This is a genomic window from Mesorhizobium sp. M8A.F.Ca.ET.218.01.1.1 (assembly GCF_004791165.1).
GTDB lineage: Bacteria > Pseudomonadota > Alphaproteobacteria > Rhizobiales > Rhizobiaceae > Mesorhizobium.
On the sequence record NZ_SRUZ01000005.1, the window covers coordinates 510,425 to 552,297 of the forward strand.

Consider the following 41,873-nt stretch of genomic DNA (forward strand, 5'->3'; position numbering starts at 1 on the left):
GTCGTTGCCCCAGAACCCGTCACGCCGCTCACCGCGGCGCCGTCGGCACCCTTGGTGTCGGCGCCGGCCGCATTGCCGTCGCTGCCGACGCCGGTAATCACGTTGCCGCTCGCCGTGCCGCCTTCCGAGACGCTGTCCGTGTCGGCAACCGCCGTCGGCACGTCATCGATGATGGCAACGGCAAAGGTCGTGCTCGCGGTGTCGCCGTCGACATCCGTGACGGTGATGCTGAAAGTGTCGGGAACCGTGTCGTTGGCGTCGTATCCGGTCGTGTGAACGGGATGGGTAACCGACTCGGTGACCGTGTAGTCATACTGGATGGCACCCGTGCCAGGATCGAACGACAGGATCGTGATGTAGCCGAACTCGCCCGCGATTTGCTGGTTAACGCCGGTCACGGTGGTGCCGTTGATGACGATCGAGCCGATGCCATCGGGTGCGTCGATGCTGATCGTGCCGACGCCGGAGGTTTCGGAGTTGCTTGGTGCGTCGCTGCCCGGCGATTGTTGCGAGCCGCCATCGAGGCCGGTTTCGCTGGCCGCCTGGCCAGGGTCGGTCAGGGACATGGCCACCACGGAGACGCCCCTGTCGACCAAGGAAGGGAACAGCTCGCGATGATCCAGCTGCCCAAAATGCAGGTCAGTCGGCGGCAGCAATGCCGAAAGGCCGAAGCCGTCGCCGATCCCGCCGGCAGGCTGTTCGAAATTGCCGCCGGCGCTCGAGGCCGAACCTCCCGGGCCCGCCGAGATGGAACCATCCGTGCCAAACGCGACATCGACATGGCTCGCTTCCAGCGCGGCGATCAAGGCCACGCGCGGCACTTCGACTTCGCCGATGATGAAGGTCGGCACATTCAGGGCGCCGTCCTTGATGACGATGACCGAGCCGTCCGCCTGCTCGAGCACGAGGTTGTGCCCGTCGACCTTGATGTTGTCGATCGAGACATTGGCGGGAAGTCTGACGACGTTGCTTGCGTCGGCGACGTATTCGTGTGGGGCATTTGCCGCTGGCGGAGCAGCCGCTGGCGCACCGCCGCCGACATCGACGGGCACGGGTTCGGCCGAAGCCGGCGCCGTTTGGGCCGGTGCCGCCGCCTGCTCGGCCGGTGCGGCCTGCGCCACCAACTGGATCGGCGCTGTCAGGTCCTGGTGATCGTTGGAGACGGAATGCTCGTCCCACGAGTTCGAAACGTTGTCCAATTCAATACTGGTCGCCATAGCTTAAACCCCTCCGGCATTTCCCGGAAAGAGACAGGTGGCGCCTCGACTTTGCAACGGTCCATCAATCCATTCTATATATTTGGATATGCCTGCGATAACTTTTTTTACGCTTGGTAAACTGTGAACATATAATCAGTTATATGTTGTCTTGGACGCATGGCGCTTCGCCGCGAGCGATGCGAACAATCCGGTAAATAGAAGTATAAATACGTGTAAAATTTTACTCAAATTAGCAAACCGATTATACAGGAAAGTTATCCACCTTCCTTTCCAGTAATTTGAGACAAGATTGGTAGCGTCCACGGTCAAAGGTGGGCGTCATGAAAAAACAAAAGAATGCTCCGGGGAAGAGCAAGCTCAAGCTGCTTCTGCTGGCAGTGGGGATGGCCGGCTCGGCGCAACCAGCCCTTGCCGGGCCGGTCGTCAGGGATTTCCTGCCCGAAACAGCGCTGCTTGGGACGGTCCAGGCGCCGCATGGTCTCGGCGGTATTTCGCTGCAAAGGTACCAGCCCTGGCAGCCGGCCGCCCCCTACCAGATCAGCCTTGTCCTGAACGGCTACAGTCCCGTTCCAGCGCAAGACGGCTCCAGCGCCTCGACCGCGCAAGAAGGCAGGGGGGTCGACCCGATGCAGACTGCGTCGATTATCCCGGGCGTGTTCGGGTCGGTTGCATTGTCCATGCGCAATTTTCCCGTTTCGGCGCGCTGGGCACCGGTCTACCAGGCCATAACCGGTTGCACCGTGGGCAGTCCCTGTGACCACAAGAGCCCGGCCTTCGCGGCCATGGTCTCGGCCGCCCAAGGCAAGGGCTTTGTCGAAAAACTGTCATTCATCAACAGCGGCATCAACCACCTGATCGCCTACAAGAAGGACAGCGTCGTTTACGGCAAGCTCGACTACTGGGCGAAACCTTCGGAAATCCTCGCCAATCGCGCCGGTGACTGCGAGGACTTCGCCATCCTCAAGATGACGGCGTTGCTGAGGGCCGGCATTCCGGCACGCAGCATGTCGCTCGTCGTTCTCCAGGACCGCAAGCGAGGTTTCTTCCACGCCGTGCTTTCGGTGAGCACTGCAGGCGGCGCTTACATTCTCGACAGTCTCAACAACACGGTGCTCAAGGACAGCGCGCTCCCGGACTACCAGCCACTGTATTCGTTCAGCACCGACCGGGCATGGATCCACGGGTCCAAACCGGGGGCCGCGCAGATGGCCGACGTCAAGGGCGGTTTCGAAACCGTCGCGCCTGGCGAAGGCGCGCTGCTGGAAGTCAAGTAAAGGCAAGGTGGTCGCTTCCTGTCCCGGCTCAATGCCGAGAGCAATTCCGGGAAAAGTGCGCAGCGCTTTGCCATTGGGAATTGCCGTGAAAACAAGGAGATGGAACGGTTTCCGCGAAAGGATGAGCCGCTCTATCCGTTGAAGACAAAAGCCATCAGCAATTCCAGGTCCTGCACCGGGGCGCGCACCACGTTCAGCTGGCCCCGGTAGCGGCGCTCGCCGGCACCGATCACAAATCCGCTCGCAACGGCAACGTCGCCATTGGTGTCAAGGCGCGCGAATATATCCGCCACGTTGAGATCCAGCGCCAGCTTCAGGTCCTGCCGCGTGTCCTGGTCGAATGCTGTCGGCAACTGCCGTTTGACCAGTTGCTGGAACGACGCATTGAACGTCACGATCTTCTTCGTCGATGCCAAGGCGAAAGCCGGCGACGGACAGGCAAGCAGAATGGCGTTTACCGTCCTGATCGACGCAAGCTTGCGCAGGTTCAGGTTCTCGTTCCCCGATTCGCGTATGCAGGCGACCCGAATTGCCGAGGTCAGGTTTCCTTTTTCCGCGTGACTTTCGGCGATCTCGTCGACCAGCATGCCGATCGTGCATTTGCGGCTCTCGGCCATCTGCTTCAGCGAAACCCAGAAAGCCCGCTCAAGACGGATGCCGCGCCTTACGCCGCCGCGCGCCACGACGCGGAACTCGAGCTCGAAATCTTCTGTCGGGAGCGGCAGAAGCAAACGGTCTTTCAAGGTCCGGGGAGAGATGGCGTTATCGCTCACTCATTGCCTCCTGACGTGCCTTGTTGATCGGCTTCAGCAGGTAGCTCAGGATCGTCTTGCGCCCGGTCTTGATATCCACGGAACAGATCATGCCGGGGATGATCGAATATGCCTTTCCGTCTCGCACCAGTGTCGATTTCTCGGTTGCAACACGCACCTGATAATAGGGTTCGCCCGTCTTCTGATCGACCAGGCTGTCCGCGGTAATGTTGGAAACCTTGCCTTCGATGCCGCCAAAGATCGAGAAGTCGTAAGCCGTGACTTTTATCAAGGCATCCTGATCGGGGCGGATAAAGGCGACATCGCGGGGCGAAACACGTGCTTCTACCAGCAATGTCTCGGAAGTAGGCACGATGCCGGCTACGACAGTACCGGGCTGGACGAAGGCGCCGACGGTGTTCAGTTCCATCGTGTTGACGATACCGTCCACCGGCGAGCGGATATCCGTTCGCGCGACCTTGTCGGTCGCGCCGCGAATGGTTTCGTCCACCACCGAAAGATCGGCCAAGGCCTGCGTCAGGTCATCGAGTGCTTCCTGCTTCAATTGCAGCCCGAGTTCCTCGACCTGGAGCTGCGCCTCGGTGATCGCCGACTTGGCTTTCTTTATCGTCTCGCCGGCCAGGTTCAATTGGCCGTTGAGTTCGGTTTGCTCCTGCTCGACCTTGAGCTGCTCGGTCCTTGCCATCAGACCCTTCTTGACCATCGCCTCGACCAGCGTCGCCTGTTGGTCGCTCACAGCCAGGTTTTTTGTCAATCGGTCGAGATTGGCGTTCGCTTCGTCGAGTTCCTTTTCGCGCTGGTCGAGGCGCGACTTGAGCACCGACAGCTTGTTGTCGAAGTTTTCGCGTCGGGCAACGAGGAGATTTTGCTCGTTGTCGCAGATTTCCGGCGCCACCGCCTGAATGTCCTGCGGACATGGAAACGATCCGCTGATGCTGCCGCTCTGTTCGTATTTGAGCCTGGCGATGCGTGTCTGCAGGGCTCGCGCCTTGGCTTGCTGTTCGCCGAGGCTGGACGTGTTCAAAGTATTGTCGAGACGAATGATAAGGTCGTTCTTCCTGACGACCTGCCCCACCTTCACGGCGATTTCCTGAACGACGCCCGGCTCGCTGGCCTGGATGACCTGGGTCTTGGAGGCCGGTATGACCTTGCCATCGCCACGCGCGATCTCGTCGACCTCGGCGAATGATGACCAGGCGACAAAGGCGACGAAGAGCGCCGCTATGATGAATATGGACGCCGTCGCGAAAAGCGGCGGGCGGTCTTCTCTGGCAAGCATTTCCTACGCCCCGTTATTATATCGGGTTTAGCCCGATATAATTTGTTCATTCAGGAATTGGTTCTCTGCAGCGCCTGAATGACTTGTTCTTTTGGCCCGTCAGCAACGATCCTTCCTTGTTCGACAACAATAAGGCGATCGGCCAGTTCGAGCATGCTGAAGCGATGCGTCGAGACGATCAGCGTCGTGTTGCGGTCAAAAGCGGTCTTCAGTTGCTTGATCAGCTGTCGTTCCGAAGCCAGGTCCATCGAGCCGGACGGTTCATCCAGAAAGACGATCTTCGGCTTGGTCAAAAGCAGCCGGGCAATCGCCACCGTCTGTCTCTGCCCGCCGGAAAGATTGGTGCCTCGCTCGCCGACATTCATGTCGTAGCCGCGTGGATGGCGAGAGACGAACTCGTCGACGCCGGCGGCTTTTGCAGCTTCGATGATCTGCTCGTCGGTCGCCTCCGGAGATGCCATGAGCAGGTTCTCCTTCACGGTGCCCGAAAACAGATCGCCAGCTTGCGCGACGATGCCGACGGCGGCGCGCACCTCCGACGGGTGATACTGGCGGATGTCGATGCCATCCAGCAGCAGCTCGCCCGAGCTCGGCAGGAAAAGCCTGCCGATCAGGCGTCCCATCGTCGTCTTGCCCGACCCGATGCGGCCGATGATGCCGATGCGTTCGCCCGGTTTCACCGAGAAGTTCAGGCCGGACAGAACCTCGTTTTCCGATCCGGGATAGACGAAGCCGACATTCTTGAACGTCATCGCTCCATTGCGGATCGGGCGATTGACAAAGCCCACCGTGTCCGGCCGGTCCTCCGGTTGGGACATGATGGAATTCACCATTCTCAAGGAGAGCATGGCCTGGCGAAATCTCGACAAGGTGATCGCGATCTGGCCGAGCGGAGCCACGGCCCGGCTCGCCAGCATCACCGTTCCGATAATGGCTCCTGTCGATACATGCCCTTCCGAAAAGGCATAGGCTCCGGCCACGACCAGGGCGACCGTCACAAGCTGCTGGATGGCCTGGGTGATGTTGCCGGCCGCGGCCGAGAGCTGCTTGATCTTCTCGGAGGTGTTGGCCGCATTCTTCGAATGCTCGCCCCACTTCCTCAGCAAATAGGCTTCGGCGCGCAGCGACTTGATTGTTTCCAGCGTGGAGATGGACTCGACCAGCAAGGCCTGGCGCTGGGATGCTTCGTTCATCGAGGCGGCGACCCGTTTGCCGATGCGATGTTGCGTGACGAGGCCGACGATTACCGACGCCACAAATGCCAGGGCCGGTATGATGACCAACCAATCGCCGATCGCGTAGATGACCAGCAGGAAGATGAAGACAAAGGCCGTGTCGATGAAGACGCTGATGGTGTTGGAGGTGAAAAACTCCCTGACGAACTCATATTGAGTGACACGGTTGGCATATTCGCCGGTCGAGCCAGGTCGCGCGGACAAGGATGAATTCAGCACCTTCTCGAACAGCAGATACGATATCCGCAGGTCCGCCTTGCGCCCGGCATAGTCGATGAGCGAGGCGCGGGCCGTCTTCAGGAGCAGGTCGAAGAGAATGACGGCACCGATACCGATCGCCAACACCCAGAGCGTCGATATCGCCTTGTTCGGCAATATACGGTCATAGACGTTCATGGTGAAGATCGGCGAGGCGATGGCCAGCAGGTTGATGAAAATCGCCGACAGCACGACCTTCGAATAGGTGCGCCAGAAAGCGCCCATCGTTCCCGTCAGCCAATGGCGCCGTTCGATCTGCTGCGCCGACCCGACCTTCATGCCTTCGGTGGCGTTGGCATAGGTGATCGAGAAGGATACGCCGCCACTGATGTAACTCGCGGCCAGCTCGGATTTGCCGATAGTCGTGCGCCCGTCTTCCTGCGGCGCCGTGAGATACCCGTCGCCATCGATTTCGGCCAGCAGGGCGATCGGCAACTGGCTGACACGGAAGATAATTGCCGGAAGATCGACGCGACCGCGCAGGAAGTCGCGATGATTGAATTCGTGGGTCTCGAGACCGATGCGTTCGGCAAGATGCCGGATCTCGGTGACCTCGATGCGCGTGTCCGAAATCGGCACCCCGGCAAACAGCACGGTCTCCGCACTCGGCCTGCCGAGATAGGCCGCAATCGCCGAAAAGCAGGCCTTGAACGCCTCCTTGGGCGACAGAATATGTGGCTGCTGATTCACGATCCGCCCGCCAGGACCCTCAACCTCCCTTACACCGGCTCACTTCTTCCTGACCGGGGCAAGGATGTCGAAGGGTATATCGTTCGTCTGTTCCGACGGGGTCCGTGCATAGGTTTCGGTGTCCGCGGTCTCCGGAACCGCAAATTCATCTTTGGCGTAGGCCGTGGCCTGCTTCGGCGGATGGATGTCCATCGTTTTCAGCAACTGCCCGGTCGCTGCCAGAAGCCGATATTGCGCAAAGAGCGATGCGTAGGACGCGGTGTCCGCCAGCGTCGCTGTGTTGAACCGCGTATTCTGCGCATCCAGCACATCGAGCAGCGAGCGCTGTCCGACCTTGAACTGCTCGCGATAAGAAGCAACCAGCTTCTCGTTGGTAGCGGCTTGCAGCTTCAGGGTCTTTGCCAGATCGGCTTGCCGGAAGCGGCGATCCCACGACGTGCGAACGGCTTCTTCGATCTCCCGCAGAACCTGATGCAGCCCAAGCCGCTGCTCGCTGGCGCGGCGGATCTGCTCCTGCTCATTGGCTTTGTCGATGCCGCCCCGGTACAGATTCCACCGCAGCACCACCCGTGCTTGCAGATCGGACGTGTCTCCATTGTCGCCGTCAATGTCGTATCCGGCCCGGGCAACGCCTTCGGCGACGACCGAAGGGCCGTATTTCGCCCGCGCGGCGTCAACCTGCGAGGCGGCGGCGGAAATATCGCTATTGGCCATGTGGACGCGCGGATTGTTCTCCCGCGCAATGCCCAGTGCGTCGTCCAGCGACCTTGGCAGCGCAGAGGAAACATCGCCTGGCCGCGATGCATTGGTCAGCGGCTTCCCAACGGTCTTGAAGAAGCGGATCCTCGAGGCCTCGAGTTCCTCGGCGGCTTCCTGCATGCGGGCCTTGGCCGCGAACAAGCGCTCCTCCGCCTGTTGCCGGTCGGCTTCGTTCAACCCGCCGCCTGCTATGCCTTCCCTGATGTCGTGGAGAATCGCTTGGTGAAAGCCCAGATTCTTCTTTGCCTCTGCCACGATCGAGGCCTGAAGCATGTATTCCAGGTAATCCTGGACAACCGACAGCCCGATGAACTCGGATCGCTCCAGCACGCGGAACGAGGCGCCATCGACCCGCGAGGCCTGACGGTTGAGTTCGGCTCGCCTTGCGCCACTATCATAAAGCGTTTGCGAAACTGTCAGGTCGGTCTCCGCGGGATAAAGAGCGTCGTGCTCGATGGAGAGCGCGCGGCGGGAGGAGTTGTCCAGACGGCGAGCACCAGCGGATGCCTCGACATCGACGCTTGGGAGATAAAGCCCTTTTGCCTGTCTCAGTTCGAACTCGATCGCCTCACGGTTTTCGATGGCCTGGCCGATTTCCGGATTGGATTCCACCGCAACCGCCATGGCCTCCTTGAGTGTCAGTGCATGCGCGCTCCAGCAACTCAGCATGGTAGCCGTCATCAAGAGACCAACGCTCATGACCTTGGTCGACAGACCTGTCGTCTTCATTTTCCCACCCACGTTTCCCCGCGCTTTGTTAAGAGCGCCCCAGCCGGGCTTGGCGCCTGGCCTTGTTGACTATCTTGCAAATTACCGTGAGCGTTTCATTATTAAGCTGTGACTAAATCACAGAATCCAGACAGACGGCCAAAGAATGTAGCAAAAATGGCACACATTTGAGACGCTGGTGGGGACCAAGTGCCGGTATTGAAACTTGAAACACCGAGACAGGATACGGAGATGGCCAACAGGACGCTTGTTCTGACAATATCCTGATGAGTACGCATGCCTGCAAATAAAGTGCGCTTGGCGCGGCGTTTTTGAGCAGGGCCGATTCGGTGCGTGCTGCGCTTGGCTGGGGCGCCAGGATTCGAACCTGGGAATGTCGGTACCAAAAACCGATGCCTTACCACTTGGCGACGCCCCAATAGCCGTCAGAGTCGCTGTGCGGCGCGTTATTAGCAGAGCAGCCGAAAAGCACAATGCTTATGAGCAGCCGCGAAGGCACTCGCCTGACCAGCAGTGCGATTGCCTCCAGATGATCCACAAACGGACTATACGGACCACACGGCCAACTCGTTGCCGGCTGGGTCGACGAAGTGGAAGCGTCGGCCGCCGGGGAATGGGAATATCGGCTTGACGATCGTTCCGCCGGCGCTTTCGACCGCGCGAAGGGTTTCTTCCAGATTCTCACTGTAAAGCACAGGCAGCGGCTTGGCCGGCGCTTCCCCTGCATCAGCCTGAAAACCTCCTTCCAGCCCCTCGGCAAAGGCCGAATAGGTTGGTCCATAGTCGGTGAACGACCATCCAAAGGCAGCGCTGTAGAAGCCCTTCAGCCGGTCCAGCGTGCCGCCGGTCGCCGGCATTTCCAGATAGTCCAGTTTTCCAGGCCGTTTCATGGGACACCTCTTTGTTCCCTTTATGTTCTAGACATCGAACATTGAGGTGGCAAGTCTTTTTGACGCATCCGGGGGCATGGCTTTTTCTTAATCGATTGTAGCGACCCGACGGCTTTGGCCGGCGCTTGCCTTTCGCACTGCAGCATCATATCGCTCCAAAGTCGGACACGGGCGGAGCTTTCCGTTTCGCCAATCTTTCCAATCTCCTGCAACCGGAGAGCAAAGCATGACCAAATGGGTTTTCACCTTTGGCGATGGTGCGGCGGAAGGCCGTGCCGGCGACAAGAATCTGCTGGGCGGCAAGGGCGCCAATCTGGCCGAGATGTGCAGCCTGGGCCTGCCGGTGCCGCCGGGCTTTACGATCACCACCGAGGTCTGCAATGCCTACTATGCCAATGGCCGTACCTACCCGGCGGGATTGGAAGCCGACGTCGCTGTCGCGCTCGACCATATCGGCCGGCTGACCGGCCGCCGGTTCGGCGACCCTTCGAAGCTGCTCCTGGTTTCGGTGCGTTCCGGCGCCCGGGCGTCGATGCCCGGCATGATGGACACGGTGCTCAATCTCGGATTGAACGACGAGACGGTCGAGGCCCTGGCCTCCGATTCCGGCGATGCGCGCTTTGCCTATGACAGCTACCGCCGTTTCATCCAGATGTATTCCGATGTCGTCATGGGCCTCGATCACGAGGTGTTCGAGGAAATCCTGGAAGACCAGAAAGCCAGCCTCGGCCATGAACTCGACACCGAGCTGACGGCCATCGAATGGCAAGGCGTCATCGCGCTCTACAAAGCCAAGGTCGAGGAAGAGCTCGGCCGGCCGTTCCCGCAGGATCCGCACGAGCAGCTCTGGGGCGCGATCGGCGCCGTGTTTTCGAGCTGGATGAACAACCGCGCCATCACCTACCGGCGCCTGCACGATATTCCCGAAAGCTGGGGCACGGCGGTCAATGTTCAGGCCATGGTGTTCGGCAATATGGGCGAGACCTCGGCCACCGGCGTTGCCTTCACCCGCAACCCGTCGACCGGCGAAAAGCAGCTCTATGGCGAGTTCCTGGTCAACGCGCAGGGCGAGGATGTCGTTGCCGGCATCCGCACGCCGCAGAACATCACCGAGGCGGCGCGCATCGCGGCGGGTTCCGACAAGCCGTCACTGCAGAAGCTGATGCCCGACGCCTTCCAGTCGTTCGTCACCATTTCCGACAGCCTGGAAAAGCACTATCGCGACATGCAGGATCTCGAATTCACCATCGAGCGCGGCAAGTTGTGGATGCTGCAGACCCGTGCCGGCAAGCGTACCGCCAAGGCGGCGCTCAGGATTGCCGTCGAAATGGCCAGGGACGGACTGATCACCAAGGAGGAAGCGGTCACGCGCATTGATCCGGCTTCGCTTGACCAGTTGCTGCACCCGACCATCGACCCGAAAGCCGCGCGCGACGTCATTGGCGTCGGCCTGCCGGCGTCCCCCGGGGCCGCCACCGGTGAGATCGTCTTTTCCTCCGGCGATGCCGAGGACCTGAAGACGCAAGGGCGCAAGGCGATCCTGGTGCGCATAGAGACCAGTCCGGAAGATATCCACGGCATGCACGCGGCCGAAGGTATCCTGACCACGCGCGGCGGCATGACCAGCCACGCGGCGGTTGTCGCGCGCGGCATGGGCAAGCCTTGTGTGTCCGGCGCCGGCTCGCTGCGCGTCGACTACAGGGCCGGCACGCTGCTCTCGATGGGCCAGACCTTCCGCAAGGGCGACATCATCACCATCGACGGCGGTAACGGCCAGGTGCTCAAGGGCTCCGTGGCGATGCTGCAGCCGGAATTGTCAGGCGATTTCGCGGCCATCATGGAGTGGGCGGACGCGGTTCGCCGCATGAAGGTGCGCACCAACGCCGAAACGCCTCTCGATGCCCGCATGGCGCGCTCCTTCGGCGCCGAAGGCATCGGGCTTTGCCGGACCGAACACATGTTCTTCGACGGCGCGCGCATCGTCGCCATGCGCGAGATGATCCTGGCCGACACCGAGAAGGACCGGCGCGCCGCGCTGGCCAAGCTTCTGCCCATGCAGCGCTCGGATTTTCTGGAACTGTTCGAAATCATGGCCGGCCTGCCGGTGACGATCCGCCTGCTCGATCCGCCGCTGCACGAATTCCTGCCCAAGACCGAAGCCGAACTCGCCGAGGTCGCGGTCGCCATGAACGTGTCGCCCGACAAGCTCAGGCAGCGCACCGAGGCGCTGCACGAATTCAATCCGATGCTCGGCCATCGCGGCTGTCGGCTCGCCGTCTCTTACCCGGAGATCGCCGAGATGCAGGCGCGCGCCATTTTCGAGGCCGCTGTTGAGGCCGGCAAGAAAGCCGGCGCGCTGGTGGTGCCCGAGATCATGGTGCCGCTGGTCGGCCTGGTGAAGGAACTCGATTATGTGAAGGCGCGCATCGATGCGGTCGCCAAGAGCGTCATGGATGAGAGCGGCGTCAAGATCGACTACCTCACTGGAACCATGATTGAGCTCCCCCGCGCGGCGATCCGCGCCCATGTCATCGCCGAGTCGGCCGAGTTCTTCTCCTTCGGCACCAACGACCTCACCCAGACCACCTTCGGCATCTCGCGCGACGATGCGGCGTCCTTCCTGGAAACCTACCGCCAGAAGGGCATCATCGAGCAGGATCCGTTCGTCTCGCTCGACATTGACGGTGTCGGTGAACTGGTACGCATGGCGGCGCAAAAGGGCAGGGCGACGCGGCCCGGCATCAAGCTTGGCATTTGCGGCGAGCATGGCGGTGATCCCTCGTCGATCCGCTTCTGCGAGGAGGTCGGGCTCGACTACGTCTCCTGCTCGCCCTACCGCGTGCCGATCGCCAGGCTGGCGGCAGCCCAGGCCGCGGTGCAGGCAGCGAAGACGGGGCGTGGATAGACTGGTACGGAGCTTAAGGTTTGTAGGAAAATTCACGTGAACGTGCTGGCGACATAGCGTAATCTCGACACTGTTCTCGACCAATTTACGGATGACCGCCAATTGCTTCCGGAAACAGATGTTGCAGATATCACCCGCTCCGTTCCGCTCGATCCTGATCATTCAAACGAAGTTTGTAGGCGATATCGTCCTCGCCTCGACACTCGCCAGGAACCTGCGGCTCGAATTCCCTAACTCCAGGATCGTGTTCCTCTGCGAAGCGCATTTCGAGAGCTTCGTGGTTGCGCATGGCATCGCTTCCGAGGTGGTTGCGTTCAGGCGAGCCAGCATGCGGGGTACCCTGCTGCAACGCGCAAAAGAGCTCTATGCCGTGGTGCGGGCGCTGCGTGGCTTTCGCTTCGACCTGACGATCGACCTGACCGATTCCAAGACCTCTCGGCTTGTCAGCGGGTTCGTCAACGCCAGGACACGCGTCGGCTACAATCCTTCCGAGAGGCCGCTGAAGCTGTTGGAGCGGCAGCCCGCCAATGTGTTTGCCAAGCCATTCGGGTTTGGCGGCCAGCATTTTGTCTATCGCTATCTCTCCCCTCTTGAAGCACTCGGCATCGATCTGCACGCCACGGTACCGAGCATCAAGCCGCTGCCATTCGAGGCCGAGAAAGCCCTGGCGCTCCTGGGCAGGCACCATATCCACCCGAACGCCTTCATCGCCGTGCATGCGGGCGCCAGTTTCAAGGGCCGGCAATGGCAGCCCGAACGGTTCGCGGAGGCGATTGACGAGATCGCGGCCGAAACCGGACTGGGTGTCGTCCTGGTCGGGGGGCCAGACGAACGTGAAACCGCCGCGCGGATCGTCGCCGGGACGGCGACGCAGGTGGTCGACCTGGTTGGAGAGCTGTCGCTCGAGAGCCTGCTGGCGGTCCTGGAACAGGCCCGGATGTTTCTTGGCAACGAAAGCGGCCCGATGCACATGGCCGCTGCCGCGGGTACCCCGGTTGTCGGCCTTTTCGGCTTGACCAATCCGTCGCGCTGGGGACCTGTCGGCGTGCCCAGCATCGCGCTTCGGCCGTCAATGCCATGTGATTGCGTGGCCAAGGATCTGTGCCGCCGGACCGACCCCAGCAAGGCGTGCTGCGTTTGGCGCCTGGAGGTGAAGCCGGTCGTCGAAGCGGCGCGCGAGGTTCTGGCGCGCACCGAGATGAAACAGGAACGCGCTGTCTGAGCGGTGATCGATCGGCAAGGCTGTCGTCCAACAGCTCGTTCTCAGTCGGTCAAATTGCCGCGCCAGGCGTTTTTCTGCTATCCATCGTCCCGATTTCCGCCTTCATGCGGGTTTTGGGTTACCGGCTTGAAATCGCCGGTCAGGAATTCGGGTTCGATGCGTCTGCTGCAAAAAAATCTCTGCATGATCGCCATGTCGATGGCGCTGCTATCCAGCGCCCATGCCGCGCCGCTGGTCGAACCCACGCTGCACATCAAGCCGGCTGCAAGCGGAACCGGTCGCGTCGCGCTCACGCTCGATGCCTGCGGCGGCAAGACCGACACGCGCATTCTCTCGGCGCTGGTGGACAACAGGATACCGGCCACCATTTTCGTCACCGGCATCTGGCTGAAGCGCAACGCCGAGGCCGTCGCGATCATGCGGGCGCATCCCGACCTGTTCGAACTGGAAAATCACGGCGGCCGCCATGTTCCGGCGGTCGACACGCCACAGAAAATCTATGGCATACGCAGCGCCGGCAGTCCCGAAGCGGTAGCGGCCGAGGTCGAGTCGGGCGCCGCCGCACTTGCCGGGACCGGCGAGCCGGCGCCGAAATGGTTCCGCGGCGCAACCGCCGAATATAGCCCCTCGGCCATTGCAATGATCCGCAAGCTCGGCTTCAAGATTGCCGGCTTCTCGATCAATGGCGATGGCGGCTCGCTGCTCGGCGCCAAGGAGACGGCCAAGCGTATCGCCGCGGCCAAGGATGGCGACGTCATCATCGCTCATATCAACCAGCCGACCCATGCCGCAGGCGAGGGCGTTGTCCAGGGCCTGCTGGCGCTCAGGGACAAGGGCATGACCTTCGTGCGGCTCGACGACGCCGACGGGACGGGCAATCACGGCACCACCGAGTAGAACGGTTCAAAACCGATCGAGAGCGGTTCAGTGTTCGATAGAATGTCTGACCCGCTCTAACTTCTTGTTTTTACGCAATTCCCGAGGGGAAGCGCTACGCGCTTCTCCCGGGAAAACCGCTGCGCACTTTTCCTGGAATTGCTTGTCTTATGACTTTCGTTGCCGAAGGGTCGAGAATGGACCGCCGGGAGAGGGTGCCAGCCCTCTCGTCGGCGGCGAGGGTCGGATCTGAACCTCAATGCACTCTCAAGTGCCTTCGCGCTGAAGCGTTCAGTCCGGCTTGGCTTCGATGGTGACCTTGCTGGCGTAGAACGCGCCGTGGTCGCGGATGTCGGTCATCTCGTCGAACGGTTGGCGGTAGGCCCACATCGCATCCTTGCCCGCTTCGCCCGCCGGCAGCACGCTCCAATAGCTGGCGTCACCCTTGTAGGGGCAGTGGGTCGAGTGGTCCGTTCGGCTGAGCTTGTCGAAATCGATGTCGGCGAACGGAATGTAGAAGGCGGCGGGGTAAGGGGCCTCCGTCAGCACCTTCGCCTTCGCGGACGAAGCGATGACCGTATCGCCGGCGCGGACCGTGACGGTGCCGGAATAGGGCTCTATCGTGATGATCTTGTCGGGATTGCGCTGAAAGCCGGGTGCCGGGTTGGCGATCTTGTCCATGTTGGTTCCTCTTGCCCCGACCTTAAGTGTGGTGGACGGCCGGATTGCGCAAGCCCGTAGTCGCAAACAAAACAGACGCCATGCGCTCGTGCGTGGCGCAAGATAGCCTTCGGGTTGCCGCGGAAATTCAGGCGGCGGTTTTGAAGGCGTCCATCAGCCCGGCATAGGCGGCCGCGATGCCCGCCACCGGGTTGCTGCTTCTCGAAATGGTCTCGACTTTCAGCGCCCCGCCGCCGGTTGGCAAGGTGAGCAGGAGGAACTGGCGATTGCCGCCATCGCCGACGGATGCCGCCGCGACGTGCTGGCCTTCCCCTTCGTTCTGGACGCACATCTTGAACAGCAGCGTGCCGCCGACCGCTTCGAGCGCGCCGCCGACAACTTCGACGAACTCGTCTTCGGAAACAGTCTTTTCGTCCGGCACCAGATCGGCCAGGCTTTCGGCAAGTGTACTCTCGAGAACCTTATCGTCGAGCGTGTCCATGCGAACCTCTTTCAGTCGCCAATCGCACCCCTTTGCCCGTTAACGAAACTTAACACCGACGATGGCCGGATTGTGGCGCTTTTTGCTGTCGGTCCGATCACCGGAGTTTACCTCGATGCAACGTATTTGAAGCCCCTGACATTCGACTGGCGGCAGGACCAGCCAAATGGACTCAAAAAGCGTCCGGATTCAATCGTTTGCCAATACGGGTCGAACTCCGACTTTCGTCCGCTGCGCTCTTGGATGGCTGGACAATTCCCGGGTTCGCTTCACAATGCGATCAAAAGGGTGAAGCGAAAAGCTCGGGGGCGAAAAGCGTGAGGGAGGGAACGGCATGCTGGGATTGATGCAGGAATGGCCGCTGCTGTGCCACAAGCTGATCGACAACGCTGAAAGGCAGCATGGTGTGCGCGAGATCGTGTCGCGTTCGATCGAGGGGCCGATCGTGCGCACCACCTACGCCGACATCCATCGTCGTTCCCTCAAGGTCGCCCAGCGCTTGGAGCGCGACGGTTTTGCCTTGGGCGACCGCATCGCGACGCTGGCCTGGAACACTGCCCGCCACATCGAGGCCTGGTATGGCACCATGGGCATCGGCGCTATCTACCACACCCTCAATCCGCGCCTGTTTCCCGAACAGATCGTCTGGATCATGAACCACGCCGAGGACAAGGCCGTTTTCGTCGACATCACCTTCATCCCGTTGCTCGAGAAGATCGCTGGTGCCGTCAACTCGCTGAAGAAGGTGATCGTGCTCACCGACAAGGCGCACATGCCGCAAACGACCTTGCCCTGTGTCGTAGCCTACGAGGACTGGCTCGATGAGGTCGATGGCGACTTCACCTGGAAGACCTTCGACGAAGGCACCGCCGCCGGCATGTGCTATACGTCCGGCACGACGGGTGACCCCAAGGGCGTCGTCTACAGCCATCGCTCGAACGTGCTTCATGCCATGATCGCGGCCATGCCCGACGCCATGGGCCTGTCGGCGCGCGACACGATCCTGCCGGTGGTGCCGATGTTCCACGCCAATGCCTGGGGCCTTGGCCAGAGCGGCCCGATGATGGGCTCCAAGCTGGTCATGCCTGGCTGCAAGATGGACGGTGCCTCGATCTATGAGTTGCTCGACCAGGAGAAGGTCACATTCAGCGCCGCCGTGCCGACCGTGTGGATGATGTTGCTCCAATATCTGGAGGAGACCGGCAAGACACTTCCCCATCTCAACAAGGTCGTGATCGGCGGGTCGTCGTGCCCGCGCGCGATCATGACGAAGTTCCAGAACAATTACGGTGTCCAGGTCATCCACGCCTGGGGCATGACCGAAATGTCGCCGCTCGGCACGCTGTGCACCTTGAAGCCGGACTATGCAGGCCTTGACGGCGAGGCTCGGCTCGACGTCCAGAGCAAGCAGGGTTACCCGCCCTTCGGCGTCGAAATGAAGGTGACCGACGACGACGACAACGCGCAGCCCTGGGACGGCAAGACGTTTGGCCGGCTCAAGGTACGCGGTCCGGCAGTCGCTCGCGCCTATTATGGCGGTGTGGGCGCGGAGCAGTTCGATGAGGATGGCTGGTTCGATACCGGAGACGTCGCTCATATCGATGCCGGGGGCTACATGCAGATCACCGACCGCGCCAAGGACGTCATCAAGTCCGGCGGCGAATGGATTTCGACCATCGACCTGGAGAATCTGGCCGTCGGCCACCCCGATGTTGCGGAAGCGGCGGCCATCGGCGTCCAGCATTCCAAATGGGGCGAGCGGCCCTTGCTGGTCGTCGTCGCCAAGCCGGGCAAGGAACCGACCAAGGCCGAGATTCTCGATTTCATGGATGGCAAGGTGGCCAAATGGTGGATGCCGGACGACGTCGCTTTCGTCGGTGAGATACCGCACACCGCCACCGGCAAGATCCAGAAGATCACCTTGCGTCAGCAGTTCAGGGACTATCGCTTGCCGACGGATTGAGGGGATGTTGCGTGTTTCGGCTTCAAGCCGCCGCAAAAAGGCACTAAACCTCCGTCCGGGTTGGGGCAGCAGAGAATAATGGTTAGCATTCCCGAACGGCAAACGTCGAAGGCTGCCAGCTGGTCGCGGCGAACGGCCGCCTTTTCGGCGGTGCTTTTGCTGACGAACTTTGTCGGCCATCGCTTCGGCCTCGTTCAAACGCCGGTGTTCCTGTGGGTGTTGGGCATTGTCGCCCTGCTGGCGGCGCTGGCGCTGTTGTTTGCCGGCCTGGCCTTTGCGAGGCTGTGGAATTTTGGTGACCGTGGTGGCCGCGATCTCACCGTCGGCGCCGTGTTGGCGCTGCTGGTGCTCACCCCCTATGGCGTTGCCGCCTACTGGGCGACGATCTATCCGCCGCTGCGGGACATCTCGACCGATTTCGATGAACCGCCCGCGCTCGATGTCGGTGACCGGACCAAGGACATGAACGTGCTGTCTCCGCCGACGCCGGGTGAGCAGAGTTTGCAGACCGACAGCTATCCATTGGTCACCGCACGCAGCTACGACCTGCCATTTGAGACCATCGTCAACGCCGTTGAAACCGTGCTCGACCGGCGCGGCTGGGACCTTTCGGAGCCTTATCCCGAAGTCGCCGGACAGACAGAGGTGACCATCACCGCCATTGCCTCGAGCTTCGTTCTCGGCCTTCCCGCCGACGTCGCCATTCGCGTCATGGATGACGGCGACACGGTCATCGTCGACATGCGCTCGGCCTCGCGTTACGGCCGCCATGACCTTGGCGACAATGCCGCGCGCATCACCGATTTCTTGGCGGAACTGGATCAGGAAGTCGCCGGCCAGGTCGGCGCGGCGCCGGCCGAGTAGCCATTTCCGCGCGAATTCGCGCCCGCGACGGCGGTAGGGTGAACGCTTGGGCGTGGGGCAGGCCTATCGGCCCGGCGTGAAAATGCCATCCATGGCCGGGGCGGCGTTTGTCGCCACGACGCCGCGCACCACCAAATCCTCCAGATGGGCAAGCACCGACAGGCCGGCGGCGCCGTGCAGCCGAGGATCGGTATCCCTGTAGATCGCCCTGACCATGTCGGGAATTGTCCTGTCGCCGGCTCTGATCCGCTCCAGTATGGCCCGTTCGCGCATCTTGCGATGCGTCTTCAGTCCGCGCATGAAAGCGCGCGGCGCTGTCACCGGTCCGCCATGGCCAGGCAGCAGCAGGCGATCTCCGCGCTCGATCAGCCGGTCGAGCGATGCCATGTAATCGGCCATTGCCCCGTCCGGCGGCGCGACGATGGAGGTTGCCCAGCTCATGACATGATCGGCTGAAAACAGGATTCCGGTGCCTTCCAGCGCGAAAGCCGCGTGATTGGCGGTGTGGCCGGGCGTCAGCACCGTCCGGATCGCCCAGCCGTCGCCGCTGACCAGTTCGCCGTCCGGTAACGCGACGTCGGGAATGAAAGCGGTGTCGGCGCTGGCGTCGAGCGCATTGGTTTCACCGATATGCAAGGGTCTCGCCGGCCGGTGCGGTCCCTCCGCCAGCACCTGGGCGCCGGTGCGTTCCTTCAACCGGGCCGCCAGCGGGGAATGGTCGCGATGCGTGTGGCTGACGAAGATGTGGCTGACCGGCCGTCCGGCGATCACGTCAAGCAAGGTCCGCAGATGCCCCTCGTCATCCGGCCCGGGATCGATCACCGCCAGCGTGTCACGTCCCACGACATAGCTGTTGGTGCCATGAAAGGTGAAGGGACTGGGATTGCGGGCCGTGACACGTTGCACGTCGGGGGCCACGCTTACGCCTTGGCCATAAGCGGGGTCGAAGCTGGTATCGAATTTGAGAGCCATGTCGGCACATTGTTCCCGGAACGGCAAAACCGATTGCCGCATAGCACGCAAGCCAATATAGGAAAACGCAAGACCGCGATTTCTGGTTCGCGGCAAGATTGAATTGGGGAAGATCATGACAACCGCAACGACGACGCGCCCGCTTGTTTTTCTGGCCTTGCCGCAAGATGGTGCCGCGCGGCTGGCGACGCAGTTTTTCCTGGCGATTGCCGGGACACTGCTGTTGACCCTTTCGGCCAAGACCAGGGTAGTGCTCGGGCCTGTCGATATCTCGATGCAGACGCTCGCCGTCTTCCTGATCGCCGCCGCCTTCGGCATGCGGCTCGGCGTCGCCACTTTGCTGCTCTACATGGCGGAAGGCGCGATGGGCTTCCCGGTCTTCCAGGGCACGCCGGAAAAAGGCGTCGGCATCGCCTATATGCTCGGTTCGACCGGCGGCTATCTCGCCGGCTTCGTGGTCATGGCGGCGATTGTCGGCTGGGCCGCCGACCGCGGCTGGGACCGTCATCCGATCAAGCTCTTCAACGCCATGCTGGTTGCCGAAGTGGTGATGATGGCAATGGGTTTTGCCTGGCTGGCGCTGCTCATCGGCCCGGAAAAATCCTGGCAGTTCGGCGTCGTGCCGTTCATCGTCGGCGACCTGATCAAGGTGGCTCTCGCGGCCAGCCTCGTGCCGGCCGTCTGGTCATTGCTGAAGCGCTCCTGATTTGAGAACATCCGGCCCGGATCACTTCGGGCCGGAGCTTGGCCTGCGATGAGCTCGGGCCTGTTTCCCAGCCATGTCACGGACGGGCGTTTCTGATGAAGGTTCTGGTCACCGGCGCTGCCGGCTTCATAGGCTATCATGTCGCCAGGCGGCTCCTGGAGCGCGGTGACGAGGTTGTCGGCATCGACAGCATCAACGACTACTACGACCCTGAGATCAAGGAGGCGCGGCTGCGGCTGCTGGCCGAGGCGGGTCGCGGCACCAATGCCGGCTATCATTTCATCCATGGCAATCTCGCCGACCGCAGCGTGGTCGACGGCTGCTTTGCCGACCACGCCTTCGACCGGGTGATCCACCTGGCCGCGCAGGCAGGCGTGCGCTACAGCCTGGAAAACCCACACGCCTATGTCGAAAGCAACATCGTTGCTTTCACCAACATGCTCGAGGCCTGCCGCGGCAGCCGTGTCGGGCACCTGACCTATGCCAGCACCTCCAGTGTCTATGGCGCCAACACCGACATGCCGTTTTCCGAGCATCGCCCGGCCGACCATCCCTTGCAGTTCTACGCCGCCACCAAGCGCGCCAACGAACTGATGGCGCACAGCTACAGCCATCTGTTCGGCCTGCCCACCACGGGGCTGCGTTTCTTCACCGTGTACGGTCCCTGGGGGCGCCCGGACATGGCGCTGTTCCTGTTCACCAGGAGCATCCTGGCCGGCGAGCCGATCAAGCTGTTCAACAACGGCAACCACACGCGCGACTTCACCTATGTCGAGGACATCGCCGAAGGCGTGATCCGCGCCAGCGACAGCCCCGCCGCGGCCAACCCGGCCTGGGATTCCAGCCATCCGGATTCGGCGACCAGCAGCGCGCCCTGGCGCATCTTCAACATCGGCAACAACAATCCGGTGAAGCTGACCGCCTATGTCGAGGCGCTGGAAAACGCGCTTGGCCGCAAGGCCGTGATCGAACTCCTGCCGCTGCAGGCCGGCGACGTGCCCGACACCTTCGCCGACACTTCGGCACTGCAAGCTGCGGTCGGCTACCGCCCCCGGACCTCCGTCACGGAGGGGGTTGGGCGGTTCGTCGAGTGGTACCTGGGTTATTTTGGGCAGCGTTGAGCGTGATGAACGCGTTCTTGGCCACGTAAAGACCTGCTCTCGGTCGAAAAAGACCAGGAACAAAAATATGTGCTAGTCTCCCCAAGTCATCAGACGGTGGGGATTGCCATGTTGGAAACGGACAAACTGTTCGCCGGCTCGATTCCTGAAAACTACGACCGTTACATGGTGCCTTTGATTTTCGAGCCGTTCGCCGCGGATATCGCGCGCCGAGCCGCGGCCCTGTCGCCGGGGGCTGTCCTGGAAATCGCCGCTGGCACCGGGGTCGTCACCCGCGCATTGGCGCCAAGACTGGCCCCTGGCGCAAGCTATGTCGTGACCGACCTGAACCAGCCGATGCTCGACTACGCCGCCTCGCGACAGACACCCGACAGCCGCATCGCATGGCGCCAGGCGGATGCGATGGCGCTGCCGTTCGAGGATGCGGCCTTCGATCTCGTCTGTTGTCAGTTCGGTGCGATGTTCTTTCCAAACCGCGCCTCCGCCTACCGCGAAGCCAGGCGGGTCCTGAAGCCGGGAGGCCGGTTCCTGTTCAACGTATGGGATCGTATCGAGGAGAATGTGTTCGCCGATGATGTGACCAATGCCCTCGCGCGGATTTTTCCCGACGATCCGCCGCGCTTCCTGGCACGCACGCCGCACGGCTATCACGACAAGGCGCTGATCCGTCGCGACCTGGAGGACGCGGGTTTCTCCGATGTCGCGATCGAGACCAGAGCCGAACAAAGCCGCGCATCCTCGCCACGGCTTCCGGCCGTCGCTTATTGTCAGGGCACCGTCCTTCGCACCGAAATCGAGGCCAGGGACGCTGGAAAACTGGACGCCGCGACTGACTACGCGGCAGCCGCCATTGCCGACAGACATGGCAGTGGCGAAGTTGCCGCCAAAATCCAGGCACATGTGATCATGGCTGCGGCCTGAATGGTGGAACGTCCACCCTGCGCAATGACCGCTGTCCCGTCCTCGACAAGACGGAAAGTGCGATCAGTGGTCAGGCCTCGGCCTTGATGGCCGCTATCCAACATGGCCGACGCGTTTGTCGTATGCCGCATTGACAAGCCAATGCATGAAACCTAAGCACAGGCACACAGGGCCGGGGGGCTTTGGCATGTCGAGGAGAGCTTCTTGAAAGGAATTATCCTTGCTGGAGGCAGTGGAACGCGTCTTTATCCACTAACATTAGCAGTCTCTAAGCAAATTCTTCCCATTTACGACAAGCCGATGATCTATTATCCGCTGAGCGTGCTGATGCTCGCGGGAATACGAGAGATTCTGATCATTTCGACGCCCCGTGATCTGCCGGCTTTTCGTGGTTTGCTCGGCGACGGGTCGGAGTTCGGGCTGGCCCTGTCTTACGCCGAGCAGCCGCAGCCCAATGGACTCGCGGAAGCCTTCATCATCGGCCGCGATTTCATCGGCAAGGACAGCGTGTCGATGATCCTGGGCGACAACATCTATTTTGGCGACGGGCTATCGCAGCTTTGCCGCGTCGCGGCGTCGCGCCAGAGGGGTGCCTCGGTGTTCGCCTACCATGTCGAGGATCCCGAACGCTATGGCGTGGTGTCTTTCGACAAGGCGACCGGAACCGCGCTGACGATCGAGGAAAAGCCGCAAAAGCCGAAGTCCAACTGGGCCGTCACCGGTCTCTATTTCTACGACAATGACGTCGTCGACATCGCCCCGACCATCCGTCCTTCGGCGCGCGGCGAGATCGAGATCACGGCGGTCAACAATGTCTATCTCGAGCGCGGCCAGCTCCATGTTCACCGGCTGGGACGGGGCTATGCCTGGCTCGACACCGGTACGCATGACAGCCTGCACGAAGCCTCGTCCTTCGTGCGCACGATCGAGCATCGCCAGGGCATCAAGGTCGCCTGTCCGGAGGAAATCGCCTTCGAACAGGGATGGCTGACGGCGGACATGGTGCTGGAGCGCGCAAGCCGGCTGGGAAAGAACGAGTACGCCGCCTATCTGCGCCGGCGCGTCGTCGATCTTTCGGAGGGTTAAGATGCTGGAGGTGAGATCCCTGGGCATCGACGGGGTGCTGGAAATCGTCCCGAAGCGCCATGGCGACGCACGCGGTTTCTTCATGGAAACCTACAATGCCGAGCGCTTTTCGCAGGCCGGCATCGACCTGACTTTCGTGCAGGACAACCATTCCTATTCCGCTGCCCCGGGCGTCCTGCGCGGGCTTCACTACCAGCTTGCGCCGCGTGCCCAGGACAAGCTGCTGCGCGTTATCCGCGGCAGCATTCTCGACATCGCTGTCGATATCCGCCGCGCCTCGAAAACCTTCGGAAAATGGGTCGCCCTCGAAGTGTCGGCCGAAAAAGGCAACCAGATCCTGGTGCCGAAGGGCTTCGCGCATGGCTTCGTCACGCTCGTGCCCGACACCGAGGTGCTGTACAAGGTGACCGACACCTATTCGCCCGAGCATGATCGGTCGATCCGTTTCGACGATCCCGCCATCGGCATAGAATGGCCGTCGCTGGCCGACGGGTTCCAGCTTTCGGACAAGGACCTCAAGGCGCCGACGCTGGCTACGGCCGAGGTGTTCGCCTGATGGAGCATGTGGGGCATAAGGACGGCGGGATGAATTTTCTGGTGACGGGCGGTGCCGGCTTCATCGGTTCGGCGGTATGCCGGCATCTGTGCGCCAATCCGGCCTACCGGGTGACCAATCTCGACAAGCTGACCTATGCGGGCAACCTGGCCTCGCTGCGGCCGATCGAGAATGCCCACAATTACAGCTTCGCCCAGGCCGATATCTGTGACGAAAGGGCGGTGCTCGACATACTGCGCCGCGACGATATCGACATCGTCATGAACCTCGCCGCCGAGAGCCATGTCGACCGCTCGATCGATGGACCGGGCGCCTTCATCGAGACCAACATCGTCGGCACCTACAAGATCCTCAATGCCGCGCTCGAATACTGGCGCGGCCTGTCCGATGACAGGAAAGGCCGCTTCCGCTTCCATCACGTCTCCACCGACGAGGTGTTCGGCGACCTGCCTTTCGACGGCGGCATGTTCGTCGAGGAGACGCCCTATGCGCCGTCCTCGCCCTATTCCGCCTCGAAAGCGGCTTCGGACCATCTGGTGCGCGCCTGGCACGAGACCTACGGCCTGCCGGTCGTGCTTTCCAACTGTTCGAACAATTACGGCCCCTATCATTTCCCCGAGAAGCTGATCCCGCTCGTCATCCTCAACGCGCTCGATGAAAAGCCGCTGCCGGTCTATGGCGCCGGCGCCAATGTGCGCGACTGGCTGTTCGTCGAGGATCACGCGCGCGCCCTGGAACTCGTCGCCACGAAGGGGCATCCGGGCGAGAGCTACAATGTCGGCGGCAATTCGGAACGCACCAACCTCGCCGTCGTCGAGACGATCTGCGACCTGCTCGACACCAGGCGTCCGCGCGCGGGCGGCAGGCGCTATCGCGAGCTGATCTCCTTTGTCACCGACCGTCCCGGCCACGACCGCCGCTACGCCATCGACGCCACCAAGATAAGCCGTGAACTCGGCTGGACGCCCAGGGAGAATTTCGACAGCGGCCTTGCCAGGACCGTGGACTGGTTCCTCGACAACAAATGGTGGTGGGGACCGATCCGCGAGCAGCGCTATGCCGGCGAAAGACTGGGCGAAGCGCGCAAGGTGGGCGCGTGAGGCTCCTCGTCACCGGACGCGACGGCCAGGTCGCGGCGAGCCTGCTCGAGGCCGGCCAGGCGCGCGCGGGCGTCGAGGTCGTTGCCATCGGCCGCCCGGAGCTCGACCTGGCAAGACCCGATACCGTCATCGATGCCATCACCGCCGCCAAGCCTGACATCGTCGTGTCGGCCGCCGCTTACACGGCCGTCGACCAGGCCGAGGACGAGCCCGATCTGGCCTTTGCGGTGAACGCGACCGGCGCGGGCAAGGTGGCCGAGGCCGCGGCGCGGCTCGGCGTTCCAATCATCCATCTTTCGACCGATTATGTCTTCGACGGCAGCGCTCCCCACGCCTATGTCGAGACCGACCCGACGGCGCCGCTCGGTGTCTACGGTGCCTCCAAGCTCGCCGGCGAGCAGGCGGTGGCCGCCGCCAATCCGCGCCACCTGATCCTGCGCACCGCCTGGGTCTACAGCCCGTTCGGAAAGAATTTCGTGAAAACCATGCTGAGGCTCGCCGCCGACCGCGACGAGATTTCGGTGGTATCAGATCAATGGGGAAATCCCACATCCGCACTGGATATCGCCGACGCGATCCTGCATGCGGCCGCCATGCTGCACCGCAACAACGACGTCGCCGCGTTCGGCACCCATCATCTGGCCGGCACGGGCGAGACCAACTGGAGCGGCTTTGCCCGTCATATCCTCGACACAAGCTTGAAGTCTGGTGGTCCCTGGGCGCGGGTACGGGATATCACGACGATGGACTACCCGACCAAGGCGCGCCGCCCCGCCAATTCCCGGCTATCGAGCGCGAAATTCGCGGGCGTTTTCGCATGGACGGCGCCGGACTGGCGGGAGTCGACGGAAGAGGTGGTGCGCGGGCTGGTGGCGGGCGAGACGAGACAGATATTGAGCGCATGAACAAGCACCCATCACCCGAAAATCTGCAAGGCGCGACGCCTGACCCGCAGCCGGCCGAAGGCAGGCCAGCAAAAGCCCGCGCCAAGGCGAAGCCGGCGGCTGCAAAAGACCCCGCGACGAAGCGCACCTGCATCATGGTGCTCGGCATGCACCGCTCGGGCACCAGCGCGCTGACAAGGGCGATCAGTCTGCTCGGCGCCGAACTGCCGAAAAACATGCTTGGCGCCAATCCCTCGAACCCGGCTGGGCATTGGGAGCCGGAGCGCCTTATCGAACTGCACGACCAGATGTTGGCCGAGGCAGGAAGTAGCTGGGATGATTGGCGCGCCTTTGACCCAAGCGATTTAGGCGCGGCGCGGCTGCGTTTTTACAAAGCCGAAATAGCCCGATTGATTGACGAGGAATATGGCAGTGCGCCGCTGTTCGTCCTCAAGGAGCCCCGTATCTCGCGCTTCGTACCGCTTTACGCGGACATACTGAAACGCATGCGCATCGACGTGCGGTACGTGCTGATCGAGCGCAATCCGCTGGCTGTGGTTGCTTCCTTGGCCAACAGGGACGGATTTACGACAGGTTTCAGCTCTCTTCTTTGGTTGCGCCATGAACTGGAGGCGGAGCGCGCCACCAGGAACTATCCCCGCATCTTTGTTTCTTATGAGGCCATGCTTGGCGATTGGCGTGCGCGAATCGAGGAGATCACCAACGTTCTTAAAATCGACTGGCCACGATCAGGCATCGAATGGCAGGCATTGTTGTCCACGCACTTCTCGGCGGACCATCAGCACTTCACGGCCAGCCCGGACCTTCTTGATGCTGATCCGCGCATCGCCGACTGGGTCAAGGAGGCGTACGGGGCGCTGACGGATCTTGGTAAGAGCGGCAATGACGAAGCGGCGATGGCGCGGCTTGATGCCGTACGAGTCGCGTTTGACCGTGCAAGCTCAATCTTTGGCGATGCATCCTTCCCTGAAATGAATGTGCGCATCAAAGCGATGTCAATGGTGCAAGCGGAAGCGCAAACGCTAGCGGATCAACTCTCTCTAGAAAATGAAAAGATGGGGGCCGAGGTCGAAAGGATGCGTGCGAAGGGCATCGCGTTGGAGGCCAAATTCTCAAGGGATCTGGGGAAGGCACTGCAAGAGTCTCAGAGGACGATGGATCGAGAAAATGTGGAAGCTGAAACCCGGCAAGCGGTAGTTGCCAAGCTGCGCGCTGATATCGTCGCAAGAGATTCTGAAATTGCGCAGAAAAACTTGATTATCTCGGATGAGCAAAACAAGTTGCTGCATGCAATTGAAACAATTTCAGAGATGAAGAAAAGCAGATCGTGGAAGCTGATGGCCCCGTTTCGTGTGGCAAAAACAGTGGGGCTTTCGGCCGAGCGGTTTGTCGTAGCGAGTGGCCTGCGTAAGATGAAAAGTGCCCGCTATTTGCTAAATCGTGTGATCGTTGTTTTGAGGGACGACGGGATCATTTCTGTTTTGGAGAGAACAAGAAAGTTTATCGCGAGAAGGCGGGATGCCAAGCGGTACCAAAAGACGGATATATCTGGAACTGTGTCTTCCTTTCATTTCACAAATGAAATTGGTGCAACAAACGCTAGACGACCTCTGCCCGAACGGGATATCGCGATTCGGATGCCGCTGGCCTGGGCATCAAAGGTCGTGCTGCCGAAGAATATCGCCGTTGTAGTTCACGCATTTTACGTGGAATTGTTCCCAGAAATTCTTACGGCGCTGGAAAACATTGAGGCAGACTTCAAACTGTACGTTTCAACAACAGATGAAGAAAAAAAGCAAATTATAAGCTCCATGTGCTCAAGTCGTGGAGTGAGCAACGTAGAAATTAGAGTTTTCGAAAACAAAGGAAGAGATGTCGCCCCAAAGATTGTTGGTTTTCGCGATATCTACGTTAAGCATGATTTTTTTCTTCACTTGCACACAAAAAAATCACCGCATCTGTCTGATCTAGAGAATTGGCGGTCTTATCTGATAGGTAATCTTATTGGGTCGAAGGACATTGTTCGATCTATTTTTTCACTTTTCATGTCTGACAAAAATGTTGGGATAATATACCCTCAGCACTTTGGCCCTGTTCGAGCTATGCTTAATTGGGGGTTCGACTTCGAAGCGGCAAAAACCCTTTTGCGGCGCGCCAAATGGGACCTTAGCAAGGACAGTGTCCTGGAGTTTCCTTCTGGCTCCATGTTTTGGGGGCGGTCGGCCGCCATCAGGCCTCTTCTAGATCTAGGGCTGACGTTCGACGATTTTCCCGAAGAGGACGGTCAAGTCGACGGTACTTTGGCGCATGCGATCGAGCGCAGCTATCTACATTTTGCGGAATGCGCCGGATTTCATTGGCTAAAGATTCAGAGTGGTATTGACTCTCCATCGGAGGCGCTTCTGGCGTTGAAGAAGCCAATCGACGTCAAGCTGCTGGAGAAAATTTATGTACCACTTTTTGATGAGCCAGGACGGTCCGAGTTTTCCCTGAGTAGAAGCTACGGCGAGCTTCGTCCTTTGAGGATGACGAAGTCGAGTAACGCGAAGCCCAGAATTAACTTGCTTCTGCCCACTATAGATCCGGTGTGGATTTTTGGCGGCATATCCACCGCCTTAAAGATATTCGAGGAAATATCGTCTAAATTGTCTGATTTTGACAAGAGGATCGTGGTCCTGGATTCTCCGGTAGAAAGAAATCATTTAGAGAATTTTCCAGAATATGCGCTGGATCCTTTAGGGGGCCATGCTGTAATTTTTGATGCTTTTGATCGAGCTCTCGGCCTGGATGTTCGTAGGGATGATATATTTGTATCGACGGCTTGGTGGTCCGAATATCTTCGGACTTCAATAGCAAGTTTTCAGAAAATGGCATTTGGGCACAGCTCGGGTGCGGTGTATTTCATACAAGATTACGAGTCGAATTTTGTCCAATGGTCCTCGAGGTGGGCGATTGCAGAGTCTACATATAATTTGGCTGAGAATGTTGTCGCTCTGGTGAATTCTGAGGAGCTGTCCTCGTTTATGAATCGCAGATTTGGGTGGACAGACCAGATCGTCGTTCCTTTCCGCATCAATGAGACGATCGAGCACAAAATTAGGCCTGTCCCCAAAGAGCGGATCATCCTGTGCTATGGGAGGCCCAGTGCGGCTAGAAATTGCTTTGAAATAATCGTTGACGGCCTGTCGCTATGGCAACAGCGAAATCCTACCAGTGCCAGCAAGTGGCAGGTAGTCTTCCTTGGGGAAGATTTTGAGATGGCAAAAGTGTGGCCGGTGCAAAATAGTGCCGTTCCTGGCAAGGTCAGCCTTGAAGAATATGCTGCATATCTAAGTCGAGCGAGTGTCGGGATATCTCTGATGATATCCCCGCATCCTAGCTACCCCCCGCTGGAAATGGCTCATGCCGGACTTATCACCATCTCCAATAATTATGATACAAAGAACATCTCCGCGAGAAGTCCGAACCTAATAGGGCTTGATCACGTAACGCCCGATGCGGTCGCGGCCGCACTTGAGAAGTGCGCCCAGGCAGCTGAAGAGAATGTCGGACGCGTGGTGAAGCGAAAAGAGATACAGGAAATCCCCCTTGTCGGAAGTAGATACGACGCTGCCGAGCTTGCAGGCAGATTGCGATCATCGCTATGAATGGAGTCAAAGTGGATACATTTAATTTTCGGGGGTACGAGATTCCCATTCATCTTTTGATGTTGACGGGCGGTGGCCCTGAGACATTCGAAGAAATATCGGATAAGCATTTTTTGTCTTTGAGGAAACATGTAGCTATCGAGCCAGATCAGAAGCTTCTTGAGATAGGTTGCGGTATTGGGCGCGATGCAATCCCACTCAGTTCGTTTTTGACTTCGGGGGCTTATATGGGGGTCGACATAATTCGACCGTCTATAGAGTGGTGTGCTGACCATATTTCCAAGCGGTCGCCAAATTGCGAATTTGTTCATTTTGACGTTAAGGATCAACTTCACAATCCTCATGGGACTATCACGACAAAAGAAATTTATCTCCCAGTATCAAACGAATCTGTGGATCGAATATTTCTATTCTCTGTTTTTACCCATATGTTTGAGGATGATATAATACACTATCTGAAAGAGTTCAAGAGGTCGATTAAGAAAGATGGCCTTGTCTATGCCACCACTTTCATATTCGATGATTTGATTTTGGATAAAGCACGAGAAACTAATTTGACGATATTTGATCTTCGTTTTGAGCACCAAATTTCGGACGGTTGCAGAATTAATAATCTGACTTTTCCACTTGGTGCGGTCGCCTACACATTGGATAAATGGTTGGAAATGATTAACATTGCGGGGTTCAGGCTGCGAACGTCTGTGATCCGTGGTGGTTGGTCCGGGGCTTTCGAAAATCGGCTTGATGGACAGGACGTCCTTGTGCTTGAGCCCTCATGAAGGCGAGCCGGTGGCTTTTAACTACGGTCGTTGACGCAAGATGTTCCCAAATTTACGCGGGTTGATATTCCCCCTCGTTCGCCGAGAAGTTACCGGCCGTTATCGTGGCTCCGCGTTCGGGTTGGCGTGGTCGCTGCTCAATCCGCTGTTCATGTTGGCTGTCTACACATTCGTCTTTGGTGTGGTGATGAAGTCGCGCTGGACTATTCCCGGTCAGCAAGGCGCCACTGATTCGACAGGAGAGTATGCGGTTGTCCTTTTCTGCGGATTGATCGTTTTCCAGTTCTTTGCGGAAGTGGTCTCGCTGGCACCCGGGTTGATCGTTGCTAACGCCAACTACGTCAAAAAGATCGTGTTTCCGATTCAGATCCTGCCCTTGGTTTCTGCGGGCGCGGCGTTGTTTCATGCAGCAGTCAGTCTGCTGGTGCTGCTGGTCTTCGCGTTTATCGTTTTTGGCTATATTCCGGCTACAGTCGTTTTGGCGCCATTGGTTTTCGCGCCACTGGTCGTCATGGTTCTCGGCATCGCCTGGATATTGGCGTCAATTGGCGTCTATTTCCGTGATATGAGCCAGATCGTAGCGCCTCTTGTGACCGCAACCATGTTCCTCTCGCCGGTTTTCTTCCAGAGGACCTCGCTGCCCATATGGCTACAGCCATGGCTCTCACTGAATCCGCTAGCGATTCCCGTCGAGAGTTTCCGTGACGTAGTGCTTTTTGATATAGAGCCGGATTGGTTGGCGCTTGGCAGCTATTTGCTCGCGGCGATTGCGGTCGCGTTTCTCGGCTATCAATTTTTCCAAAAGACACGCCGGGGATTTGCAGATGTCCTCTGACAAGATCGGTGCGTCGGACGTCGCTATTCGCGTGCGCGATGTGTCTAAACACTACGTCATGTTCAACCGCCCCGAGGATCGCTTCAAGCAGATGCTCGTGCCACGGTTGGAGCGGCTGATCGGGCGTCCGCCACGCCGTTATTTCCGGGATTTCGCCGCCCTATCCGGAGTCTCCTTTGAGATAGGACGCGGCGAAACTATCGGTATCATCGGCCGTAATGGCTCCGGCAAATCGACACTGCTGCAGATCATCTGTGGCACGCTGCAGCCAACCAGCGGCTCGGTCGAGGTCAATGGCCGCATCGCCGCGCTGCTGGAGCTTGGCGCTGGGTTCAATCCCGAATTCACCGGCCGCGAAAACGTCTTTCTCAATGCCTCGATCCTCGGCGTGCCGCGCAAGGAAATGGAATGGCGTTTCGACGATATCGCTCGTTTCGCCGATATAGGCCCCTTCATAGACCAGCCGGTGAAGACCTATTCGTCGGGTATGTATGTACGGTTGGCCTTCGCCACCGCAATCAATGTTGATCCCGACATCTTGGTGGTGGATGAGGCGCTCGCTGTGGGCGACGAGGCATTCCAGCGCAAATGTTTCGCCCGCATCGAGCAAATCAAGGATAAGGGCGGCACCATTCTTTTTGTCAGCCACGGTGCGTCGACCATCGTTCAGCTGTGCACGCGGGCGATGCTTATGGATGGAGGCGAACTTATCCTGGAAGGTCGGCCAAAAGCAGTGGTGGCGCAATATCAACGGTTGGTCAGCGCCAGCACGGAGGTGGCGACAGAAATTCGCACCGGGATTAAGGCGCTCCGTGCCGTTTCGCCGACCACCAGGGCAGCAGTTACTGACAATTTCGAAAACAAGCCTTCCGCCCCCGATCCTGAAAGGCCCGCCGCTTCGCCTGCCGGAGAAGCCTCCGATGCAGTCGTCGCTTTACCGATCGAGGCCGAACCGAGCGACACCGTCAGCCAGTATGCAGATTATCATGATCCCAACCTCAAGTCGAAGTCCGCAGTTTATCTCGAAGAACGGGGTGCCCGAATTCGAGACCTTCGCGTTCTGACTCTCAGTGGTGAGGGGGTGAATGTACTGCAAATGGGAAAGCGGTATGTCTTGGAATATACCGTGTTTTTTTCGTCCGATGCAAGCGAGGTCGGCTTTGAGTTTCTGTTCAAAAATGTGACAGGCTTAGTGTTGGCGGGCTCGGACACGCACAGAGTAAAAGGAGAAAGAACCAGATTCGTCAGATCTGGTTCTGAAATGACAATAAGTTTTACTTTTAACTGTGTCATGTTGCCGGGAGTATATCTCGCAAGTGCCGGTGTGCGAGGTTTGGTCAACGACGAGTTGCGTATGCTTCACAAAATTATCGAAGGCATTCTCATCCGTGTCGCCAACGAGCCAGACCTTGCAGCAATCGGCTACGCCAACTTGGACGTAACGCCGCAGGTGGCGGTGTCGTCAGCAGAACTTCCAGAGCGTTGAGTGTCTCGACGGCCCTGGATTTGGTGTGTTCGATAACATCTAGAAGCAGGTCACGTTTGCCCCCCTCAATGAGGTTCAAGGCAGCGCCCGTGACTTCATCCTCCTTCGCGTGCTCAATCCGATAGACAAATGGCCATCCAGAGGTGGAAAGGAGGTTTGTCAGCTTCCCACCTCCGCGAATCTGATCGATCGCGATGAAGGGAACCTCATTGCGCATCGCCAGAACTGCGCCATGAAAACGAGATGTGAGCACGAGATCACAAGACGAGTATAGAGCCTCAATTTCGACAGGTGCGCGACCAGAGCGGGTCAAGTGGTGCTCTATCTCAAGCGTTCTCACTTGATATTTTGTGGCCAAGCTGTCGAGCACCCGCGCCGTAAGAGCGCTAGTGCGATCGTGAAGTGAGCTCTGGGGTCCATACTCGCCTTGCTCGCCGCGGAGCACCAATCCGACAACAAGCGGTTCATTTGGTTCACGCGCTCGCTTTGGAGTGACCCGCGAAGGCGCGAGAATGGCGACGTCCTCAAAGCGCCGACCGCCTCCTTCTCTAGCCAACACGACGTCAAACGGCTGCACGTAGTTGATATGGTCTCGGCCAAAGAGGCTTATGCTGATCCCGATTTTGCTAATCGACGGAAATCGACGAATTATCGTCTCTACAATCGGATGATCTCTGATGACCGGACCGCAAACAAAAACCAACGTGGCGTAGTCGCCCTCGGCGATTTCGTCTAGCGCCACCCTTTCGCCGGAAATTTCAAACGCGGTACTCGCTGTTAGATGCCTGAAATTCAACCCCAACGCTTTCATACGGGCAGCAACACTCTGCACTGCGAATAGGTCGCCGATAGTTCCATTGTCTTTCAGCGATCCATACCAGCACAAAAGGATAGGCGGCGCTTTGGCCGCCGTGTCAGTGACTGTGGCGTGTCGGCCGCTCGGATGTGGGATGTAACGGCCGGATGGGTGCCTGCCGAAGTTGCAAAGAAATTGGTAGATGCTTCCTTCGCGAACGGCACTGTGGTCAACTTTGTGCGTAAGCTTCAAGATCGGAATCTTGGCAAGAGATACGATCTCTCTGTCTTCTTCTGAAATCGCGCCAAGCAATCGCGTCTCATAAGGTGCGAATATATGTGGGCCGCCGGCTGATATTTTCGGCACTTGGTCCCACAACACGCGAAATTTTCTGCTATTTTGATAAGCTTGGCCAAATAGGTGATGGAACCAGAAATAGTCCGGGTCAACTGCTCGGTTCTGCCAGTGTTGATGGACCAGCCGGCGCCATTCATAAGTTAGGTAGGAGGACTGGCTGGCAGCCAAAAACCATGAAGATAGCATTCGGGAAGGGGCAGGCCGCTCGAAGGCAAAGAAACCTTCTGACATGACGCTATCAAGCCACTCATCGAGAGGCTGCAGACAATAGCAGGTAGCGTCGACCCACACTCCGCCATATCTGCACAGAAGCTCGATACGCACGATATCACTATATGCCGCATCTGAAAGCGATCTGGAGAGAAGCGAATTTGGATCGCTAACATCGGGCAAAAAGTCGGCCAAATTCCCTTTGGCCAGGATTTGGATCGTCCAGCCGGGGTTCATTCTCTCCCAAGAGTTCACACATGCTTTCACGATCTGTGGCGCTGTTTCGATGCCTTGCAGCCACAGCATCCAGATAATTTTAGGTGGCATCGTTCATCCCGTTTGCGACACGCGGCCTTAGCCTGCCTTAGCAGCGTGCATCCCAGTCCTCAACCCCGACCACGCGCAGTGCACGTTCCTCATTCTCTGCGATCCGATAGGCAATACACAGACAATGACTTGCGTGGGAATGCCAACCCAAAAAAAAACATCTGGCTATGCCCCGCGGCCCGCAGTATGCGATACAGCAGGCGGGGGCCGGAAATGCTACTTGGAAGTGTGACGGTCACGAATGGTTCTCGTGCTGACACTTTGCGGGTAGTCATGCCGACAGCCTGGAGTTTAGTACTGCCTAATGAATACTTCCCTGGAAGCTGTGTTCGGGCTCAGGCCACAGGTGCGGCGCGCCTTCATCATGGTCCAGGACGTGGTCATGGTCCTGGTCGCCGTGGCGCTCAGCCTTGTCCTGTCGCGGTCGGATCTTTCGTTCGGCGCGCTCTCCACGGAGGGCCTTGTCACCTGGGCCGGCATCGTTCTCATCAGCCATCTTCTGTTCAGATATTGCGGCCTCTACACCACGGTCTGGCGGTTCGCCTCGACGCCTGATTTCTTCAACATCCTGAAGAGCTGCGCGATCCTGACATTCGTGCTTTACGCCGTCTCGCTGGTCGTGCGCTTCTTCCAGCCTGTCGCGGGCCTCAACGAGCGCCAGTTCATCGTCTTTTTGCTCGTCTCCTTCACCATCATCTCGGCGCCCCGGCTGTTCTACCGCTTTCTGCGTGACGGCGCGAGCTGGGGTGTTCTGAACGGCAAGGCCGACACGGCGCGCGCCAAACAGGCCCTGTTCGTCGGGAGGCTGAGCGAGGCCGACCTGATCATTCGTTTCACGCGCACGGCGCAGCCCGCCGACCATTCCATCGTCGGCATCATGGCCACCGAGCACGGCGCACCGCTCGGCACGCGCATTCAAGGGGTTCCCGTGGTGGCGACCCGGCCGCGCCTGATCGATGTGCTGGAGGATTATGCGACCGGCACCAAGAGCCTCGATCTCCTGATCTTCGGCAGCGGCGCCGAGCATGAGATCGAGGAATATTCGGAGCTTGTCCGCGTCGCGCGTCACGGCGACATCGGGGTCGTGCAGTTCGCGGGGCTTTCGCAGCTGGGCCAGGAGGGAAAGCTCGTTCTCGATGCCGTCGAGATGGAGACGATCCTGCGCCGCCCGACGGTGGCGTCCGACATCGAGCGCATCGGCGCCTTCGTCGGCGGCAAGCGCGTCCTGGTCACGGGAGGCGCCGGCTCCATCGGCCGAACGCTGGTCAAGCGGTCGCTGGAGCTTGGGGCCGACGCCGTGCTGGTCGCCGACAATTCCGAATTCGGCATCTTTCAGTTGAGCCAGTATATCGACGAGAAGCACCATGACCGCCTCAAGGTCCGCATCGTCGATGTCGCGGACCGGCGCCAGATGACGCGTGTCGTCACCGAGTTCAAACCCGACATCCTCTTCCATGCCGCCGCGTTGAAGCACGTTCCGCTGCTGGAGGAGAACTGGGAATCGGCCATCCAGACCAATGTCTTCGGCACGCTTGTCTGCGCCGAAGTCGCCGCCAGGTGCGGCGTGGCGCAATTCGTCATGGTCTCGAGCGACAAGGCCGTCGATCCGACGTCCGTGCTTGGCATGACCAAGCGAGCCGCCGAACAGATCGTCAGCGCCTTGCATGGGACACCGGCCGGCGAGCCGGGCGGGCGCCGCCCCGCCACCAAGTTCATCGCGGTGCGCTTCGGCAACGTCTTCGGCAGCAATGGCTCGGTGGCGACCATATTCCAGGCCCAGATCGAGGCCGGCGGGCCGGTCACCATAACCGACCGGCGCATGACGCGCTATTTCATGACGGTCGCCGAGGCCGTCGATCTCGTCATCATGTCGGCCGCCGATGCCGCGTCGCGGCCGGCCGGCCAGGACTACGCCGTCTACATGCTCGACATGGGCAAGCCCGTGCCGATCCTCGAAGTGGCCGAAACGATGATCCGCATGGCGGGAAAAAGCCCCTATACGGACATCCCGATCCGCTTCACGGGCATCCGGCCGGGTGAAAAGCTGCACGAGACCCTTCACGGCGAAGACGAGGAACTGGTCGAGCTCAGCATCGCCAAGATTTTTGGCCTGAGCACCGATGTCGCGCAGTGGTCGGATGTCCAGGCAGCGCTTGCAGCGCTGCAGCAATCCATGAAGAGCCAGGACAAGGCGGCCTCGCTCACCATCCTGGCCGATCTCGACCGCACGACGAAGACAAGGGCGAACGCGCAGCACGACGCGGTCCCGAAGACGGCCGGGCAGGCGAGCTAAAGCAATTCCAGGAAAAGTGCGCAGCGGTTTTCCGTCCGGAATTGCGTGAAGGCAAAGATGAGCAATTCCAGGAAAAGTGCGCAGCGGTTTCCTCGCGCGGCAAGGCGTTTGACATCGGTGGATAAGACAGATCTGCGTATTGCCGTCCTGATGGCCACGAAGGATGGCGCCGCCTTCATCGACGAGCAGCTGCGGTCGCTGTTCGCGCAGTCGCATCCTCTGATCGACCTTTGGATATCCGACGACGGCTCCGTCGATGGCACGGTTGCCATCATCGAAGCCTGGAAGCCCCGTTGGACAAAAGGCCGGATAAATCTCGTGGAAGGGCCGCGGCAGGGCTTTGCCGCCAATTTCCGGTCGATGATCCTCGACCCGCGCATCGATGCGGATTGCTACGCCTTCAGCGACCAGGACGATGTCTGGGAGCCCGACAGGCTGGAAAGCGCCCTTGGCTGGATGCAGCCATTTGACGCGGCGCAACCGCTGATGTCCTGCTCGCGAACCGCGACCATGACCGAAACCGGGAGTCTGGTCGGCCATTCGCCGCTGTTCAGCCGTCCGCCGTCCTTCCGCAACGCGCTCGTCCAGAGCATTGCCGGCGGCAACACCATCCTGCTCAACCGCGCCGCGCGCGATCTGTTGGCCAGGGCCTCCACCCGCACCGGTTTCGTCAGCCACGATTGGTGGGCCTATCTGATTGTCACTGGTGCCGGCGGTGTCGTCCGCTACGATCCGCGGCCACTGGTACGCTACCGCCAGCATGCGGCGAATCTGGTCGGCGCCAATGTATCGTGGCGGGCACGGATCTCGCGGCTCGGCCGCCTGTTCAAGGGCCAGTTCGCGGACTGGACCGATCTCAATCTTGCCGGCCTCGCCGTCAATCGCGATCTCCTTACGAAGGACGCGCTGGCATGCCTCGACCTGTTCGCGAACGGTCGGCAAGGTAGCCTTTTCCAACGCCTGGGCGCGCTGCGCAAAAGCCGCGTCTATCGACAGACTTTTGCCGGGAGCCTTGGGCTCTATCTCGCCTTTGTGCTGGGTCGTATCTGAATATCGGGAGACCGCTTGGCGCGCTTGGTCAGCAAGGCGACCTCATGCTACGTCGACCGGATTGATGGGCTCGCTCGCGGTTGCCGCGTGAAGCCCTGGCAGGGAGCCCATCGGCCACTCATGACGACAGCCAAGAAAATCTTCGATCTCGCCGGTGCGGCTGTGCTGCTGGTGGCAACCTCTCCCATCCTGTTGCTCGCCATTCTTGCCGTCCGCGCATCATCGCCCGGTCCGGTGATTTTTTCCCAAACGCGGATTGGCCGCGAAGGCGCGCTTTTTCGCTGCCACAAATTAAGGACGATGTACCAGGGAACGCCATCCTTGCCCTCGCATGAAACCCCCGCGAGCGCCGTGACATCGGTTGGAAAGAGCTTGCGGAAATTCAAGCTCGACGAGTTGCCGCAGCTCTGGAACGTCCTTTGCGGCGAAATGAGCCTGGTCGGGCCGCGTCCCTGCCTGCCGACCCAGACGGAACTGATCGAATGCCGCAGGCGGCTGGGGGTTTTGCAGGCTCTGCCCGGAATGACGGGCTTGGCCCAGATCAGGGGCATCGACATGTCGAACCCGCGACTTCTGGCCGACACCGATGCCATCTATCTCAGGACCGCCTCGTTCTGGCTCGACCTTCGCATCCTGTTTGGGACACTCTATCGCGGCTGAGCAGGCCATGCTCCGGAAGCAGAAACCGGTCCTCGGATCAGGGTCAAACAGGAAGCCGGGGCCTTCGGAGCCGCGCCATCTCGGCCAGCCGCTCCAATGTCTCGGTTTCAGGCGCCCAGCCTTCCGAGGCAAGGAGCGAAGGGTCGCATATCTGGGTCGCGGTCAGGCTGTCCCAGAACGTCCGCTTGCCGAGCAGTATGGCGGCCGCCCGCATCGGTCCGGCCGGCATTGTCACCAGGCGCTTCGGTCTGCCGAAACCGCGGCGAAAGGCACCGATGATGGCAGCGACGGAAACCGGCGGCACGTCGCTGGCGGTATAGATCGGACGAAGCGGCTGCGAATGGCAAAGCAGATGCCACACCGCCCCCGCCGCCGATTGCGATGACAGCAGCGAGCGGTTTGCCGTCAGCGCGCCTGTCGGCATCGGCAGAGCCGTATCGGCGAGCCGCATCAGCGTCGCTAGGTTCCCTTTCATGCCGATCCCGTAGACCGGAGGCAGCCGCAATATGGCGGCGTCGGCACGGCCGTGCGAGGCATAGGCGCCCAATACGGCAATTTCTGCTTCGCGTTTCGAGCGCCCGTAGGCGTCCTGCGGTTCGGGGACTGTGTCTTCGTCGATCGTTGCGCTGGCACGCGCACCGATCACGGCCCGGATCGAGGAAAGATGGATGAACCGTCCGCTTGCCTGCGCGGCGGCGGCATGCGCCAGGCGCGCGCTCAATTGCGCATTGGCTGCCAGAAAGTCGCCTTCGGTGGCGTTGCCCTGGTCATTGTTCAGACCCGCGCAATGGACGATATCCGTAACATCCCTGGTCAGCGCCAGGAAAGCCGGGGCAGGTGCATCGAACGCCGGCATCGGCATGGCGTCGGAGCCCGCATCAAGTCTCTCCGGCTGGCGGGAGGCGAGGCGAAGCTCGACACCGGCCTGACGAAGCCGATGGACCACCTGGCGGCCGATGAAGCCCGTCGCGCCCGTAACCAGGACTTTCATTGTCTTGCCCGCACCGGTTACTGGACGACTGGCGGGGGGGCCAGGCTTTCCACCGCTGGTGGAAGGGCTTGCCTTTCCACCAGCGGTGGAAGGGCTTGGTCTTCCACCAACGCAGCTTGGCGGCCACAGGCAAGATATGTTCCCGACACCAGGAAGATCATAAAAACCGAGTCCAGAATGTCATGGCCGATCAGGATGCCCGTCATTCCGGCGGTCAGATAGGTGATCACGAGGGCGACGATCATGGTGGCGCCGAACCGCTCAACCGGATCGGCGCTGTCGCGAAGGACCCGGGCGGCATTTCTGGCGGCAACCACGAAGATCGCCGCCAGCGTCACCGCACCCAGGATTCCCGCTTGCACCAAGGCGGTCAGGAAGCCGTTGTGGAAATGATTGAAACCTTCATCCATCCCGAACTGATCCTGAAAACCCTGCTTGATCAAGAGCCGGGTGGCACCCACGCCATGTCCGAAAAATGGCATCTCCCGAAATGCCTTCAGCCCGATATCCCAAAGGGCGACGCGCGATCCCAAAGCTGTCGTGTGGTCACCATGGGTCAGCGCATCCCAGTCCGAGTGCAGAAATGCGACACGCCCCGCTATCGTCTGGGACCCGAAAACCGCGATCGTGGCTGCGATCGCGGCCAGCAGCAAAAGCACGCGAACGGCATTTCTCCCTCTCAGCTTCTGCTGGTTGATCAGCAGAACGGCGATACCGGTAATCAGCAGTGCCAGCCAGACGATGCGGGTACCGGAGTAGATGATGGCGATCGTTCCGCCGAGTGCAGCGCAGATAAGGGCGATCCTGTATCTCTCTATGCCAGACAGGGCAGCGGCCACGCAGGTCACCACTGCAAGGCAGAGGACCTCAGCGAACACGATCGCATTCCCGGCCCCGCCCTCGGCGCGTATGCCAAGCCGATATTGCTGATAGACCGCCAGCAGCAGCGCTCCAAAACAGGCAGCCATGCTGGCCACCACAATGATGCGGACGAGCGTTGTCTTTTGCGTAATGCTCCAGGTCGAATAGGAGATGGGAAAAAACAGAAAGGTGATCAGCGGAACAAGATGCCGCGCGTCCGTGACGATCGCGTGGTTGACGAGGGACGCCAGGACGTTGCTTGCGCAATAGGCACAGATCGCGATCGTCAGCGCCATCATCGCCCGGTCGACATTGAAGCGTCTTCTCTTCAAGGCGATCAACAGGACGGACCACAGGCCACCGCCATTGAACACGAAGCTGACCACCGACCCCAGGACCGGGGGAGAAAAGAAACAGAGAATGGAGAAGTAGATATTGATCCGCGAAGGCGTGAACTGCTGCCTTATGAATGAAAGCCGGTTCAATTTTCGGACCTGCTATTCTTGAGAAATTTTATGCGGCACATCATGTTTGGTGAAACCGAATGTGCTCGCTTCGAAATTGCCCATGCTCCATCACGCACTTGCCCGCTCTCGAAAAGCGTATAGCGGCTGGGTCGCTGTTTCGATAGTGCGCCCGGATCGATCGCCGCCGAAATCCGGCAGTTGGGGACCGTTGACTCCTGCAGCGTCCCCGCACAACTCTCTCACAGGCAATATTTTTCCTGCCTTTTCCCGACCGGAGGCCGTACAAGCAGAAATTTCCGGGTTTTGCCACAAGCATGGAAAATTCATTCCCGAACGAACCGCTGCCGGGCTCCTCCTGCATTGTTCTGGGCCGTTACGATCTGCTAGAACGCCCGCACGAAACACTTTGTCCAGAAGCGAAGCTTGAACCGGGCGTAAAAGGCTCGATGTTTTGACGTAGGATCTTCTGTTGCAAGGCACGAGAGAACGCTCACGGTCCATGATATCAGCGCTTACGCATCTGCAGCGGCTTGAAGCCGAGTCCATCCACATATTCCGCGAGGTCGCGGCTGCCTTCACCAAGCCGGTCATGCTTTATTCCGTCGGCAAGGATTCGTCGGTGCTGATGCATCTGGCGATGAAGGCGTTCTATCCGGCCAAGCCGCCATTCCCCTTTCTTCACGTCGACACCACCTGGAAATTTCGCGAGATGATCGCATTTCGCGATCAGATGGCCCAGAAGCTGGGTTTTGACCTTCTGGTTCATGTCAACGAAGACGGCGTGCGCGACAACATCAATCCGTTCGATCACGGTTCGAACACCCACACCCATGTGATGAAGACCGTGGCGTTGCGCCAGGCGCTCGACAAATACGGCTTCGATGCCGCCTTTGGCGGCGCCCGTCGCGACGAGGAAAAGTCGCGCGCCAAGGAGCGCATCTTCTCCTTCCGCAATGCCCAGCATGTGTGGGATCCGAAGAACCAGCGGCCCGAAATGTGGAAGATTTTCAACACGCGTATCGCGCAGGGTGAATCGATCCGCGTCTTTCCCTTGTCGAATTGGACCGAGCTCGACATCTGGCAGTACATTCTGCAGGAAAACATTCCGATCGTGCCGCTCTATTTCGCCAAGCGGCGGCCAGTCGTCGAACGCAATGGCATGTTGATCCTCAAGGACGATGATCGCATGAAGCTGCTCCCGGGCGAGGTCGTGGAGGACCGCCTGGTGCGGTTCCGTACGCTTGGCTGTTATCCGCTGACCGGCGCCATCGAATCCGACGCCGACACACTCGAAGCCATCGTTGGCGAGATGCTGACGGCACGCACGTCCGAACGGCAGGGTCGGCTGATCGACCGCGATGAAGCCGGTTCGATGGAGAAGAAGAAGCGCGAGGGGTATTTCTGACCATGCGCCACATCATGGCAAAGAGCCTCGCTCCAACGGACGGCGTCCGCGACTATCTGGCCGCGCAAGAGAAGAAGTCGCTGCTGCGCTTCCTGACCTGCGGTTCGGTCGATGATGGTAAGTCGACGTTGATCGGTCGGCTGTTGTCCGACACCAAGCAGATTTTCGAGGACCAGCTCGCCGCGCTCGAACGCGATTCGCGAAAGCACGGCACGACGGGCGACGACATCGACTTCGCGCTGC

The 41,873-nt window shown here is 59.9% G+C and carries 33 protein-coding genes, 1 tRNA gene and 1 pseudogene; 22 read left to right on the forward strand and 13 right to left on the reverse strand.

Annotated elements, in window-relative coordinates:
* A pseudogene (locus EN861_RS35515) lies at positions 1 to 1,217 on the reverse strand (hypothetical protein); the annotation flags it as partial.
* Positions 1,218 to 1,540: 323 nt separating this feature from the next.
* Here EN861_RS35515 and EN861_RS21135 point away from each other — a divergent pair.
* Positions 1,541 to 2,494 (forward strand): transglutaminase-like cysteine peptidase, encoded by a 954-nt coding sequence (locus EN861_RS21135; protein ID WP_135865365.1) that lies wholly within the window; start codon positions 1,541 to 1,543, stop codon positions 2,492 to 2,494.
* A gap of 131 nt (positions 2,495 to 2,625) precedes the next feature.
* Here EN861_RS21135 and EN861_RS21140 read toward each other — a convergent pair whose 3' ends face one another.
* The 6 genes from EN861_RS21140 to EN861_RS21165 all read right to left on the reverse strand — a co-directional run bounded on the left by EN861_RS21140 (position 2,626) and on the right by EN861_RS21165 (position 9,107).
* Positions 2,626 to 3,267 carry a ribbon-helix-helix domain-containing protein gene (locus tag EN861_RS21140; RefSeq protein ID WP_127276192.1) on the reverse strand — a complete coding sequence of 214 codons (642 nt, stop codon included), beginning with the start codon at positions 3,265 to 3,267 and terminating at the stop codon, positions 2,626 to 2,628.
* Positions 3,257 to 4,546: an HlyD family type I secretion periplasmic adaptor subunit gene (locus EN861_RS21145; protein WP_127873135.1), complete on the reverse strand. Its 1,290-nt coding sequence runs from the start codon at positions 4,544 to 4,546 to the stop codon at positions 3,257 to 3,259. The genes EN861_RS21140 and EN861_RS21145 overlap by 11 nt, the downstream gene beginning before the upstream one ends.
* Positions 4,547 to 4,596: 50 nt before the next feature.
* Positions 4,597 to 6,729 carry a type I secretion system permease/ATPase gene (locus EN861_RS21150; protein WP_127276188.1) on the reverse strand — a complete coding sequence of 711 codons (2,133 nt, stop codon included), beginning with the start codon at positions 6,727 to 6,729 and terminating at the stop codon, positions 4,597 to 4,599.
* A gap of 39 nt (positions 6,730 to 6,768) precedes the next feature.
* Positions 6,769 to 8,217, reverse strand: a complete 1,449-nt coding sequence (locus tag EN861_RS21155; protein ID WP_127276186.1) for a TolC family protein — start codon at positions 8,215 to 8,217, stop codon at positions 6,769 to 6,771.
* A gap of 343 nt (positions 8,218 to 8,560) precedes the next feature.
* Positions 8,561 to 8,635, reverse strand: a tRNA-Gln gene (locus EN861_RS21160).
* Positions 8,636 to 8,762: 127 nt separating this feature from the next.
* On the reverse strand, positions 8,763 to 9,107 hold the full coding sequence (locus tag EN861_RS21165; protein WP_127276184.1) for a VOC family protein: 345 nt from the start codon (positions 9,105 to 9,107) through the stop codon (positions 8,763 to 8,765).
* A gap of 226 nt (positions 9,108 to 9,333) precedes the next feature.
* On the opposite strand from EN861_RS21165, the gene ppdK reads away from it, so the two are divergent.
* The 3 genes from ppdK (at position 9,334) to EN861_RS21180 (ending at position 14,131) form a co-directional block, all read left to right on the forward strand.
* The gene (gene ppdK, locus EN861_RS21170; RefSeq protein WP_135865367.1) at positions 9,334 to 12,012 is read left to right on the forward strand and encodes a pyruvate, phosphate dikinase; all 2,679 of its coding nucleotides are present in this window, start codon (positions 9,334 to 9,336) and stop codon (positions 12,010 to 12,012) included.
* Positions 12,013 to 12,130: 118 nt separating this feature from the next.
* Complete coding sequence (locus EN861_RS21175; protein ID WP_135865369.1) at positions 12,131 to 13,234, forward strand: glycosyltransferase family 9 protein; 1,104 nt, start codon at positions 12,131 to 12,133, stop codon at positions 13,232 to 13,234.
* Between the two features lie 156 nt (positions 13,235 to 13,390).
* Complete coding sequence (locus EN861_RS21180; protein ID WP_135865371.1) at positions 13,391 to 14,131, forward strand: polysaccharide deacetylase family protein; 741 nt, start codon at positions 13,391 to 13,393, stop codon at positions 14,129 to 14,131.
* Positions 14,132 to 14,401: 270 nt separating this feature from the next.
* Here EN861_RS21180 and EN861_RS21185 read toward each other — a convergent pair whose 3' ends face one another.
* Positions 14,402 to 14,791 (reverse strand): DUF427 domain-containing protein, encoded by a 390-nt coding sequence (locus tag EN861_RS21185; protein WP_127276175.1) that lies wholly within the window; start codon positions 14,789 to 14,791, stop codon positions 14,402 to 14,404.
* A 127-nt stretch (positions 14,792 to 14,918) separates the two neighbouring features.
* Positions 14,919 to 15,272 (reverse strand): hypothetical protein, encoded by a 354-nt coding sequence (locus EN861_RS21190; protein ID WP_127276173.1) that lies wholly within the window; start codon positions 15,270 to 15,272, stop codon positions 14,919 to 14,921.
* A 334-nt stretch (positions 15,273 to 15,606) separates the two neighbouring features.
* Between EN861_RS21190 and EN861_RS21195 the strand changes: the two genes are divergently transcribed.
* Positions 15,607 to 17,235: a fatty-acid--CoA ligase gene (locus EN861_RS21195; RefSeq protein ID WP_135865373.1), complete on the forward strand. Its 1,629-nt coding sequence runs from the start codon at positions 15,607 to 15,609 to the stop codon at positions 17,233 to 17,235.
* Between the two features lie 78 nt (positions 17,236 to 17,313).
* Positions 17,314 to 18,099 carry a DUF1499 domain-containing protein gene (locus tag EN861_RS21200; RefSeq protein WP_135865375.1) on the forward strand — a complete coding sequence of 262 codons (786 nt, stop codon included), beginning with the start codon at positions 17,314 to 17,316 and terminating at the stop codon, positions 18,097 to 18,099.
* 63 nt (positions 18,100 to 18,162) lie between these two features.
* Here the strand turns inward: EN861_RS21200 and EN861_RS21205 are convergent, their stop codons facing one another.
* Positions 18,163 to 19,071, reverse strand: a complete 909-nt coding sequence (locus tag EN861_RS21205) for an MBL fold metallo-hydrolase (protein WP_135865377.1) — start codon at positions 19,069 to 19,071, stop codon at positions 18,163 to 18,165.
* 115 nt (positions 19,072 to 19,186) lie between these two features.
* Between EN861_RS21205 and EN861_RS21210 the strand changes: the two genes are divergently transcribed.
* The 11 genes from EN861_RS21210 to EN861_RS21260 all read left to right on the forward strand — a co-directional run bounded on the left by EN861_RS21210 (position 19,187) and on the right by EN861_RS21260 (position 32,213).
* Positions 19,187 to 19,777, forward strand: a complete 591-nt coding sequence (locus tag EN861_RS21210) for a biotin transporter BioY (RefSeq protein WP_127281119.1) — start codon at positions 19,187 to 19,189, stop codon at positions 19,775 to 19,777.
* Between the two features lie 95 nt (positions 19,778 to 19,872).
* On the forward strand, positions 19,873 to 20,898 hold the full coding sequence (locus EN861_RS21215; protein WP_135865379.1) for an NAD-dependent epimerase: 1,026 nt from the start codon (positions 19,873 to 19,875) through the stop codon (positions 20,896 to 20,898).
* A gap of 108 nt (positions 20,899 to 21,006) precedes the next feature.
* On the forward strand, positions 21,007 to 21,819 hold the full coding sequence (locus tag EN861_RS21220; protein WP_135865381.1) for a class I SAM-dependent methyltransferase: 813 nt from the start codon (positions 21,007 to 21,009) through the stop codon (positions 21,817 to 21,819).
* Between the two features lie 204 nt (positions 21,820 to 22,023).
* Positions 22,024 to 22,905: a glucose-1-phosphate thymidylyltransferase RfbA gene (gene rfbA / locus EN861_RS21225; RefSeq protein ID WP_127873144.1), complete on the forward strand. Its 882-nt coding sequence runs from the start codon at positions 22,024 to 22,026 to the stop codon at positions 22,903 to 22,905.
* Position 22,906: 1 nt separating this feature from the next.
* Positions 22,907 to 23,461: a dTDP-4-dehydrorhamnose 3,5-epimerase gene (gene rfbC, locus EN861_RS21230; RefSeq protein ID WP_127281044.1), complete on the forward strand. Its 555-nt coding sequence runs from the start codon at positions 22,907 to 22,909 to the stop codon at positions 23,459 to 23,461.
* Between the two features lie 29 nt (positions 23,462 to 23,490).
* On the forward strand, positions 23,491 to 24,561 hold the full coding sequence (gene rfbB / locus EN861_RS21235) for a dTDP-glucose 4,6-dehydratase (RefSeq protein WP_135865383.1): 1,071 nt from the start codon (positions 23,491 to 23,493) through the stop codon (positions 24,559 to 24,561).
* On the forward strand, positions 24,558 to 25,466 hold the full coding sequence (gene rfbD / locus EN861_RS21240) for a dTDP-4-dehydrorhamnose reductase (RefSeq protein WP_135865385.1): 909 nt from the start codon (positions 24,558 to 24,560) through the stop codon (positions 25,464 to 25,466). The genes rfbB and rfbD overlap by 4 nt, the downstream gene beginning before the upstream one ends.
* Entirely contained in the window at positions 25,463 to 29,113 is a 3,651-nt protein-coding gene (locus EN861_RS21245) for a rhamnan synthesis F family protein (RefSeq protein WP_189343690.1), read from the forward strand. Before rfbD ends, EN861_RS21245 begins: the two co-directional genes overlap by 4 nt.
* Before the next feature lie 11 nt (positions 29,114 to 29,124).
* Positions 29,125 to 29,892 (forward strand): class I SAM-dependent methyltransferase, encoded by a 768-nt coding sequence (locus EN861_RS21250; RefSeq protein ID WP_189343691.1) that lies wholly within the window; start codon positions 29,125 to 29,127, stop codon positions 29,890 to 29,892.
* Between the two features lie 40 nt (positions 29,893 to 29,932).
* On the forward strand, positions 29,933 to 30,727 hold the full coding sequence (locus EN861_RS21255; RefSeq protein ID WP_135865390.1) for an ABC transporter permease: 795 nt from the start codon (positions 29,933 to 29,935) through the stop codon (positions 30,725 to 30,727).
* Entirely contained in the window at positions 30,717 to 32,213 is a 1,497-nt protein-coding gene (locus EN861_RS21260; protein ID WP_127280410.1) for an ABC transporter ATP-binding protein, read from the forward strand. The genes EN861_RS21255 and EN861_RS21260 overlap by 11 nt, the downstream gene beginning before the upstream one ends.
* Here the strand turns inward: EN861_RS21260 and EN861_RS21265 are convergent.
* Complete coding sequence (locus EN861_RS21265; RefSeq protein ID WP_127280411.1) at positions 32,110 to 33,903, reverse strand: capsular polysaccharide synthesis protein; 1,794 nt, start codon at positions 33,901 to 33,903, stop codon at positions 32,110 to 32,112. The genes EN861_RS21260 and EN861_RS21265 overlap by 104 nt on opposite strands.
* 304 nt (positions 33,904 to 34,207) lie before the next feature.
* Here EN861_RS21265 and EN861_RS21270 point away from each other — a divergent pair, with 304 nt between their 5' ends.
* The 3 genes from EN861_RS21270 (at position 34,208) to EN861_RS21280 (ending at position 37,906) form a co-directional block, all read left to right on the forward strand.
* A complete protein-coding gene (locus tag EN861_RS21270; RefSeq protein WP_245511814.1) occupies positions 34,208 to 36,196 on the forward strand; it encodes a nucleoside-diphosphate sugar epimerase/dehydratase in 1,989 nt (662 codons plus the stop codon).
* Between the two features lie 117 nt (positions 36,197 to 36,313).
* Positions 36,314 to 37,246, forward strand: coding sequence for a glycosyltransferase family 2 protein (locus EN861_RS21275; protein WP_127279447.1), 933 nt, complete (start codon positions 36,314 to 36,316; stop codon positions 37,244 to 37,246).
* Between the two features lie 120 nt (positions 37,247 to 37,366).
* Positions 37,367 to 37,906 (forward strand): sugar transferase, encoded by a 540-nt coding sequence (locus EN861_RS21280; protein WP_127279446.1) that lies wholly within the window; start codon positions 37,367 to 37,369, stop codon positions 37,904 to 37,906.
* Positions 37,907 to 37,949: 43 nt separating this feature from the next.
* Here the strand turns inward: EN861_RS21280 and EN861_RS21285 are convergent, their stop codons facing one another.
* Together EN861_RS21285 and EN861_RS21290 are read right to left on the reverse strand one after the other, a co-directional pair.
* Positions 37,950 to 38,897, reverse strand: a complete 948-nt coding sequence (locus tag EN861_RS21285) for an NAD-dependent epimerase/dehydratase family protein (protein ID WP_127279445.1) — start codon at positions 38,895 to 38,897, stop codon at positions 37,950 to 37,952.
* 17 nt (positions 38,898 to 38,914) lie between these two features.
* Complete coding sequence (locus EN861_RS21290) at positions 38,915 to 40,243, reverse strand: O-antigen ligase (RefSeq protein WP_127279444.1); 1,329 nt, start codon at positions 40,241 to 40,243, stop codon at positions 38,915 to 38,917.
* A 481-nt stretch (positions 40,244 to 40,724) separates the two neighbouring features.
* Here EN861_RS21290 and cysD point away from each other — a divergent pair, with 481 nt between their 5' ends.
* Both cysD and EN861_RS21300 read left to right on the forward strand, forming a co-directional pair.
* Positions 40,725 to 41,630, forward strand: coding sequence for a sulfate adenylyltransferase subunit CysD (gene cysD / locus EN861_RS21295; protein WP_127279443.1), 906 nt, complete (start codon positions 40,725 to 40,727; stop codon positions 41,628 to 41,630).
* 2 nt (positions 41,631 to 41,632) lie between these two features.
* On the forward strand, positions 41,633 to 41,873 hold a 241-nt coding region (locus EN861_RS21300; protein ID WP_245464436.1), incomplete at its 3' end, for a GTP-binding protein.

Coding starts and splice junctions, on each gene's coding strand:
- cysD (WP_127279443.1), top strand. CDS start 40,725: ATGATATCAGCGCTTACGCATCTGCAGCGGCTTGAAGCCGAGTCCATC.
- EN861_RS21190 (WP_127276173.1), bottom strand. CDS start 15,272: ATGGACACGCTCGACGATAAGGTTCTCGAGAGTACACTTGCCGAAAGC.
- EN861_RS21245 (WP_189343690.1), top strand. CDS start 25,463: ATGAACAAGCACCCATCACCCGAAAATCTGCAAGGCGCGACGCCTGAC.
- EN861_RS21155 (WP_127276186.1), bottom strand. CDS start 8,217: ATGAAGACGACAGGTCTGTCGACCAAGGTCATGAGCGTTGGTCTCTTG.
- EN861_RS21215 (WP_135865379.1), top strand. CDS start 19,873: ATGAAGGTTCTGGTCACCGGCGCTGCCGGCTTCATAGGCTATCATGTC.
- EN861_RS21145 (WP_127873135.1), bottom strand. CDS start 4,546: ATGCTTGCCAGAGAAGACCGCCCGCCGCTTTTCGCGACGGCGTCCATA.
- EN861_RS21185 (WP_127276175.1), bottom strand. CDS start 14,791: ATGGACAAGATCGCCAACCCGGCACCCGGCTTTCAGCGCAATCCCGAC.
- EN861_RS21260 (WP_127280410.1), top strand. CDS start 30,717: ATGTCCTCTGACAAGATCGGTGCGTCGGACGTCGCTATTCGCGTGCGC.
- EN861_RS21270 (WP_245511814.1), top strand. CDS start 34,208: ATGAATACTTCCCTGGAAGCTGTGTTCGGGCTCAGGCCACAGGTGCGG.
- EN861_RS21220 (WP_135865381.1), top strand. CDS start 21,007: ATGTTGGAAACGGACAAACTGTTCGCCGGCTCGATTCCTGAAAACTAC.
- EN861_RS21165 (WP_127276184.1), bottom strand. CDS start 9,107: ATGAAACGGCCTGGAAAACTGGACTATCTGGAAATGCCGGCGACCGGC.
- EN861_RS21280 (WP_127279446.1), top strand. CDS start 37,367: ATGACGACAGCCAAGAAAATCTTCGATCTCGCCGGTGCGGCTGTGCTG.
- EN861_RS21195 (WP_135865373.1), top strand. CDS start 15,607: ATGCTGGGATTGATGCAGGAATGGCCGCTGCTGTGCCACAAGCTGATC.
- EN861_RS21135 (WP_135865365.1), top strand. CDS start 1,541: ATGAAAAAACAAAAGAATGCTCCGGGGAAGAGCAAGCTCAAGCTGCTT.
- EN861_RS21285 (WP_127279445.1), bottom strand. CDS start 38,897: ATGAAAGTCCTGGTTACGGGCGCGACGGGCTTCATCGGCCGCCAGGTG.
- EN861_RS21205 (WP_135865377.1), bottom strand. CDS start 19,071: ATGGCTCTCAAATTCGATACCAGCTTCGACCCCGCTTATGGCCAAGGC.
- rfbB (WP_135865383.1), top strand. CDS start 23,491: ATGAATTTTCTGGTGACGGGCGGTGCCGGCTTCATCGGTTCGGCGGTA.
- EN861_RS21255 (WP_135865390.1), top strand. CDS start 29,933: ATGTTCCCAAATTTACGCGGGTTGATATTCCCCCTCGTTCGCCGAGAA.
- EN861_RS21180 (WP_135865371.1), top strand. CDS start 13,391: ATGCGTCTGCTGCAAAAAAATCTCTGCATGATCGCCATGTCGATGGCG.
- EN861_RS21265 (WP_127280411.1), bottom strand. CDS start 33,903: ATGCCACCTAAAATTATCTGGATGCTGTGGCTGCAAGGCATCGAAACA.
- ppdK (WP_135865367.1), top strand. CDS start 9,334: ATGACCAAATGGGTTTTCACCTTTGGCGATGGTGCGGCGGAAGGCCGT.
- EN861_RS21200 (WP_135865375.1), top strand. CDS start 17,314: ATGGTTAGCATTCCCGAACGGCAAACGTCGAAGGCTGCCAGCTGGTCG.
- EN861_RS21210 (WP_127281119.1), top strand. CDS start 19,187: ATGACAACCGCAACGACGACGCGCCCGCTTGTTTTTCTGGCCTTGCCG.
- EN861_RS21175 (WP_135865369.1), top strand. CDS start 12,131: ATGTTGCAGATATCACCCGCTCCGTTCCGCTCGATCCTGATCATTCAA.
- rfbC (WP_127281044.1), top strand. CDS start 22,907: ATGCTGGAGGTGAGATCCCTGGGCATCGACGGGGTGCTGGAAATCGTC.